This is a genomic window from Paenarthrobacter sp. NPDC089988 (assembly GCF_044748465.1).
Taxonomy (GTDB): domain Bacteria; phylum Actinomycetota; class Actinomycetes; order Actinomycetales; family Micrococcaceae; genus Arthrobacter.
On the sequence record NZ_JBIVGD010000014.1, the window covers coordinates 115,344 to 155,791 of the forward strand.

Sequence of the window (40,448 nt, forward strand, 5' to 3'; positions counted from 1 at the left end):
CCCGAGCTGCGGTTCACCCCGTCTGGCTCAGCAGTAGCGAACTTCACCATCGCTTCTACTCCCCGGACCTTCGATCGCCAGTCCAATGAGTGGAAGGACGGGGAAACCCTGTTCCTCCGCGCATCGGTGTGGCGCGAAGCTGCCGAAAACGTGGCCGAATCCCTCACAAAGGGTACTCGGGTCATTGTTTCCGGCCGCTTGAAGAGCCGTTCCTACGAAACCAAGGAAGGCGAGAAGCGCACCGTCATTGAGCTCGAAGTCGATGAAATCGGCCCGAGCCTGCGTTACGCAAACGCCAAAGTCAACCGTACCCAGCGCTCCGGCGGCGGGTTTGGTGCCGGTAACGGTAACCAGCAGGGTGGCTTCGGCGGCGGCAACGCCGGTGGCTTTGGAGGCGGCGCTCCTGGTGGAAACCAGGGCGGCAACTCCGGTGGAAACTGGGGCAACAACCAGCCCGCACAGCAGGATGACCCTTGGGCTACGCCCGGCGTCAGCAACGCTGGTGGCTGGGGCAACGGCCCGGATTCCGAACCTCCCTTCTAAACACAAAAACACCACCATCCCGTGGATCAACATCCACGGGCTCCATAGAAAAGGAGCTCCACGATGGCTAAGGCTGAACTCCGTAAGCCCAAACCAAAGTCCAACCCCTTGAAGGCCGCTGACATCACTGTCATCGACTACAAGGACGTAGCATTGCTGCGCAAGTTCATCTCCGACCGCGGCAAGATCCGCGCTCGTCGCGTCACTGGCGTTACCGTTCAGGAACAGCGCAAGATCGCCCAGGCAATCAAGAACGCCCGCGAAGTTGCTCTGCTGCCTTACTCCGGCGCTGGCCGCGGCTAAGGGAAGGGATTAACTAACATGGCAAAGCTCATTCTGACCCACGAAGTAACCGGTCTCGGTGCTGCTGGCGACGTTGTCGAGGTTAAGAACGGTTACGCACGTAACTACCTCCTGCCCCGCGGCTTCGCTCTGACCTGGACCCGCGGTGGCGAGAAGCAGGTTGAGTCCATCAAGGCTGCACGTGCTGCCCGCGCCCACGCTTCGGTTGAAGCTGCACAGGCACAGGCCCAGGCTCTGTCCTCCAAGAAGGTCAGGCTCGAGGTGAAGGCCGGCGAGTCCGGTCGTCTCTTCGGCACGGTCAAGCCGGCTGATGTCGCTGCTGCTGTTGAGGCCGCTGGCCTCGGCGCCATCGACAAGCGCAACGTTGAACTGCCGAACCACATCAAGTCTGTGGGTTCGTACCAGGCAAACGTTCGCCTGCACGAGGATGTTTCTGCTGTCATCGACCTCGAGGTCGTTGCAAGCAAGTAGTCTCTGACTGCATCTGAAGGGCCCCCGTTACCGGATTTCCGGTGGCGGGGGTTCTTTTTTCACACGGGATTGCCAGTAAGTGTCAACTCGGTGGAGGTCAGGGCTGGTGGATCTCCGACATGGTGTGGTGGTAGCCGCTGCGGATCAACTCGGCCAACACACCCCGGTCCACATCGTCCAACTTGTTGATGTACAAGCAGGCCGTGCTGGTCTTGTGCTTGCCCAGTTCGGGAAGCAGCCGATCGGCGTCGGGCCCTTCCGTGAGCCCGTAGAACACCAGGTTCGACTTACGGGGTGAGAACGCGACAGCGGGGGAGTCTCCTTCCCTGCCTGTGGCGTACTTGTAGTGGTAGCTGCCGAAACCAACGATCGTGGGCCCGTACATGTACGCCTCTTCGCCGGTGATGGCGCCCATCATCTCCATTAGCTCCAGCCCATCCGCGCGGCGGGTGGGATGCTCCACGGCTGCCAGGAATTCTTCCACGGGCACGTCCGTCGGCTGGGTCTTGTTTTCTGCCATGTGCGTAGTCTCCCAGACGCCGGAAAGTCACGCCAGAACCCGGTGATACCCTGCACCGGTGACCAATGAATCCTTGCGAGTCCGCCCGTTCAACCAAGTGGACGTCTTCTCCGACCGGCCCTATTTCGGCAACCCGCTCGCCGTCGTGGCTGATGCCGAAGGGCTGAGCACTGAAACCATGCAACATTACGCGAACTGGACCAATTTGTCCGAGACGACGTTCCTGTTGCCGCCGACGGACCCGCGCGCTGATTACCGCGTCCGCATTTTCACGGCCAGCGAGGAGTTCCCGTTTGCCGGGCATCCGACGTTGGGTTCGGCACATACGTGGCTGCAGGCCGGGGGAGTGCCCAAGTCCCAGGGCGTTGTGGTTCAGGAATGTGGGGCGGGCCTGATTACGGTGAAGCACGACGCCGGGCGGCTGGCTTTCGCGGCGCCCCCGCTGACGCGCTTCGGTCCCGTCGAGCCGGAAATCCGTGGGCAGTTGTCGGCGGCGCTCCAATTGCCCGAGGAAGCCATCCTCGATGCATCGTGGCTGGTCAACGGGCCGGAATGGATAGGGGTGCTCCTCGAATCGGCGGAGCAGGTGCTGGCCATCGAACCGGACGTGGCGGCCATGGGTGACCTGAAGGTGGGCGTGATCGGTCCGCACACGGAAGGGTCGGCAACGGATTTTGAGGTCCGCACGTTCGTTCCGGGTGACGCCATGGTGGAAGATCCCGTGACCGGCAGCTTCAACGCCGGTGCGGCACAGTGGCTTATTGGTTCTGGCCGCGCGCCGCAGGAGTACGTTGCCGCGCAGGGGACGGTCCTGGGCCGGGCGGGGCGCATCCATGTGAAAGCCCAGGACGGGGAGATCTGGGTGGGCGGGGCTTCGGTCACGTGCATCGAGGGAACAGTGCTGCTGTAGGGCTCGCCAGTAGGCCGTTGGCATCTCGGCGTGTGCCCTGGCTTCACCGTGGTCCGCTGCCGTGAAACACTCATGGAACTGGACAAAATCATGAGGGCAGGAAATCCTTTCATCGCTCACTCCACACCACGTGATTGACGCTCAGCACTGACGGATTGATCCCCGTTTGGATGCACATAGAGGAGAAATATGGATTCCGCACGGACCTTTGAATCGATCGTCATCATTTTCAACCCGAACAGCACGGGAAACGCGCCGGACCTGGCGGAGGAGTTGCAAGGAAAGCTCAAGGAACGGCTCCCTTATGAGGCGAACATCGTTCTTCGCCCTACCGAGCATGCCGGCCACGCGGTGGAACTTGCCCGTGAGGCGGCAGCCGGCGGAGGGGACGTCCTGGTTGTGTCCGTGAGCGGCGATGGTGGCTACAACGAGGTAGTCAACGGGGTGATGCAGGCAGAAAATCCCAAGGCAGTGTGCGCCGTCATGGCGGCGGGCAACGCGAACGACCACCGCCGCACCGTCGGAACCAAGCCGTTGGATGAAGCCATCGCCGAGGGCCACGTCAAGAACATCGATCTGCTGCGGATTCATACCGGCGAGGGCGGCCCGGCCGAATTCGCACACTCGTACATTGGATTCGGCCTCACACCCGTGGTTGCCACGGAGTTGGAAAAGGGCAGCAAGGGGGCCCTCACGGAGATGCTGTCCGTGGTCAAGACCTTCTCCGAGTTCGAGCCTTTCGAGATGCGGCTGCCCGACGGAAAGAAGCACAGAGTGGACAGCCTGGTTTTCGCCAACATTCCCGAAATGGCCAAATACGCCACCCTGAGCGAGGCAGAGGCCGTTCCCGCCGACGGCAAGTTCGAGGTGGTTCTGTTCCCACACATGCCCAAGTGGCGCGTGGTCTTGAATGCTTTGCGCGCCACGACGCAGGGCCTGGGCGACCAGCCGAGCGTCAGCAGCTACGAATTCACTACCCTCAAACCGCTGCCGTTCCAGATGGATGGCGAGGTCAAGCACGTCGAAGCCGGAGCCACCATCAAGGTGGAGAGCGCCCACGAAGCCTTGCCCACCATCGCTTGAGCTCAGCCGGTGCTGCAGGCCGCGCCTACGAAGTCGTAGATCCGTCCCCGAAGCTCCGTTGAAGCCGGCACCTTCAGCAGGCCCTTCCTGTCCCCCACGGCTACCCTCAGGGGCAGCAGGGTCCCCACCTTGTCCTCGGCGACCGCGTGCGGATCACAGCGCGCAGGCCTGATCCGCAACGGCACCACCTGTGGCGCCGTGTCGGCAGCGACTGTGACATTGCGCGGCCAGGGATCGGCCGGCACCTCGGCCAGCAGCGTGGTCCCGTCGATCGACTCGATGGTGAGGCCTGGGACCGTCCCGCTGGCCGTGCCCACCGGGGTGATGACAAGGCGCACGACGGCGGTAACCCCGTCCGGAGCGACCTCCAGGCCGGGGTCCAGGACGATGGTCGCTATCGCGGCCGCCTCCGCTGAAAGGCAGAGCTCGTCAGAGTTCCGCGGGAGGACGTTGAAAGGGTCGCTCGCGTCCGTGCTGGTCGTCTTTGGCTGCTGCGCCGGGTCCGTGTAGTGGATGGTGGCTGTGATGGGTGCCTTGGATGCTCTTGAGCAGGCGGCGGCCGGCAGGGTGGCGGGGAGGCCTTTGGGTTGCTTCGGTGGCAACTCCAAGGTGCCGCCTGCCGGACGCCAGATGATGGCGCCCCGGAACAAGTTCGAATACAGCACAGCGTCACTGACGGTGAGGTTTGCCTCTGTGTTGTTGGTGAGTTGGATGAGGATTGCTTGCTTGCCGTACTGGTCCCGCGACTGGTTGACCTCAACGGAGATGGGCTGTTCCCCGGGAGAGCTGGCGGGAACAGGGGCGGGTTCCTGAATCGCGGATTCACAGCCCGGGAGGAAGCAAACGGCCGCCATTGCAAGCACGTACCTCCACGATCGGCTCACCATCCCAAAAGTCTAGGACCGCGCGAACGCCTGGAACATTCCCCGTTGTCCTACCCTTCCCGTAGAGTCACGCCTACGCACAGCGAATCACGGATGAAAGGCGAACCCATGTCCTTCCAGGCTTATCTCGACGCGATCGAGGACAAGACCGGCCTCACACCGCGTCAACTGGTGGAGATCGCGAAGGGTAAAGGATTCAACGATCCCGCGGTCAAGGCCGGAACCATTCTTGAGTGGCTGAAGGCGGACTACGACCTTGGGCGGGGCCACGGCATGGCTCTGGTCCATGTCATCAAGAAGGGTCCGCAGATCGACAGCAAACACGTGGGGACCGACGGTGTGCACCGCGACGAGTCGGACATGCTGTGGTTGGACGGCAAAGCCAGTAAACCTGCCTCACCGTAGGCTATTGCCTCCAGCCGGGCGACGGGGAGGCTTTCATCGATCGCACTGCCGCCCAGGAACAGATTTCGACGGCGACCGTCAGTTTCATGGGGCAACTCGCCGGAGGCTAAGCGCCGGGAATACATGCGTGCACTGCCACGTTCACTCATTTAGATGCATATGCATGTATGCTGGGATAGATCGAGCAACAGGAGAATGCCATGGAAACCCGCCGCATCACCGTCCTTTCCGCCGGACTCGGCGTGCCGTCGTCGAGCCGCCTTCTGGCCGACCAACTGGCCGCTTCAACTGAGCGGCAGTTGCGGTCGGCCGGCTATGAGGTGAGGATCGACGTCGTCGAACTGCGGGACCTCGCGGTGGACATCGCCAACAACTTCGTCACCGGCTATGCCGCGCCGCGGCTCGCCGAGGTGATTGCCGGCGTGGAGAACTCAGACGGCGTCATCGCCGTCAGCCCGGTCTTCAGTGCCTCGTACAGCGGCCTGTTCAAGTCGTTCATCGATGTCCTGGATCCCAAGTCCCTGGACGGCAAGGCTGTGCTGCTGGGCGCCACCGGTGGTACCGACCGTCACCAGATGGTCCTGGACCACGCCATGCGCCCGCTCTTCAGCTACTTGCGCACCAGGATGACTGCCACCGGCGTCTTCGCCGGGCCCCAGGATTGGGGAACGGACGACGGCGGATCGCCCCTTTCGGTGCGAGTGGACAGGGCCGCCGGTGAACTCGTGCAACTGTTGAGCGGCCCCCAGCCGGGGCATACGGCACCAGCCCTGGAGTCGTTGCCGTTCGAGCAGCTGCTTGCAGGAATCTCCGCCGGCCACTAGCGAACCAATCGCGCTCCCTGGTCGTTGAGGCAAGCATGAAGTGTCCTGTGGATTTTGTTGACCTGGTGATGAGCGAACGCAGCGGCGTGGAGATCGACTACTGCCCCACATGCCGTGGGGTGTGGCTTGATCGCGGCGAATTGGACAAGATCATTGATCGCGTCAACGGTGAGACCGGAGCGCTGCCGCCGCGGTCGGCAGCAGCGCCACCGCAACCTCCCATCGCGCCGCCTCCCATCTATAACCCCTTTGAGTCACGGCCCCGGTATGACGATCGGGAACGCCGTGACTATGACCGGCGTGATGACGACAGGCGCTATGGATCCAACCGCGACCAGTACGGGCGGAAGCGCAAGAAGAAGGAAGGATTCCTGGGCGATCTCTTCGACTTCTAGTCGTCCAGGAGTTCGATGAACTCCCGTGCCTGCTTGATGGTGATGTCCGAGTGGCGGGTCAGCGCCAATGCTGCGCCTTCCACGTCGCCGCTCTTGGCCAGTGTGCGGATGCGTCCGTAGATTTCGTCGTTGAGCATGTTGCTGCTGACCTCGCGGGTCACATCGCCTTTGCTGACGATTGCGCGGTACCTGTAGGGAAAGCGTTCCGGTTCATCGTCGTCGTCCGCCAGCAGATCCTTTGCGGGCGCCTCCGGGCGGAACGGCTGGGGGTGCGCGGCGAGGGCGCCCACGGCGTCCCGCGACGCCCGGAGGCCTTCGCCCGTGGCCTGCAGGTAAAGCTTGATGGCGGCCATTCCTTGGCCTTGCGCGATCAGCGAGTAAAGGCGGCGGTGCTGCTCTTCATTCAGCTTTGCCGCCGACTCCTTGGCAAGCTGCACCGGATCCTTGGGTGTCTTGGCGGCGGCCGTGTTTGCCTTGTTCTCGGCAGAACGTTTGGTGAATGAGCGAATCAGGAGCAGTACGCCCACAATGACCAGGATGAGGATCACGAGTGGGATAAAAAGCGAATCCATGGCGTTTTGTCAGAGCCGATCTACGTAGTTCTTGGCGGTCATGAGGTCTGAGTGGGTCGCTTGACGCAGCACCTTGATGGCTTGGATCTTTTGCCCGCTACGGACCAGATTTTGGATTTCAAAGGCCAACTGCGGATTCAGCTGCCCGTTGGGAAGAACCGCTGCCGGGCTGCGGGTGTCGGGGTTGCCTGCGGCGTGCTGGGTGGTCTGTGCCCGGTTTTGGCTCGGTTGCGTGGAGGCTTCGATCCGCGCCCGCGATGCGAGTGCCGCCTGGACTTGGGACGCCTGGTGTGCGGCCGAGCGGGCTGCCAGCTCTCGTTGGTAGCGCTCGGCGTCGGAGATGCCTGTGTCGCGGGGTCTGAGGGCTGCAGAGACGGCCCACAGGAGACCGACCAGGACCACCAAAGGAAGGGCTGTCATCAGCAGGTCGCCAAGGTTATTCCCCATGCCTAGAGCTTATGCCAGATCGCTGGTTATCCACAGCACATTCCGCACTTGGCATAGGCTTCCGAGAGGGAAGTGTCAAATTTAGCCGGAGTATGTAAGGCACATCACATTTGCGGCATGTTTTTCACCGCATCGTACCCCTGGGAGGCGGGGCAGGGCTGGTTGGCTGTGGATGGTTATCCACTAAAACTTTCTTTCTTCCACAGCTTGTGATGAATGTTTTCGCAGGTCAGAGGCCACTTACCGCAAAAAGAATTTCTCTATCCACAGGGTAACGCACAGACTGTGCACAACGTACGGGGCTTATTCCACAGGTTATCCACAACCGTGCGGGATAACCGGCTTTGTGCCTACGCAGAGCACCGCTAACGTGGCTTGGGTACCTCTTTCAGGATGGAATCGGTCCTCCCGGCAGCCCCCAGGCAGCGGAGCGCAAAACCGCTTGGGATGCTTCTGTGGATAAGTTGTGGAAATTGCTGTGGGCCAAAATGTCGGCCCCTGCCGATACAACTGGAGCACTCGGCTGGTCCGCAAGGCTCGGGCAAAACCATCCCAGGTCCACTTGCGCTTTACGCACCACTGAGGGACACATTTCTTCAGCGGTACACATATGGAGGACGGCTTTGTCAGTAACGCACTTGGACTCAATCGAGGGCTCCCGCTCTTCTGAGGCGAGCCGAAAACCTCCCCAGGACATCGCAGCCGAGCAGTCTGTCCTCGGCGGCATGATGCTGTCCAAGGACGCGATCGCCGACGTCGTTGAAATCGTTCGTGGGCACGACTTCTACCGTCCTGCGCACGAGACCATCTATGAGTCCATCATCGATCTTTACGGTCGCGGCGAGCCTGCCGACGCCGTCACTGTCTCGGATGAGTTGACCAAGCGTGGCGAGATCAACCGGATCGGTGGTCCCGCCTACCTGCACGAGCTCATCCAGACAGTCCCCACCGCAGCCAACGCCGGGTACTACGCCGAAATTGTGGCGGAGCGCGCTGTGCTGCGCCGCTTGGTCAACGCCGGCACCAAGATCGTGCAGATGGGCTACGGCCAGGACGGCGAGGTTGAGGACCTGGTCAACCAGGCCCAGGCCGAGGTCTACGCCGTTGCCGAAAAGCGAACGGCTGAAGACTACGTGGCCTTGAAGGACGTTTTGGAGTCCACGGTGGACGAGATTGAGGCGTCCGGGCACCGCGGCGAAGGCATGGTGGGCGTTCCCACTGGTTTCTACGAGCTCGACGAACTCACCCACGGCCTCCACCCTGGCCAGATGATCGTTATCGCGGCGCGTCCGGCTGTTGGTAAGTCCACCTTCGCCCTGGACTTTGCCCGTTCTGCCGCAATCAAGAACAACATGTCCACAGTCATGTTCTCCTTGGAAATGGGCCGGAACGAGATCGCCATGCGTCTCCTGTCCGCCGAAGCCACCATCAGCCTCCAGGATCTCCGCAAAGGAACCATCAAGGACGAGCAGTGGTCCAAGATCGCCACCACTATGGGCCGGATGAACGACGCCCCGCTGTTCATTGACGACAGCCCCAACATGTCCCTCATGGAGATCCGCGCCAAGTGCCGCCGGCTCAAGCAGCAGCACGACCTGAAGCTGGTTGTCCTTGACTACCTGCAGCTCATGAGCTCGGGCAAGAAAGTGGAGTCCCGCCAGCAGGAAGTCTCGGAGTTCTCCCGTGCGCTCAAGCTGCTGGCCAAGGAACTCCAGGTGCCGGTCATTGCGCTGTCGCAGCTGAACCGTGGTTCCGAGCAACGCCAGGACAAGCGGCCCATGGTGTCCGACCTCCGTGAATCCGGCTCCATTGAGCAGGACGCGGATATGGTCATCCTGCTGCACCGCGAGGACGTCTATGACAAGGAATCTCCGCGTGCTGGTGAAGCGGACATCCTTATCGCCAAGCACCGTAACGGTCCCACCAAGGACATCGTCGTAGCGTTCCAGGGCCACTACTCACGCTTTGCCAACATGGCCGGCGATTCGGGCGGCGGAGGCGGTTTCTAAGGGGCGCAGAGCCGCACAGATAAGCTCGACCCTACCCCAGTTGCCTCCGCAGCAGGCAGAACTCGTTCCCCTCGGGGTCCTGCAGCACGTGCCAGTGTTCGTCACCGGTCTGTCCGACATCGGCAGCCCGGGCTCCGAGGGCCAGCAAGCGTTCCAGCTCGGCTGCCTGGTCCCGGTCCACAGGGTTGACGTCGATGTGGAGGGGCAGCCTTCCCGTGCGGGGGTTATTGCTCGGGCTCAGGATGATGGTGGGCTGAAGTCCACCGAAGCCCGCCTCCGGGGGCCCGATTTCGATGGCGCCGTCCTCCCGATCGAGTTCGACGTAGCCAAGGACGTCGCTCCAGAACCTGGCAAGGAGTTCGGGGTCGTGGCAGTTCAGGACCAGTTCACTGATTCGGCAGGACATGGAAGCCAGTGTAGACAGAGGGGTCTCGGCCCGGCGACAACGCCGGGGCCGAGGCCACTCACGGTCGAGCTTGCGGAGAACTAGCAGCCTTCGAAGTCGCTCAGCACCTTGACCTTCGCGGCGGACCCGGACGCGGGGTCGAACGCGTAGCCGATCCATTCCTTGGCCAAGCGGCGTGCCAGTTCGACGCCTACAACGCGCTGGCCCATGGTGAGCACCTGGCAGTCGTTGGACAGGATGGAGCGTTCCACGGAGAACGAGTCGTGCGCCGCGGTGGCCCGGATGCCCGGAACCTTGTTGGCGGCGATGGCCACGCCGATGCCGGTGCCACAGAAGAGGATGGCGCGGTCAGCCTTGCCGTCGCGGATCATCTCACCTGCCGCGATGCCCACGTAGGGGTAGGGCTTGGTGAAGTCTTCATCGTCACGGTGGACTCCGATGTCGATCACTTCGGTGATCCGGGCATCGGCCTGGAGGTCCGCGAGGATCCGGTCTTTGTAGTCAACGCCGGCTTCGTCGGCGCCCACAATGATGCGCATGGTCATTCTCCTAGTTGATGGCAGCAGTTGCGTGAACTGCGGTGAAGTGGGGTCCGACGGCGGCGAACACCATGGCGAGCGAGGTCGCCCCGGGGTCCGGCGTGCCGATGCTCTTCTCGGCGAGGGGGCGGGCGCGACCCTTGAGCGGCCGGAGGTCGGCGGTTGCGGCGGCCGCGTCGGCCGAGACGGCTGCTGCCGCTGCCCAAGCTTCCGAAACAGGTGATCCCGAAGCCACGGCGGCCGACAACGACGAAGTGAACGGCAGCAACGAGTCCACCATGGTCTTGTCGCCAATCTCGGCCTTTCCCAGTCCCGTGATGCGGTCTGCGAAGGCACGGACAGCGTCGGCGAGGTCATCCGCCGTCGGGCGTTCTGCATTGCCGAGGCGTTCGCCAAAGGCGCGCAGCCCCGCGCCCCAGAGGACACCCGACGTTCCCCCGGCCTTGTCTGCCCACGCGTCGCCGCCGGCGATCAGGACGGAACCAGCACCGGCTCCTGCAGCAAAGGCTGCGGCTGCGGCCTCAAGGGCGGCAGCCGATCCGCGGACCATGCCACGGCCGTGGTCACCGTCGCCTGCGATGGCGTCCATGTCGCCCAGCTTCGCCTCGGAAGCCCGCAGCAAGGCGGCAGTTTCTTCCAGCGCGGCGAGGCATTGCCCTGCGTACGCCCGCGATTCCTCTGTGGAGGAGTAGTCTGCCGAATCCACAGCAACAGCTTCATCCACAGCCTCTTCGGCAGAAGCTACGTCGAAGCCCACGGAACCGCGGCGGTACGCCGGAGTCAGTGCGGGGGCCGTCCAGTACTCTTCAAGCTCTTCGTCCAGCCAGGTCAGCGTCAGTGAAACACCGGCCATGTCCAGGGAAGTCACCAGCTCGCCAACTTCGGGCATCACCAGCGTGTACCCGGCTTCGCGCAGCAGCGGAGCGACCGTGCGCCACAGAACGAACAGTTCCTCGTTCTTGGTGGAACCCAGGCCGTTGAGGATCACGGCGACACGACCCGGCGCGGCTGCGGGAGCTTCGGCCCGTACGCGGCGGACCAGTTCCTCACCAAGTTCGACGGCGGTGGGCAGCTCGGTGTCGAACAGTCCCGGTTCGCCGTGGATACCCAGGCCCAGGCCCATGTGTCCCTCGGGAAGGCTGAAGAGCGGCTGGTCGGCACCCGGGAAGGTGCAGCCGCTGAAGGCGGTCCCGATGGTGCGGGTTTGATCGTTGGCTTTCCGTCCCAGCCGGACCACTGACTCAAGGTTCAGGCCGGCCTCGGCTGCGGCACCCATGACCTTGAAGACCACGAAGTCACCGGCAATGCCGCGGCGCTTCTCGATCTCGGACATGGGAGCACTGGCGATGTCGTCCGTGACCAGCACGTTCTCGGCACGGATGCCCTCTGCATTGAGCCGTTCGCTGGCCATGCCGAAGTTCAGGACGTCCCCGGCGTAGTTGCCGTAGGTGAAAACGACGCCTGCGCCGGAGTTTGCAGCCTTGGCTACGGAGTAGGCCTGCTGGGTGGAGGGTGAGGTGAAGATGTTGCCCACCACGGCACCGTCAGCGAAGCCCGGGCCGATGATTCCGGCAAAAGCGGGGTAGTGGCCGGAACCGCCGCCGGTGATGACGGCAACCTTGGGCGTGGCGGGGCGCTTGCGGCGAACCGCGCCGCCCTCAACCTGGCGGACAAGGTCCGAGTGGGCATCGCAGAAACCAGTGAGGGCTTCGTCGGCGAAGTCGGCGGGATCGTTGAAGATTCTGGTCATGGTGGGTCCTGGTTCTGGAGTCCGGGCGAGGGGAGTGCGGACTAGTGGATGTGGCTGCCGCCGTTGATGTCGATGGTGGTGCCCGTGAGGTAGGCGGAGTCCTCGGAGGAGAGGAACGTGATGACAGCGGCAACTTCTTCGGTGGTGGCGTTGCGGCCCAACGGGATGCCCGCGTTGATGGCGTCTTCCTGCTCCTGGGTGCTGCCAACGCGGATGTTGGTGTCCACGGCGCCGGGGGTGATGGCGTTGACGGTCACGCCGGTTTCGCCGATTTCACGGGCCAGGGCCTTGGTGAAGCCGAGGATCGCGGCCTTCGCTGCGGAGTAGGGAACCTTGCCGAAGACGCCGCCACCACGCTGTGCGGAAACGGAGGACATGTTGACGATGCGGCCCCAGCCGTTGGCGATCATGTCCGGCAGGAAGGCCTTGGTGACCAGGTACGTGCCGGTGGCGTTGACGTCCATAACCTTGTGCCACAGCTCAAGCGTGGTCTCCAGGAACGGGATGGGGGAGGTGATGCCGGCGATGTTCGCCAGGGCGCCCACAGCAGGCAGGTTTCCGGCGGCAACTTCAGCGGCAACAGCGGCCTGCGCCTTGGTGACGGAAGCCTCGTCGGCCACGTTGATCTCGAAGCCGAAGGCGGGAACGTTGAACTCGTTGGCGATCTCGGCAGCAACCTTGGCGGACTTCTCGCCGTCGAGGTCCAGGATGGCGATGCCCCAGCCCTGGGCTGCGTAGCGGCGGGCGGTGGTCAGGCCGATACCGCGCTCGGAGGTGGCTCCGGTGAGGACTGCGGTGCGCTGGATAGTGGACATGATGCTCCTTGAAATGGTTTGAAAGGGTGCTAGATGAGGTCTGAAATGAAGCTGCCGGCCTTGGCGGTGGCAGCCGGGCGCTCGTCGTGCGTGACGTCGCGGGTTTCAAGCTCCAGCGAGAAGTGGCCGGTGTAGCCGGCATCCCGCAGTTTGGAGAGGCCGCCGGCGAAGTCTGCCTGGCCGTTGCCGATGCTGAGGTTGATGTTCCCCGGCGCGGCTTCGGTTGCGGGAACGGCATCGCGAAGGTGGACATGCGTGATGCGCCCGCCGAACCGGTCAACAAAGTCAATAGGATCGCCGCCGGAGGCAACGATGTGGCTGAAGTCCATGACGATTCCGACGTCGGACCCCGCCAGCCGGTCGGCGAGCAGCTGGGCGCGTTCCGTGTTCCAGCAAAGCCGGAAGTAATGCAGGGATTCGGTCCACAGTTCGACGCCGAACTCCTTCGCGCGTTCCGACGCGTGGATCAGTTGCGCCGCGACGGTGTTGATGTCCTCTTCGAGGCTCTCTACCGGCTCGTGGTCGATTGCGCCACACGGGAGAACAAGCGCCTTCGCGCCGGTCTTTGCCGCGAGGCTGAGCAGCATCTCCAGGTGACGTTCGCGCTGGTGCCGGGCGTCGGCGTCGAGCGTTGCGTTTAAGTCCCCGACGTCGCCGTTGACCGAGCGGACGCGCATTCCCGAGTTATTGACGACGGCGGCAACCGCCTCCACTGCCTTGGCGTCCAGGACGTAGGGCACATGGTCGCAGACGCCGGGGAGTGCCCCGAGGTCAATTTCCTCGAAGCCCAGGCCGCCCATGGTCTTCAGGGCTGATGCCAGGTCTTGGTGGCGGAAGCTGATGGAAGAACAGCCAAGTCGGTGATGGAACATCGTCGTTGATCCTCAAGTCGTGCGGTCCTCGCCGGAGAGGGGCGGTAGTGATGCAAACCACGTTACATTCGTTAACTGTCAACAGTCAACCTTTAGAGTTGACTGTTGACAATGCTGGTGGTGTCGGTCACAGTTGACGTATTATGTTGACTGTCGACAGTGAGGTAGCGGAGAAGCACCCCACTCTTCGAAAGGGAAATAAGCAATGAGCAATGAAGCTCTGACCATGCGTGGTCCGGTTCATGGAACCAAAGAAGCTAAGCGCGTCGCCGTAGGATCCGGCGTTGGCGCAGTCATTGAAACCTACGACTTCATCGGTTTCGGCACCGCTGCCGCACTGTACTTCGGTACGGCGTTCTTCCCGGGCGCCGACCCGGTGACTGGTACGTTGGCCTCGTTCGCGACCCTCGGCGTCGGCTTCGCGGCACGTCCGCTGGGCGGCATCATCGGTGGACACCTCGGCGACAAGCTCGGCCGCAAGCCCGTCCTGGTTGCTTCGCTGATCCTCATGGGCCTGGCAACGTTCGCAATCGGCCTTCTCCCCACCTACCAGCAGGTGGGCCTCCTGGCACCGGCACTCCTGGTGATTGTCCGCATCATCCAGGGCTTGGCTTTCGGTGCTGAATGGGGCGGCGCGATCCTCATGAGCTACGAGCACGCACCGTGGCGCAAGAAGGGCCAGTTCACCGGTATCGTGCAGGCCGGCTTCCCGGTGGGCCTCCTGCTCGCCAACCTCGTGTTCCTCTTCAGCGTCGGCCTCGGCAGCGAATGGGCCTGGCGCGTTCCCTTCCTTGCCAGCATCCTGCTGGTGGCCGTTGGCCTGATCATCCGCTCCAAGGTTCCTGAATCCCCGGTCTTTGAGGACGTCAAGACCAAGGGCGACATCGTGAAGTCCCCGATCGTGGAGGTCATCAAGACCGACTGGCGCAACATCGTCCGTGGTATTGGCCTCCGCATCGCGGAAACCGCCGGTTACGCCGTATCCGTCACGTACATGATTTCCTACCTGCACAGCACCAAACTGGCCGACAAGACCCAGACGCTGGTTGCCCTCTGCATAGCCGCCGGCATCGGAATTTTCGCCACCTACGCCTGGGGCAAGCTGACCGACAAGGTAGGCCGCCGCCCGGTGTACATCTGGTCCACCGCCTTCGCAGTGGTCTTCGGCATCCCCATGTTCCTGCTGGTCAACACAGGCCTTTTCATCTTCATCATCGCCACTATCGTGATCGCCTACGCGGTGTGCCAGAACTCCCTTGCCGGCGCCCAGGGCGCCTGGTTCCCGGAGCTCTTCCAGGCCAAGACCCGCTCCTCCGGAGCATCGCTCGCGTACCAGATCTCCGCCATGGTTTCCGGCTTCACGCCGTTCATCACCACCCTGCTGTTCGTCAGCTTCGGTTGGGTTGGTCCGGCCGCACTGTTCAGCATCTACGGTGCGATCGGCCTGTGGGCCGCCTTGGTCACTAAGGAAACCTGGGGCAAGCGCGAGCGTCAGCTCGCCGAAGAAGCCGCCAGCAAAACTCCCTTGACGGTAACCGCCTAAGCAAGCACTCGACGTCGGGCGCGTTCTCCCCATCGGTACGCGCCCGGCTCCGGAAGGAAACCAGTGACTCTCACACCAGTCGAAACGGCAGCTCCCGCTGCCGAGCGCGTGGACCGTATCCGCGCGGCCGCCTACCGAATCCGCCACCACGCCCTGAACATGGGCGAGGTGCAGGGCCAAGGCTATGTTGGCCAAGCCCTTGGCGCCGCGGACATGTTCGCTTCCGTCTACGGCGACCAGCTCACATACCGGGCCGAGGACCCGCATTGGGAGGGCCGTGACCGGTTCCTCCTCTCCACCGGGCACTACGCGATCGGCCACTACGCAGCGCTGGCCGAGGCCGGGATTGTTCCCGTGGCCGAGCTGGAAACGTACGGCTCGGACGACTCCCGCCTGCCGATGTCCGGGATGTCCACCTACACCCCCGGAATGGAAATTTCCGGCGGTTCGCTGGGCCACGGCCTGACGATCGCGGTGGGTATGGCCCTCGGGTTGCGGGCGAAGGGTTCTGCTTCCCGGGTCATCAACTTCCTCTCCGACGGTGAACTCGACGAGGGTTCCACGTGGGAGGCAGCCATGGGTGCGCACCACCACCAACTGGGCAACTTGATCGCCATGGTGGACATCAACGCCCTGCAGGCCGACGGCGCCACGAACACGGTGCTCCGTACCGAACCTGTGACGGAGAAGTGGGAATCGTTCGGCTGGTACACCCAGCGGGTGGACGGGAACGACGTCGGAGCGTTGCTGGCTGCGTTCGACAACATCGCCAACGTATCCGCTCCGGTGGGGCAGCCGTCGGTGATCCTGTGCGACACGAAAGTGGGGCGCGGGGTGCCGTTGCTGGAGACACGCGAGAAGGCGCACTTCATGCGCATCGAAGAACACGAATGGCAGATCTGCCGTGAGCAGCTGACCGCTGGATACGAAGGGACGGCTACGGCATGAGCTCAGTGACGACAACCACGACGGCGGCAGGCCCGGCCGCGGGCACTTCGCCTTCGGCTTCGGCTGGGAAGCCAAAGCTGAAGACCTCCGCGATGATCGCCTCGTTCGCGGATCCCGGCCAGAAGACCACCTCCGCGCCGTTCGGACACGCCTTGGTGGCCGCGGCTGAGGCGAATCCCAAGATCGTGGGCTTGACCGCGGACCTGGGTAAGTACACGGACATGCATATCTTCGCCAAGGCCTTCCCGGAACGGTTCTTCCAGATGGGCATGGCCGAGCAGTTGCTCTTCGGTGCTGCTGCGGGCATGGCAGAGACAGGCTTGGTCCCGTTCGCCTCCACGTATTCCGTGTTCGCCGCTCGACGTGCCTACGACTTCCTTTGCCTGGATATCGCCGAGCCGAACCTGAACGTCAATATCGTGGGCGGCCTGCCCGGTCTCACCACCGGATACGGCCCCAGCCACCAGGCCACCGAGGACATGGCGATCTTCCGCGGCATGCCTAACCTGACCATCGTGGACCCCTGCGACTCCGTGGACATTGAGCAGGCCGTTCCCCAACTGGCCGCGTCCGATGGACCCACATACCTGCGCTTGCTGCGTGGGAACGTGCCCACTGTCCTGGACGAGTACGACTACACGTTCGAACTCGGCAAAGCCAAGGTCCTGCGCGGCGGCAACGACGTGGTGTTCGTATCCTCCGGACTCATGACCATGCGCGCCCTGCAGGCAGCAGACGCCTTGGCCAAGCACAACGTGGACGTGGCCGTGGTGCACACGCCCACCATCAAGCCCTTCGACTCCGCCACCGTGCTTGCCGAACTCAACACGGACCGGCTCGCCGTCACCCTGGAGAACCACACCGTAGTTGGCGGTCTGTTCGAAACTGTTGCCTCCGCCGTCGTAAGCGCCGGCATCGGCAAGCGCGTGGTACCCATCGCGCTCCCGGACCAGTTCCTCGACGCCGGTGCGCTGCCCACACTCCACGAACGTTACGGTCTCTCCGTGGACCGCATCGTCGCCAAGGTCCTGGCCGAACTCGCCTGACCACCAAAGTCACAAGCACGGGGCGCGGAACCGGCGATACTGCCGGTACCGCGCCCCTGCCCGTAGTATCGACAGTTAACACCGGACTGTCGGCAGTTGCCCGAAGATATTGAGGAAAGATCATGGCCCTTGGCGCGTCCCTCCTGGGATTGGAGAAGAAGAGCCTTCGCGAACAGGCACTCATCGCTCTGAGGAGTGCCATTACCAGCGGCGAGCTGGAACCCGGGCGGCATCTCGTGGAGACCGAACTGTCCGACATGCTCCAGATCAGCCGTGGAACCCTTCGTGAAGCCCTCCGCCAGCTTGAACAGGAAGGCCTGGTCTCCGCCGGAGCACGCGGACGCCTCTCCGTCCGTCACTTGGACGTGAAAGAGATCCGGGACATCTTTTCCGTCCGGGGGGTCCTCGAATCGCTGGCCGCCCGCACGCTCAGCGACATGCCGGACAAGGAAGCAGCACTCGGGGAACTGCGTGAAGCGGTGGAGGCCATGGGCAAGGCGAGTGAATCGTCCCTGGAGGAACAGATCGAGGCCGACCTTGAATTCCACCGCACGCTGTGCCGCCTCTCCGGCAACGAGACCCTGCTGCACCAGTGGGAGTCCTTGGAAGGCTCCATCCGCATGTCCATCATGTTTGCCGGGGTGGAAAGGGCCACGGGGAACATGAGCGTTGGCAGGCACTATGACATCGTTGCGGCGATCGAGACGGGCGACGCTGCAAAGGCACGCGAAACGATCATCTCGCACATGGACGGTGCTGCAAAAAACCTGGTGGGCTAGCCCGGCCGCACTGTTGGCCCACCACGGAGAGAGCGCGCCCACTGCCACTGAGGAGCGTTTAGGCGAAGGCTAGTTTGTCCGGGTGCCAGTTCAACGCCCACCTTCCCCAATCGCCGAAAATCCGTCCTCTGACTCACCTTCACCGGGACCGGACGCAGAGCCGGCCGAGCGCCCCGACGTCGACTTTGTCCACCGAAATCCCATCCTGGCCAGCGCAGTTGCCTGGGAGTGGAAAAGGCGCACCACCACCGTCACGTTGGGCGGAATCCACACCTCCTGGTCCTCGCTGGTCCAACAGGACCCCTTCGAGGCCGCCCTGTGGGTGGTCCTGGACGCGTATGCGGATGATCTTGTTCCGCTGCCGCTCAAGGTGCGATCCTTGACTGCTGCCGGCCGCCGCTGCTTGGTGCTTGGCCAGGTGACCCCATCCCAACGCGCGGCGCTGTCCGCCGAAGGCGCCGTCGCCATCCTTGACCCGGACAGCACAGCGGCGGAGATCCCCCGCCTGATTGAAGCCGTGGTCCTTGGAGCCACGCGACCCCTGGTTCCCCAGCCAAGCGTCGGCAAGGAGCTGACCGACAGGGAAATCCAGGTGCTGGAGCTCTACGCCCGCCGACGGGCGCTCACCGCATCGGCCTTGGCCCAAGCCCTGGGTCTCAGGACCACCACGGTGCGCGGACATCTGGCGCGGGGACGAAAGAAGCTCACGGACGCCGGCCTGCGTTGCGTCACCAGGGGAGAACTGGCCAAGGCCCTCCAGGACATTGGCTACAGCATCACGGACAACCAGTGGCATGCCGTTGGACGATGGTAGTCAGCCGAGGGCGTGGCACCACTGATGAGGCTGGCCGTAAACACTGAGCCGGGGGTGCCTTGGCCACGGAGATGATCAGGGCGGGCGCCGGTCAGTCGCTTGGGGCCGCCTGCTCAGCGCAGGGTGGCGCGGTACCGCCGGCTCACCGCTGCCCGGCTCGTCCGCGGGCCTATCCCCAACTTTCGCCGTACCGATGCCAGGTGGTTGCGCAGCGTGGCGTCGGCGATACCCAGCCGCCTTGCCACCTCCATGCGCGGAAGCTCCTGGGCGTCCAGAAGGTAGGCGTCAGCAGCAATTTCCTCAGCCGCTGTCAAAGCGATGCATTCACGGCCGGACTCGGGGTCGAACGGCAGGTGCGTGCCGTCGTCGGAAATGCTCTTGACCGCACTGAGAAGGACCTGGAGCGTTGCCGTCTCGGGCACGTAGCCGCGTACGCCCAAATTCATGAGGCCCAAGACGCGTGAACTGTGCAGGACGCCGCCGTAAACAAGCACCCGTTTGCCGGTCTGCACCAAATCGCTGACGCTTCCTTCCAGGTCCGGCATGGCGCCGTCTGCCACCACCACACTTCCTGGCATCCGGGACTGCAGCGAAACCGTGGCCCAATGCACCAGCGACGTGAACTGACGGTTATGGCTGATCACCCGAAGGCGCGAGCCCTTGGTGGCCTTGTTCAGTTTCTGGGAACGGAAATTCGCCCAGTGGGATTCAACAGGGTTTGTCATGGCAGTCCTTAACCTTCCAGTACGGCGTTGAGCCGGTTTGTCTCTTGATCCGGGAAACCTCCCACAGCACCCGCACGGGACTCCTGCGGCACACCCTGAACCAGGTCTGCGAGTTGCTTCCGTGTGGTGGAGTCCGTTTTGCGTAACGCGTTGGAGATGTGGCTTTCCACCGTGCGGATGCTGATCCCCAACTGCTCGGCGATGTCCTGGTTGCTTTGCTGGCCCGCGACCATCGCCACCTCGATCTCCCGCACTGTGAGGGAAGAACCGGGTGCTTCGGAGCTGAAGTCGAAAAGGGCGCCGGTTGGCCGGAACCGGGCGCTAAAATCATGGGCGGCCCGGGCGATTTCACGCACCTTGTCCGGTTCTCCGCTCAGCTGCCACCGTTGACCGGCCCCGCGCAGAAGCATGCAGAGGTGGTACGTGTCTGCATCCGGCACGTAGGTGTCCAGCACGTGCCGGAGCCGCGCCACGTCGCCTTCAATGGCGGCATCGGCGACGGCAAGGAGTTGGTCATGGACGGCCAGTCCCCGTTCTCCCAGAATGCCCTTGAGCAGGTCCAGGACCCGGGGGCCGGGCAGCAGCCCCAAGGCGAAAATGCCGGTGTGAACGGCTTCGAGGTCGAATCCGCGGGCCAAGGCCTTCGACACGAGGCGGCTGGCCAGCTGGTCGAAGGACTTTGCGCTGACGGGCCGGCTGGCTGCCAGGTCCCGCAGGCCCGTACCCATTCCGGGGAGGGGGCCGACGTCGGGTGCTCTTGCCGAGGTACCCTCGGTGCTGACGCCATCCATGCCCCGCAAGGAGGACAAGCGCAGCATGGCGCCGTGCAAGGAATTCACGAGGGGGCTTGGCGTGCCCAGGGAAAAGGACCGCCCCATCAGATACTCGGCTTCGTCGAACAAGCCGTAGTTCTGCAGGGACAGGGCAGCCACGTAGCTCTGGCTCACCACGGTGAATTGGTCGATGTCCTGCATAGCCTTCTGGCGCGCCGCAAGCGCCAGGACCAAGGCCTCCTCAACACGTCCGCTCGCGAAGAGGGCTATTCCGCGGATAAAGGTTTCAAAGCGCCGGAGTTCGTCCGGGATTTCGGCTGCGGCGATACTGGCCAGGGCAGCCCGAGGCTTGAGGCTGTAGAGTTCCAGCACTCCCTTGATGATGGCAAAGGCACACCCCTGCGGTCCTGGTTCGGGGACGGTCACCTTGCCGTCCCTGGCGCACGATGCCTCAAGGAAGCTGATGAAGGCTTCGGCTTCAGGGCGCAGGCGGGGCTCCCTGGACGTCGTGGTGCGGAGAAGGGCTACGCTTCCTTTGAGGTCGCCCCTCGTGGTGCACATCCACCAGGCCTGTGTGATGGTGAAGAAGAAGAGCTCCTCCGCGGTGCCGGACTGCGTGTCGGTCTGGCTGAAGACTTCCTGGATCCGTTCGGGATCCGCCGCCGCTCCCCAGTAGCAGGCCAGAAGCGGCACCGCCTTGGCCAGGTTCCGTTGACGCTCCCATGCCGAGTAATGGTCTCTCTCCAGGGCCTCGGAACGCTGCTGGAAGTAGCGGTTTGTGGCTGCATGGTTGCCATTCATTTCCGTGCGGATGGCGGACACGGCCGTGGACAGGCGGTTGGTAGGTGCCTCGGGAAGGGCGTGGCTGCCAACGCTTCCCGTCAGGGTGCTTTGGAGCACCCTCCTGGACCGGATGGCGCGGGCTGCGAGGTAGTCGTCCAACAGGGGCGGGAAGACTGTGGCTAAGGGGGTGCCGTCCGGGCCGTTGACCACCGAAATCAGTCCGCCAACCTCCAAATCGTCCAGGGTATCTTCGCCCACCATCGCTACGAGTTGGCTGACGGGGGTGGGTCCAAGCAAGGACATCTTGTGGAGTGTGCGGACCTGGTGGGTCCGCAGGCCCTGAATTAGGGCTTCGACCGCGCCGTGCAGGTGTTCATTCATCAACCCGGCACCGCGCATGGACCAGCGGCCATTCTTGAGCAACAGGCCTTCGCTGAGGACGGAGCTTTCAATGAGACGAACGGCCAGGCGCAAATTGCCGCCGGACTTGGTGAGGACATGGGCCGCGACATCCACCTCGGCCGGAGCGCCGAGAAGCTTCGCGATGAGCTTGTTGACTTGTCCAAATCCGAGCGTGGGGAGAACGACTGCGGCTTCCGGAAGGCTGGCCAACATGCCGGCAGGTGTTGTGGGGTGGAGAGGATTGCCATTCACGGTGATGACCAACGGCACGTTGGCGCGGGACCGCAGAATGTTCACTACGGCCAGTGACTCCCGGTCAAGGTTGCCGACGTCGTCGATCACCATCACTCGGGCTCCGGTCCGGGCAAACTGCGCCGAAAGGAAGTCCGAGACACCGAGGATTCCGATGGTCCGGGAATTGAAGTCGAGTCCCAGGGACAAAACACCGGCGAAGGGCACGGAGGCCAGCGCCGGGGTACCGAACATGGCGAAGACTTCAACACCGTCTTCCTCAAGTCGGGCAACCAAGGACCTTACCAGAGTGGTCTTGCCGCTCCCGGGGGCGCCCACGATCCTGACACCCAAGCCCTTGGCCACGTATCCCAGAACACGATCGATTGTGTGGTTATGCAATGCCCGCTCTCCGACTGCATGGTGCTGCTTTCCTGCATAGTCAATGTGGAGCGCATGCGCGGATCGTGTTGGAGAAGTGGGAAGATTTCCGGCAAGACCGGCAGGATCAGTGGCCGGTGGCCTTCAAGAGGTGGTCCGGCAGCCTGTTTCCGGGTGCGCGTCCGCGAATCTCGAGAAGCTCCCGGGCGTGTGCGTGAAGCTGCTTGTCCTCATCGGACACCGGGACCCACGCAGGAATGGGCACCGCCGTCCCGGTCTCGTCGCGGGCAACCATCACGGTAAGGCAGTAGGTGGTCAGGTTCATCTGGCGCGCCTTTGGGTCACCGGAGCGTACATGTACGGCGATGTGCATACCTTTGGCGCCGGTGTAGACGAGGCGGGCCTCCACCTCAACCACGTGGCCGATCAACAAAGGCCGGTAGAAGCGGACACCGCCGGAGAACACCGCTACTGTGTCCTTGCCGCAGTAGCGGGACGCGCAGACGTAGGCCGCTTCATCAATCCACTTCATCACGATGCCGCCGTGGACCTTACCGCCCCAGTTCACGTCCGTTGGGGACGCCATGAACCGCAGCGTGACGCGCTCGGCGGTGCCGGCGTCGGTATATTCCTGAGCGTTCATGGCATTGACGATCTGCTCGCGCACCTCTATGCGCGCGAGTGCATGTTCACGGGCCTCGATCTCTTCCGGAGTGGAGGGCTCGAACTGGGGCACAGGAATGGGCTTCCCGTCCGATCCGACAGCTACGAAGATCACCATGCATTGGCTGTGCATGGTCTCCGGCCCACCTTTGGGGTCGCGGGAACTCACAACAGTATGGATGTGCATCGAGGAACGGCCGGTGTAGACGATGGTGGACGTGACCTCAACCATGTCTCCGCTGTTCACGGGATCCGCGAAATGGATGTTGCCCACGTACGCCGTGACGCAATAGGACTTTGCCCAGCCCACAGCTGCGGCGTACGCTGCTTTGTCCACCCATTCCAGGACCGTGCCGGCGTCGACGGAGCCGCTGTGGCCCACGTCCATGGGGGCTGCGAGGAAGCGGAGGGTCACTGAATTCGCGGGGGACTCGCTCATGCTGGCAGTTTACTGGCGCCATGTTTCTGTTACGTGCGTAAGTCGCCGCCCTGCTGTCGCGCGGGCCAGACGTGCGGACCAGCCGTTTAGATTGGTCATCTTGCATGAGGTGTGTGAACTGTTGAGGCGGAGCCAATCACCCCGGGACCGCCCTCTGTTTCCCGATGCTCTCTCACTCCCTTCAAGAAAGCGAGAGAGCGTCCGGGGTTTGGGGGCGTTCGGTGGGAGAGCGTTCGGGGTTTGGGGGCGTTTGGTGGGAGAGCGTTCGGGGTTTGGGGGCGTTCGGTGGGAGAGCGTTCGGGGTTTGGGGGCGTTCGGTGAGAGAGCGTCCGGGGGTGGTTAGGCGAGGGCGCGGAGTTTCGATCCTGGGCGGCCGAAGAGTGCGTTGTCAGCGGAAATCCGGCCAGCGCCGGCCAAAGCCAACGCCAGCGCGGCGCCGGCGAAGAGGAGAACGAGCTCGTATCCGCCGTTGGCTGCAAATATGCCTGCCGGAGCATGTACGAGGAACAGGGCGCCGAGCATGTCGACGGCCAGAAGCGCACCGAATACGCGCGTAAAGAGGCCCAGGATCAGCGCGATGCCGCCCACGAGTTCGAGCGTGGCGACGATAGGGGCCACGAGAGACGCGCCCGGGACTCCCATCTGGGCAAACGAGGCTTGAGTGCCGGCAATGGTGAATTCGTTGAACTTCTGCCAACCGTGCGCGGCGAAGAGGAATCCTGCAATGACGCGCAGGATGGTCAGGGCTGTGGTGGTCAAGGTGGACTTGTTCATGCTTCAACCCTCCCGAAGATAGGTTGAAGAGTCAACCAATCGCGAAGATTCGTGACTTTTCTCTCGGTGCCGCCAAAGCGCACAGCGGTGGGTTCCGGTTACCGACGTCGTGGTTTTGCCTGCAACCAAGGCTGCAGGAGCCGTGTGGTGATCGGCAGGAAGATGTACGTCATGAGCGGTGTCAGGATCACGATGTTCAGAAGTACCTGGAGCACCAGCGGCCAATCCTGAGTCAAGGGGTGGAGCAGGAAGTTGGCCAGCAGGCTGAGCGGGAAGAAGGGCAGGAAGATGCTGACGGCTTGCTTCCAGCGGGGTGGAACCACGGTTTCCGGAACGACCACCGAGACGTCGCCCGGCCGCGAAAACCAGCCTTCGATGCCGGTATGCCGCTCCACCCGGGTGGTCCTCATCATGTCCCGGGCGCTGTCGATCCACCACCGGCGCTCCTCGGATTGTTCCCAATCCCGCAGGGACGAGGCGTCCGCGAAACGGTACAGCATGTGCCATTCGTGGGAACCGGCGCCATTGCGGACCCACCCGGAGCCCAAGTAGCCCGGCCATTCGCGGGCGAGTTCCTGGCCGGCGTGGGCCCAAGCATTGGCCTGCCGGATGTACCCGGGGAGGATGGTGCGGGCAACAGAAACGGTGATGGGTTGCTCGTGTGACACGGCCCCAAACATACCCCGCGAGCAGTCGGACTACCCTTGTTTAGTGCCTGAAACCACAACCGCCCCCACGCGTTCGAACGCCCGCGAGATCCTGCGGCTTGCCGTGCCCGCCTTCGGTGCGCTCATTGCCGAACCATTGTTCCTGCTGGCCGACTCGGCGATCGTGGGGCACCTTGGCGTGGACCAGCTCGCCGGAGTGGGGCTCGCATCAACCGTCCTGCACACCGCGGTTGGGTTGATGGTCTTCCTGGCATACTCGACGACGCCTGCAGTTGCCCGCGCGATCGGCGACGGCAAGCTTGGCAGGGCTTTGGCGGCAGGGCGCGACGGCGTGTGGCTGGCTCTGCTGTTGGGCGTGGCCCTCGCCGTCCTTGGCTTCATCTTCGCCGAGCCGCTGGTTGGCTTCATGGGCGCCAGCGGCGACGTGCAGGGCTTTGCCGTGGATTACCTCCGCTGGTCCATGCCCGGGTTGGCCGCGATGCTCCTTATCTTTGCCGGCACGGGAGTCCTCAGGGGCCTGCAGGATACCCGGACCCCTTTGCTGGTGGCCACCGCCGGATTCGCCCTCAACATCGCCCTGAACTGGTTCCTTGTGTACGGCCTGCACTTGTCCGTGGCCGGTTCAGCGATCGGTACCAGCATCGCGCAATGGGCCATGGCCGCCGTATACCTGGTGATGGTCAGCCGCAATGCGCGGAGCCATGGCGTTTCCCTCAAGCCGGACTGGCACGGAATCCGAGCCATGACCAAGGTGGGTTCGTGGCTCATGCTCAGGACACTCAGCCTGCGGTTGGCCATCTTGGCGACCGTCGTGGTGGTCACCGCTCAAGGTGCCGTAAACCTGGCCGCACACCAGTTGGCCATGACCATTTTCTCGTTTCTCGCCTTCGCCTTGGATGCACTGGCCATTGCGGCCCAGGCCTTGATCGGTAAGGAGCTCGGTGCCAGGAACGCCGGGCGGGCCCGCGAACTGACCCGCACCATGGTCCGGTGGGGCCTCGGGTTCGGTGTCATCACAGGAGTCCTCCTGGCCGTGGCGGCTCCGTGGGCCGGCTACATTTTCACGTCGGACACCGGTGTGCACGCTGCGCTGACCGTTGCATTGTGGGTGTTGGCGGTTGGCCAGCCGCTGGCCGGTTACGTATTCGTCCTGGACGGAGTCCTTATCGGCGCCGGCGACGCGCGCTATTTGGCGATTGCCGGCGTCGTAAATCTCGCTGTCTACCTGCCGCTTTTGGCGGCCGTGCACCTGGCCAGGCCCGACGGCGCGGCGGGGCTGGTGTGGTTGTGGCTCGCGTTTGCGCTGGGCTACATGCTGGCGCGCGGGGTGACCCTGGGGCTGCGCGCCCGTACCGATCGCTGGATGGTGCTGGGTTCGCACTAAACTGTATGCGTGACTCTCCCAGCTGATTCCGCCCAGACTCCTTCTGCCCTCGTGGCCGATCTCTGGAAACCCATTCTGATCCGTGCTGCTGTTGCGCTCGTGTTTGGGGTGGTCACGGCATTCTGGAGCAGCCCCTCGGTTGAGGTTCTTGCCTGGGCCGCGGGCCTCTACCTCCTTGCTACTGCTGCGGCTGTGTGGATGTGGCGCGCGTTGCCCGTGTTTGTTCCGGTGGTGATCGCACTGGCAGGAGTTGCCGCGCTGGTGACCCAATCGGATGCCGGAGTGGCGCTCTCGGCGATTGTGGCATTGCTGGTCCTGGGTGCTTCCGAGCTGACCCGCGGTGTGATGAAGCGGGACGGGCTCGCGCGGGATTGGCTCATTTCGGGAGTGGTCGCTGTGGGTACGGCCGTCGCGCTGCCGTTCTTTATTTCGCTCGGTGCGCACGCCTTGCTTGGCGTTGCTGGCGGCGGTGCCATCATCACCGGCGTGCTGTGGATCCTGTCCGGCCTGACACTCCGTCACGATGCCCGGGCCGCTTCCTCGGCTTCTGTGCCGGGCGCTTCGCCCGAGGCCGTAAACTAGTAGTTGGACGTTCTACTCGTTGTAGAACTTTTGCAACCGGCGGGGAGCCCATCAGGCCCGCCATCATTGGAGGAATAACCGTGGCAGACCAGACACCAGGAGAACCGCGCAAGATGCGGACCTCGGTCAAGGGACCGCTCGTTTTCTCCGCATTCTTTGCTGTTTTGGCGTTCGTTGCCGTGCTGATTTTCGCCTCCGGCGGCAGCGCACACACGCCCCGCTTCGATCTCGCCTTCACGGGCGCGGGTATCGCGTTCATCGTGAGCCTCGTGGTCGCAGCCATGCTGTCCATGAGCTACAAGGAAAACGCCGAACACCTCGGAAAGGGCTCCGGCGTCAACCTCAGTTCCAAGCGTCCGCACGGCGGCCACGCGTCGCCGGACTCGCCTGACGAGCCTGAAACGCACGACGGCGGGCACTAGCTCCCAGCGCTTCTCCACTTTGGGTGGGGGAGCGCTTTTTGTTTGTGATCGGTCTGTGCGGGGTGGCTCCGGGGTAGTGTGGTCCACACCATGGTGTCTACTTTTGGGGGAATCATGGCTTCTAGGCGGGATTCCCCCATGCCCGCCATTATGCCCCGGCTTTAGTCGCCCTCCGCGGCTTTCCTTGCCCGATACGCCGCGACGTGCGCGCGGTTGGCGCAGTTGCCAGTGTCGCAGTAGAGCTTGGAGCGGTTGCGGCTGAGGTCCAGGACCACGGCGTCGCAGTCTTCCGCGGCACACACGCGCATCCGGTCCATTTCCTTGCTGCGGATCACGTCGATGATGGCCATGGCGGCTTCCGTGCCCATGCGGTCGGCCAAGGGAGCCTCGGGTGTGGTGGCGTGGAGGTGCCAATCCCATTGGTCGTGCTTGGCCAGTTGGGGAAGTGCTTTGGCGTCCGAGAGGAGCTTGTTGACGGACTTTGCCGCGGTGTCCTCATCCGCGGTCCACAGAGCGGCCAGCTCGCTGCGAAGCCGCTTGACGCTGCGCAGTTCCGCGGTGGTTTTGGTCCGCGAACCGGAGAAGCCCTCCGTCTCGAGGAAGGCGTCGAGCTCGTCCATGGTCGCCAACGATTCGTCGCCATTGGCGGCGGTATTGATCAGATTGACGACGCTGCGGAGCGCCACCTCGGTGTCAGGCGCAAAAAGCACTTTGACTCCTTACATCATTCGGGAGTACTGTCATGACCATAAGCCCACTTTACTCCTGACAGGAGGCTGCTGTGTCAGCAACAAAGACAATGGCTGATGCAAAAGGATTCCTGGCATCGGGACTAGGCATCGCCGTGATTTCCTCGGCAGTCTTCGGTACATCCGGCGCGTTTGCAAAGTCCATGCTCGAAACCGGATGGTCACCGGGCGCCGCGGTTGCCGTGCGCCTGACAGGTGCCGCGCTCATTCTGGCGATTCCCGCCGTCGTGGTTCTTCGCGGCCGGTGGCATCAACTGAAGGACAACTGGCTGACCATCCTGCTTTTCGGCCTCATTGGCGTCGCGGGCTGCCAGCTTTTCTACTTCAACGCCGTAGCTCGTCTGTCCGTGGGCGTCGCGTTGCTGCTTGAGTATTTGGCGCCGGTGATGATCGTTCTGTGGCTCTGGATCTCGAGTCGCCGGCGACCCCGCATGCTCACTTCCGCTGGCGCCTTGCTGTCGCTGGGCGGGCTGGTCCTGGTCCTGGACTTGACCGGTTCCGTGAAGGTGGACTTCATCGGTGTGCTTTGGGGCATGGCCGCGGCCGTCTGCCTGGTGATCTACTTCTTCATCACAGCCAAGGAGAACGACACCCTCCCGCCTCTTGTCCTTGCCTCCGGTGGCTTGGTGGTTGGCGCGGCGGTCATGTGGTTGGTTGGCGCCATGGGCCTGTTGCCGATGACGTTCAACACAGCCAACACGTCGCTGGGGCCCTGGACAACGCCGTGGTGGGTTTCGGCCGCCGGGCTGATCATCCTGGCGACGGTGCTTGCCTACGTCTCGGGCATCATGGCCGCACGAAGCCTGGGGTCCAAGGTGGCCTCGTTCGTTTCGCTGACCGAAGTGTTGTTCGCCGTCCTGTGGGCCTGGCTCCTGCTTGGCGAACTGCCCGGCCCGATCCAGCTAATGGGTGGGGTGCTGATTGTTGGCGGCGTGGTCCTGGTCCGCGTCGACGAACTGCGCGGTGACCGCCGTGCCGTCGGCCCTTCGACAACGGCGGACCGCGTTCTGGATCACGCGAACGACGTCGAGCCCATTCCCACGGGGCCGGTCGCCGAGGTGCGCCGCAACTGACGCGTTGCGAGGCCCGCTCTGCGTTCCATTCTTGGGGGATGGGACGCAAAGCGGGCCTCATAACGGAGTTAAAAGCGAATGGCCCGGACGCCTTAGCGTCCGGGCCATTCCCAACTGTCTTAGTTGGAAGCCTGCTGCTGCTGCTCAGCGTTCTTCGTCGCGCGGGAACCGGCGTCGCGAAGAGCCTCGGCAACCTTCTTGAGGCTGGAAGCGTGCTGGCTGTCCCACTCGCTGCGGAACTTGTCAGCGTCCGGGCCCTTCCAGTCGGTGCCGTCAAGGGCACCCTTCAGCTGAGAGCGCTGCTGCTCGATGGTCTCGGCACCGGCCTTCAGCTTGTTACCGAGCTGGCGAAGCTGATCAACGTCTGCACCCCAAATAGCCATGAGATATCTCCTTCTTTTTTCGGACCCGAGCTCTTCGGCATCCCCAGCGGCCTCCGGCTCATCCGGAAGATCCATGACTAAAACCTATCCCGGGATTCCAAGGGCCGTCGATGGGCACCCCTCCCCATGGAGGACTGCCCATAGTTAGCATGGGGTTATGTGCCGCAATATCAGGACCCTTCATAACTTCGAACCCCGTGCCACGTCCGCCGAAGTGGAGGCCGCCGCGCTGCAGTACGTGCGCAAGATCAGCGGAGCCACCAAGCCATCCAAGGCCAACGAGGAAGCCTTCGCGGAGGCGGTCCACGAGATCGCCCACATCACGCAACACTTGCTTGATTCGCTGGTGAGCCATGCTCCGGCGAAGAACCGTGAAGAGGAAGCCGCCAAGGCCCGGGCAAGGTCGGCCGTCCGGTTCGGAACAGCCTAGCCCAAGCCTCGGTATCCCCAAGTAGCTGGCAGTTGTTGTTTTGGGGGCTCAGAACAACAACAACTGACAGTCAGTCGTGGCTATTTGCCGAAGGAGCGGAGCCTCAGCGAGTTGGCGACAACCAGCACCGAACTCGCCGCCATCGCTGCACCCGCGATCATCGGGTTGAGGAGACCTAGCGCGGCCACCGGGATTCCGATCGCGTTGTAGAAGAAGGCCCAGAACAAGTTGGTCTTGATGGTGGACAGCGTCTTGCGTGACAGCTCGATCGCTTGGACCAGTTGATTCAGGTCGCTGCCCATCACCGTCAGGTCCGAGGCTTCGATCGCAACGTCCGTACCGGATCCCATGGCGATTCCCAGATCGGACTGTGCCAGGGCAGCGGCGTCATTCACGCCATCGCCCGCCATGGCAACGGTCGCGCCCTTCTCCTGCAGCTTCCGCACCGCCTCAACCTTGCCTTCGGGCAAGACCCCGGCGAAGACGTCGTCGGGTGAAATTCCGACGACGGCAGCCACCTGGGCTGCGACGGCGGCATTGTCTCCAGTTAGGAGCATGGGACGGATGCCGAGTTCCTTCAGTTTCCTGATCGCATCGGCCGATCCGGGCTTGATGGTATCGCGCAGGCTGACGATTCCTGCAGGAAGCCCGTCGACGGCAACCCAAATGGCTGTCGCCCCGCCGTTTTCCTGTTCTCCGAGGGCTGCCTTGTGCGAGGCATCCAGGCCTACGCCGTTTTCTTCAAGCCAACCGGAACGCCCAACTACGACGTTTCGGGAGGTGCCGTTCAGGACAACCGTTCCCCGGACTCCGCCGCCCGGTGCCGAACTGAAGTCCCCCACCGAGGGCAAATTTCCGGCGTCGGGCAGTGCGTCCATCGCTGCGGCGGCAATGGCATGCGCGATGGGGTGTTCCGAGGCCGCCTCAACGGCGCCGGCCAGCGTGAGGACATCCTGTGACGTATGTCCGTTAAGCGCGACCGTGCCGTCCACGGCGAGTTTGCCGCTGGTGACCGTGCCGGTCTTGTCCAGGAGGATGGTATCCACGTGCCTCGTGTCCTCGAGGACCTGCGGGCCCTTGATGAGGATGCCGAGCTGCGCACCGCGGCCGGTGCCCGTGAGGAGTCCTACAGGTGTGGCCAGGCCGAGCGCACAGGGGCAGGCGATCACCAGTACGGCCACGGCGGCCGTGAAGGATGCGTTGAGATCGCCGGAGAAGAACAGCCACAGCACGAACGTGATGAACGCGATGATCAGGACGATCGGCACGAACACCGCGCTGATGCGGTCAGCCAGCCGGGCGATGGGTGCCTTCCCGGTTTGCGCTTGGCTGACCAAACGACCCATTTGGGCAAGTGTGGTGTCTGCGCCAACCCGGGTGGCACGTACGAGCAGGCGGCCGGAGGTATTGATCGTGGCACCGGTAACTTGGCTGCCCGTGCCGACTTCGACCGGGACTGACTCGCCGGTGACCAGGGAAGCATCGACGGCGGATGCACCTTCCGTGACCACGCCATCCGTGGCGATCTTTTCTCCGGGGCGGACGACAAAAACGTCGTCAACCAGCAGTTGGTCAGCGGGTATCTTCTGCTCCCGTCCGTCCACCAAGACCGTGGCTTCCTTCGCGCCGAGGTTCAGCAGGGCCTTCAGTGCGTTGCCAGCCTTGGCCTTGGCATTCGCCTCAAGGTAACGGCCCAGGAGAAGGAACGTGGTGACGACAGCGGCGACTTCGAAGTAGAGCCCGCCGGACATGCCTTCCATGCCTGGGTGCTCGGTTATCCGTGGATCCGCCAACAACTGCCAGGCGGAGTAAGTATAGGCCGCGATCACGCCGATGGAGACCAGTGTGTCCATGGTGGAGGCGAAGTGCCGTGCGTTGACGGCTGCGGCACGATGGAACGGCCATGCAGCCCAGCTCACGACTGGCAAGGCCAGCGCGGCAGCGACCCAGCCCCAGTTGGGGAACTGGAAGGCGGGAATCATCGAGATGGCGAAAACGGGGACCGTAAGGATCGCTGCCAAGTACAGCCGTGGCCGCAGAATCGAGGCGGCAGGACCGTGGTCCATGTGGTTTTCGTGTTCGCCGGAGTCGTCGCCGTGGGCGGCATGCTCTGCATGCTCGCTGGCGTCGTGATCCGGGTGCTCGGCGTGGTGATGGGCATGCGCGGCAGGGGGTTGGCGGACTGTGGCCTTGTAGCCCGTGGCGTTGACCGTATCTACGAGTTGCTGATCCGTGACGGTCGACGGGACGGTGACATGGGCAGATTCCAGGGGAAGGTTGACGGTGGCCTCGACGCCTTCAAGCTTGCCGAGTTTCCGTTCCACTCGATTGACGCATGAGGCACAGGTCATGCCCTCAATGTCGAGTTCAACCACCCGGGTTTCGGGCTGGTTGAAGATCTCCTGGTTGGTCAAAAGAACTCCTAGGCTTCGTTGGCTACCACCACGTAGCCCGCTTCTGCGACAGCCTCGCCAATTTCGGACGGCGAGAGTTCGCTGGTGGAAGTGATGGTCACGGTGGACAGGCCGCCGGGGTTGAGGTCTACCGAGACCTCTTCGACGCCGCTGAGGGCCTCCAGTTCTTCACTCACGCTGGAGATGCAATGCCCGCACGTCATGCCCGAAACGTTGACGTTGGTGGTGATGGTTTGGCTCATGATGCGCTCCTTGGTGGTGAGTTGAATGGCGTGGTGTGTGCTTGAGGGATTACCGCAGCAGGCGCCCGATGGCATCGGTGGCCTCCTTGACTTTGGCGTCGATCTGTTCGGCGCGTGCATCCGGATCCGGCTCGGAGGCGGCACCGACCACGCAATGGCCGATGTGCTCTTCGACGAGGCCCAGGCTCACCGCGTGCAGCGCCTTGGTGGCGGCAGCCACCTGGGTGAGGATGTCGATGCAGTACTTGTCCTCCTCGACCATCCGGGCAATGCCGCGGACTTGGCCTTCAATCCGTTTGAGGCGGCGGAGGTATGCGTCTTTGTTGCTGGTATAGCCGTGCGGAGTTGCTGTCTCCAGCTCAACCTCAACGGTCGGCAGGTTCGGGTTCCCGAGGTTCAGGTCTACCGTGCTCACGAACCCAAACTATACCCATGGGGGGTATGGACGCAAGTACCCCCAGGGGGTATCGTGGTGACCTCCGATGCAAGAGGTCCAAGCCAACATCTGGACCGAATGCGTGGACTCGCCGCGGCGTGTGGCTGCCGAGGTCCGGTGCAAAGCTGGAAACGCGACTACGGGGCCGAACAATGCGCCATAGCGGGATAGGAAACCTAGTGACTACTGAAGGCAAGGACGCCCGGAACTCATCGTCCGGACGAAGTGGAGGGCGGGGCCACCGTCCGGACGGCATTGGGGGTGGGCTCACAATGAACCTTGATCCGGCAGCGTACTTCCGGGCCAAGCTGGAACTCGAAATCGACGTCATGGACGTGGCCGACGCCGAGCCGGGATCCTTGGTGGTGGTGGACACCCGCCGGCAGTCATCGTGGGACCACGGACATATTCCCGGAGCGGTACATATCCCTACCGCGCAGATTGCCGAGCTCGCAGGCGGCCTGGTTCCGGCCGGATCGCAGGTGGTGGTGTACTCCTGGGGCCCGGGATGCAATGGCAGTACGTTCGCGGCGCTCGCCTTCGCGGAACTGGGATATTCGGTGAAGGAAATGATTGGTGGGATCGAGTACTGGATCAGGAACGGACTCCCTGTGGAAAGGGCGGCCGGCATCCACGCGGAGCACCCCGATCCCTTGGTGACCGCCCACACGGGGTGAGCGCCGCCGTCGTGCGCCAATAGTGATGCACATCACATAAATTTGAGCGTGAGGAACCGGCCTTCAGCCTCGTCTTCCTTATGACGGCGCATACAGGCGCCCACGAACACGAGGAGTGAAGTGCCATGACCATCCAGACGCACACCCCGGCAGACGTCCCCGCCAAGAACGCCAAGGAGTCCGCAGCCAAAGCACCCCAGTTCAAAGGCAAGGACGGCCGCGGGCTCACCACCGTTGCTGATGGCGTAGTAGCCAAGATTGCCGGCATCGCCATCCAGGAGATCGACGGCGTCCACGCCTTGGGTGGCGGCGCAGCCCGAGCCATCGGCACACTGCGCGAGAAAGTCGGCCAGAAGGACCTGACACAGGGAGTCAGCGTCGAGGTCGGCCAAACCCAAGTGGCAGTAGACGTCACGCTTGTTGTCGAATACCCGCATCCCCTCCAGGACGTGGCGGACAACGCGCGGGACGCCGTATACACCGCAATCGAGGACCTTGTGGGGATGGAAGTCACCGAGGTCAACATCACCATTACGGACATCCACGTGCCGAGCGACGACGACTCGGATGGCGCCGACCATGAGCCGAGGGTCGCGTGAGCCCCACGGTAACCGGTCTCGCGGCAGGCGCCGTCCTGGCGGTAGTGGCCTTGTCCTTCGGCTTCTGGGGTTTCCTGGTCACGGCCCTGTTCATGGCAGTGGGCGCTGCCGTGGGCAGGATGGCCGAGGGAAGGCTTGACCTCGCCGGAGTGATGGACGCGCTGCGCGGCAAACGCTCCTCATCATGAGCGGCGGGACCGGGACCGTGACCGGCGTCCGCGCGGGCCACACCAGGATCACCCACGCGGCGCTCCGCAAAACGCTGGAGGCCGTCACAGCACAGGCTTTCCACGTCAGCCCCGGTGCCGTGGGCGCCGACCTGGAGGATGACCGGGGGCTCTTGGGCGTGAAAGTGACAGTGAAGCTGGCACCGCCACCGCTTCGGGGCAGGCAGGGAGGTCCCACGGTCTTCGAGCAGGCCCAGCGCGCACGGACGGCCATTGCGGTTCGGGGCTTCGCCCTCACAGGGAGGCGGCTGGGCAGGGTGGACATCAGGCTCACGGCTGCCAAGCGTGCCGCGAAGCCGGAAGGAAGGGTTCAATGAGTCACGTCCGAACCATCAAGAGGTTGACGCGCAGGGAAACCCATTCATCCAGGGCGCTGGTATCCATCGTCGTGGCAGCGTTGCTCGCGGTGGCGCTTCTCTGGGCCGCGGCAGAAACGGTCCTGTGGATTCTCGGGGACCGGCCCTTGCTGGCGGATCCTCCCCGGATCGGGGACTGGTTGGCCCACCTCCCCTCAACAACCATCCCGGGCGCCTTGGGGGCGTCCGGGGTTGGGGTTGCACTGCTGGGCGTGCTGGCCCTGGTCGCTGCCGCAGCCCCCGGACGGAAAGCCCGGCGGTCCCTCGGCAGCGACCGCAGCGCCGTCGTCGTCGATGACCAACTCATTGCGGCGGCCTTGTCCCGGCGGTGCCGGCTGGAAGCGGGACTCTCGCCCGGACAGGTGACCACCACCGTAGGTGCCCGTTCAGTGCGGGTGGTGGTGCGTCCGACGTCGGGCGTTCCACTGGAAGCGGAGGTACTGAGAGCAGCGGTCGACGGCGAACTGGCCGCCTTGGGACTGAAGCGGCGGGTTTCGTCATCGGTGCGCGTAGTGGACGAAGGGGCGGTTGGCCAATGAGGAACACTAACAGGGCACTGAACCGGCTGGTTCTGGCGGTTGTTGGGCTGCTCCTGGTGATTCTGGGAGCCGCGGTTTTCGCGGCCGGCCTCTTGCCCTCCGCTGCAACGACGTGGACTTCAACGGTCTCGCACGTCACCGAGGAGGCACGCCGGCTCCTGGAGTCCGCGCCGCTGGCCGGACCCCTCCGTAGTTGGTGGCTGGTGGCAGGGATCGCCGTGCTGCTCTTCTGCGCCGCCCTGTGCTTGGCATGGATTTCGCGCCAAGGCGGTGGACATACCCCGGTGATGGGCAGGCAATCGGAAGGCACTGATGGAACCACGGTCATTGACTCCGGCCTGGTTTCGTTCGCAGTCCAGGAAGCACTCGCGGACCACAGGCAAGTACTCTCGACGTCGGTATCGGCCTGGGAATCGCGGCGTGGAACCATGCTGCGGTTGGCGATCGAAGCCAGGCAAGGAGCATCTCCGCGGGAACTGGCGGACACAGTCGAGGAGTTGGTCAAGGAAATCGATGGCTGGATGGGCAATCCGATGCCGGTGCTGGTGCGAATCACCAGCGGTGGCAGGAGCAGCCTGGCCAAAAGCCGGCGGACCACATGACGTTTCAAGGGTTATCGCGAAGCCTCCCCGGGCTTCGCGGAAGCCAGGGAGGGAAGGAGTTGCGTGACAAACGCACAACGGGCCCAGCATCCGTTGGACCTGGTTCCGGACGCCATTCTTGCCGGACGGGCCGCCGATGGTGACACGGCAGCTTTTGAGGCCTTGGCCCGCAGGCATGGACCACTGATGCGGGCCAGCGCCCGCCGACTCACCGGATCCTGGGCCGATGCTGACGACGTGGTCCAGGAATCCTTGGTCCAGGCGTGGAAGCAACTGGAAAACCTGCGGGACCCTGCCACAGTGAGGAGTTGGTTGCTTAGGATCGTCGGCAGCCGGGGCGTCGACTACCTGCGCAAGCGCAGGAACCACGCACCCTTGGAAACGTCCGAGCCCCAGACGCCGCACCCCAGCCCGCAGGATCCGGAGCCGGCAGCACTTAACGGTTCCGGCGTGGAGGCCCTGAAAGCAGCCCTCGCCGAACTGCCCGAGGAACAACGACGCTGCTGGGTCCTCAAGGAATTCAATGACCAAAGCTACGAGGAGATCGCCGAGACCTTGAAGATCAGTCCTGCCAGCGTCCGTGGCCGGCTCGCCCGGGCACGCGTCACCCTTGCACGGAGAATGGAGGAATGGCGATGAGCACGTCCCCCGACACGCTGGAATGCGGTCATTCCTTGGCGGAGTTGAGCTCCTACCTGGACACCGGCGCTTTCAGCGACCCAGCACATCTGGAGACGTGCCCGGAATGCCAATCAGGTTTGGCCACCCTCCGCCGCTTGTCCGGCTTCGCAGGCGAACTGGTCCATGCCGACGTAGCCGAGGCAGGCTCTGGAGCCGACGACTGGATGCAGTCCATCCTGTCCAACCTGCGCCTTGAGCTTCGGCCAGGCCGGACCATCCCCCTGACTTCGGACAACCCGGCGGATGTCCTGTCGGAGACTGAAGGTGCGGTGACCGCGCTCATTCGATCCGTGGTGGACGCCATTCCTGGCACGGCCGCAGGGAAATGCCACCTCCTGGGCGACGTGACGGATCCGGAGGCTGAAATTACCGTCACCGTGGACATTGCGGTGGTGTACGGCCACCACCTTGAGGAACGGGCAACCCAGGTCCGCGAAGCCTTGGCAGAGGCACTGCGGACGCAGACCGAAATGAACATCACCGGCATCGACGTGACCATCACCGACGTCCTGGACCCAGGCCCGGATTTCGGGAACCCGCGCGAGGAGCAGTCATGACGGAACCAGTGGCACGTGCGCTCGCCGAGGAACTGACGCAGGTTGTCCAAGCCGTGGAAGGTGTCAGCGCGCTGTTCCCCGCGCGGCCGTTGTGGCAATCACTCGCCGGTGCTGCCATCCAGGCAGTGACGGGGGAGGCCCAGCCCTTGGTGGGCCTTTCGGAAAATCCGGACGGGGTCTCCGTCAAAGTACGTATCGGTGTTGAGGCGAGCCACCCCGCTCCGGCCGTGGCCCGGAAAGTAGCCGAAGCAATCAGGACCTGCCTCCAGGAGCCAGCTGCCGTCGTCGAGGTTTCCGTTGTGAAGATCGAGGGCTAGCCGAACAGCACCGCAGCCTCCTCATAGCGGTGCTGCGGCACCACCTTGAGTTTGCCGAGGGCCTCGTCGAAGCCGACCTGGCGGATATCCGTGCCCTTCAGGGCCACCATGGATCCCCAGCGGCCTTCCACCACCGAATGAACGGCGGCCATGCCCAAACGGGTGGCCAGGACGCGGTCGAACGCGGAGGGGACGCCGCCGCGCTGGATGTGGCCCAGGATGGTGGTCCGGGTTTCGATTCCGGTCAGGGCCTCGATCTCCGGGGCCAGCTGGTCCGCGATGCCGCCCATCCGGGGACGGCCGAACGTGTCCAGGCCGCGCTCCGAGTGCGGCGTTTCGAGGTGGTCGGGAACGAAGCCCTCGGCCACCACCACCAGCGGTGCGCGGCCGCGGGCGTGGGCCTCTTTGACCCACTGGCCGACCTGCTCCACGCTGACTTTCTGCTCGGGAATCAGGATGGCATGCGCGCCGGCGGCCATGCCTGCGTGCAGAGCGATCCAGCCGACGTGGCGCCCCATGACCTCTGCGATCATGCAGCGATGGTGGGACTCGCCCGTGGTCCGCAGCCGGTCCATGGCTTCGGTGGCAATGTGCACGGCGGTATCGAAACCAAAGCTGTAGTCGGTGGCGTCGAGATCGTTGTCGACGGTCTTGGGCACGCCCACGATCTTCAGTCCGGCGTCCGTTAGGCGCTTCGCTGCAGCGAGGGTGCCTTCGCCGCCGATCGCAATGATCGCGTCGATGCCCAGCCTCTCCATGTGGGCCTTGATGACCTCCGGGCCGCCGCCGTTTTCGAACGGATTGGTGCGCGAAGTGCCAAGGATGGTGCCGCCTTGCTTGGCGATGCCCCGGACCATGGCGCGGGGGATATCAATGACATCCCCCTCCACCACCCCGCGCCAGCCGTCGCGGAATCCCACGAATTCGTGCCCCTGGATGGCGATGCCCTTGAGGACCGCGCCCCGGATCACTGCATTCAATCCGGGGCAGTCGCCACCGCTGGTCAGGATTCCAATCTTCATGCTTCGGCTCGCTTTGCGTATGAGGGACAGGTTCTAGGAGCCGACGGCGGCCAGCACCGACATGGCTTCTTCCACCACATTCGCCGCGGGGAACGACGGCCGGTTCACGCCTGCCATCTCTTCCATGACGCGGACCACCTGGCAGCTGTAGCCGAACTCGTTGTCGTACCAGACGTAGAGGACCAGGTTCTTGTCAGTGGAAATGGTGGCCAGGCCATCGACGATCCCGGTGTGGCGGGAACCGACGAAATCGGTGGAGACCACTTCCGGCGAATCCATGTAATCGATCTGCTGCCGCAGATCCGAATGCAGGGCCATCTCGCGCAGGTAGGTATTGACCTCGTCCTTGGTAGTGCCGCGTTCCAGGTTCAGGTTCAGGATGGCCATGGAAACGTCAGGCGTGGGAACCCGGATGGAGCTGCCCGTCAGCTTGCCCTGCAGCTCCGGCAGAGCCTTGGCCACGGCCTTGGCGGCACCCGTCTCGGTGATCACCATGTTCAGGGCTGCGGAGCGGCCACGACGATCGCCCTTGTGGAAGTTGTCAATGAGGTTCTGGTCATTGGTGAACGAGTGCACGGTTTCCACGTGCCCGTGGATGACACCGTACTTGTCATTGATGGCCTGCAGGATCGGCGTGATGGCATTCGTGGTGCAGGATGCGGCCGTGACAATCCGGTCCTGGTCAGTGATGTCACCGTGGTTGATGCCGTGCACGATGTTCTTGAGATCGCCCTTGCCCGGTGCGGTCAGCAGGACCCGGCCCGCGCCCTTGCTGAGCAGGTGCTGCGAGAGCCCTTCGGCATCCCGCCAGCGGCCGGTGTTGTCCACGATCAGCGCATCCTTGATGCCGTACGCGGTGTAGTCGATGGTGGCCGGATTATCCGAATAGATCACCTGGATCCGGACGCCGTTGGCGGTGATGGTGTTGGCCTCGGCGTCCACCTTGATGGAGCCCTCAAAAGATCCGTGGACCGAGTCGCGGCGCAGCAGGCTGGCACGCTTGGTGAGATCGTTGTCCGCGCCTTTGCGGACAACGATCGCACGGAGCCGCAGGCCGTGGCCGCCACCGGCCTGCTCCACAAGGATGCGCGTCAGCAGACGCCCAATGCGGCCAAAACCATAAAGTACGACGTCGGTGCTGGCGCCGGCGTTGATGCCCTGCTTGCCCACCACTCCAGCCAGTTCGGTCCGAAGGAAGTCCTCGAGGGAGGCTCCGTTGCCCTTCTCTTTGTACTTCTGGTTCAGGCGGGCAATGTCGATGGCTGCCGAGCCGAGCTGCAATTCCGCCAAGGCATTGAGCAGGGGAGCAGTCTCTTCGAGAAGGAGCTCTTCCTTGCTGATCCGGCGGGCAAAGCGGTGGGCCTTGAGGATGCTCATGGTGGACTTGTTCACCAGGCTGCGGCCGTGGATGCTGGTCACCACGTTGTTTTCGCGGTAGAGCCGGCCAATCACCGGAATCATCGCTTCAGCAAGGGCCTCCCGGCCCATCCACGTTGCAAGACACGTATCTGAGGTTTGCATCGGACTGCCTTTCCAGAAGAGGGGTCGGTAGGTTTCGCTTCCAGCCTCCGGGATGCTTCAGGGGCTTAGCATCCATCGTCCGTCCCGGGCCATGTTCCGGAAACGCTAATTCGGGATGGTTTTAACCACTCTTTAGGGTGGGCGCTACGTGTTGATCAGCCGGTGGTTTTGGGTGGCCGGCGGTTTTAGGTGGTCATGGTGGCGAACATGAGGGCCATGGTGGTGGCGCCGGCGGCTTCGAGGCCGTGTTCGGTGCGGGTGTTTGTGGGGTGGTGGGTGTTGGTGTGGGTGGTTTGGGTGCGGTGGCGTAGGAGGAGGATGAGGAAGGTGGTGGCTGCGGCGGCGAAGGCGATGGTGAGGAGGGTGGCCAGGGCGGGGGTGTTGTGGAAGACCGATGCGGTGCCGGTTCCGGTGGCCGGGGTTGCGTGGTGGGTGTGGGCTGCTGCCGGGGTTGTTGTTGTTTGGGTGGGGGTGGTGTGGTTGGTCATCATGGCGATCATGATGGCTGCTGCTGCCAT

Annotated in this window: 50 protein-coding genes (1 of these 50 only partly in view); 28 read left to right on the forward strand and 22 right to left on the reverse strand. The window is 63.6% G+C overall.

The features are described 5' to 3' along the window. The 3 genes from ACIPV6_RS16715 to rplI all read left to right on the forward strand — a co-directional run. Positions 1-543, forward strand: partial view of a single-stranded DNA-binding protein gene (locus ACIPV6_RS16715; RefSeq protein ID WP_397324155.1) — the 3' portion only. 48 nt of this gene lie to the left of the window's left edge; 543 of the gene's 591 nt are visible here — the last part of the coding sequence; its start codon lies beyond the left edge, outside the window; its stop codon occupies positions 541-543. A gap of 63 nt (positions 544-606) precedes the next feature. Further along, on the forward strand, positions 607-846 hold the full coding sequence (rpsR, locus tag ACIPV6_RS16720) for a 30S ribosomal protein S18 (RefSeq protein WP_003800144.1): 240 nt from the start codon (positions 607-609) through the stop codon (positions 844-846). 18 nt (positions 847-864) lie between these two features. Then, positions 865-1,317 carry a 50S ribosomal protein L9 gene (gene rplI / locus ACIPV6_RS16725; protein WP_400271946.1) on the forward strand — a complete coding sequence of 151 codons (453 nt, stop codon included), beginning with the start codon at positions 865-867 and terminating at the stop codon, positions 1,315-1,317. Positions 1,318-1,414: 97 nt separating this feature from the next. Here the strand turns inward: rplI and ACIPV6_RS16730 are convergent, their stop codons facing one another. Next, complete coding sequence (locus ACIPV6_RS16730) at positions 1,415-1,837, reverse strand: DUF1801 domain-containing protein (RefSeq protein WP_400271947.1); 423 nt, start codon at positions 1,835-1,837, stop codon at positions 1,415-1,417. 58 nt (positions 1,838-1,895) lie between these two features. Between ACIPV6_RS16730 and ACIPV6_RS16735 the strand changes: the two genes are divergently transcribed. Continuing rightward, on the forward strand, positions 1,896-2,747 hold the full coding sequence (locus ACIPV6_RS16735; protein ID WP_400271948.1) for a PhzF family phenazine biosynthesis protein: 852 nt from the start codon (positions 1,896-1,898) through the stop codon (positions 2,745-2,747). A gap of 189 nt (positions 2,748-2,936) precedes the next feature. After that, the gene (locus tag ACIPV6_RS16740; protein ID WP_400271949.1) at positions 2,937-3,830 is read left to right on the forward strand and encodes a diacylglycerol/lipid kinase family protein; all 894 of its coding nucleotides are present in this window, start codon (positions 2,937-2,939) and stop codon (positions 3,828-3,830) included. Positions 3,831-3,832: 2 nt separating this feature from the next. Here the strand turns inward: ACIPV6_RS16740 and ACIPV6_RS16745 are convergent, their stop codons facing one another. Beyond that, entirely contained in the window at positions 3,833-4,684 is an 852-nt protein-coding gene (locus ACIPV6_RS16745) for a hypothetical protein (RefSeq protein ID WP_400271992.1), read from the reverse strand. Positions 4,685-4,822: 138 nt separating this feature from the next. Here ACIPV6_RS16745 and ACIPV6_RS16750 point away from each other — a divergent pair, with 138 nt between their 5' ends. The 3 genes from ACIPV6_RS16750 to ACIPV6_RS16760 all read left to right on the forward strand — a co-directional run bounded on the left by ACIPV6_RS16750 (position 4,823) and on the right by ACIPV6_RS16760 (position 6,338). Continuing rightward, positions 4,823-5,119 (forward strand): DUF4287 domain-containing protein, encoded by a 297-nt coding sequence (locus ACIPV6_RS16750; RefSeq protein WP_400271950.1) that lies wholly within the window; start codon positions 4,823-4,825, stop codon positions 5,117-5,119. 200 nt (positions 5,120-5,319) lie between these two features. After that, positions 5,320-5,943: an FMN reductase gene (locus tag ACIPV6_RS16755; RefSeq protein WP_400271951.1), complete on the forward strand. Its 624-nt coding sequence runs from the start codon at positions 5,320-5,322 to the stop codon at positions 5,941-5,943. Between the two features lie 47 nt (positions 5,944-5,990). After that, on the forward strand, positions 5,991-6,338 hold the full coding sequence (locus tag ACIPV6_RS16760) for a zf-TFIIB domain-containing protein (RefSeq protein ID WP_400271952.1): 348 nt from the start codon (positions 5,991-5,993) through the stop codon (positions 6,336-6,338). Here the strand turns inward: ACIPV6_RS16760 and ACIPV6_RS16765 are convergent. Together ACIPV6_RS16765 and ACIPV6_RS16770 are read right to left on the reverse strand one after the other, a co-directional pair. Then, positions 6,335-6,910, reverse strand: coding sequence for a hypothetical protein (locus ACIPV6_RS16765; protein WP_400271953.1), 576 nt, complete (start codon positions 6,908-6,910; stop codon positions 6,335-6,337). The two genes, ACIPV6_RS16760 and ACIPV6_RS16765, sit on opposite strands and share 4 nt — an antisense overlap. 9 nt (positions 6,911-6,919) lie before the next feature. Then, on the reverse strand, positions 6,920-7,357 hold the full coding sequence (locus tag ACIPV6_RS16770; RefSeq protein ID WP_400271954.1) for a hypothetical protein: 438 nt from the start codon (positions 7,355-7,357) through the stop codon (positions 6,920-6,922). Positions 7,358-7,980: 623 nt separating this feature from the next. Between ACIPV6_RS16770 and dnaB the strand changes: the two genes are divergently transcribed. Further along, positions 7,981-9,366 (forward strand): replicative DNA helicase, encoded by a 1,386-nt coding sequence (dnaB, locus tag ACIPV6_RS16775; protein WP_400271955.1) that lies wholly within the window; start codon positions 7,981-7,983, stop codon positions 9,364-9,366. Between the two features lie 31 nt (positions 9,367-9,397). Here dnaB and ACIPV6_RS16780 read toward each other — a convergent pair whose 3' ends face one another. From ACIPV6_RS16780 to ACIPV6_RS16800, 5 genes are all read right to left on the reverse strand, one after another. Further along, on the reverse strand, positions 9,398-9,772 hold the full coding sequence (locus tag ACIPV6_RS16780) for a VOC family protein (protein ID WP_400271956.1): 375 nt from the start codon (positions 9,770-9,772) through the stop codon (positions 9,398-9,400). Positions 9,773-9,852: 80 nt separating this feature from the next. Further along, entirely contained in the window at positions 9,853-10,311 is a 459-nt protein-coding gene (locus tag ACIPV6_RS16785) for a ribose-5-phosphate isomerase (protein WP_400271957.1), read from the reverse strand. Between the two features lie 10 nt (positions 10,312-10,321). Next, the gene (locus tag ACIPV6_RS16790; protein WP_400271958.1) at positions 10,322-12,061 is read right to left on the reverse strand and encodes a dihydroxyacetone kinase family protein; all 1,740 of its coding nucleotides are present in this window, start codon (positions 12,059-12,061) and stop codon (positions 10,322-10,324) included. A 41-nt stretch (positions 12,062-12,102) separates the two neighbouring features. Continuing rightward, a complete protein-coding gene (locus ACIPV6_RS16795) occupies positions 12,103-12,876 on the reverse strand; it encodes an SDR family NAD(P)-dependent oxidoreductase (RefSeq protein WP_400271959.1) in 774 nt (257 codons plus the stop codon). Positions 12,877-12,905: 29 nt separating this feature from the next. Further along, a complete protein-coding gene (locus ACIPV6_RS16800; RefSeq protein ID WP_400271960.1) occupies positions 12,906-13,748 on the reverse strand; it encodes a sugar phosphate isomerase/epimerase family protein in 843 nt (280 codons plus the stop codon). Between the two features lie 205 nt (positions 13,749-13,953). Here ACIPV6_RS16800 and ACIPV6_RS16805 point away from each other — a divergent pair, with 205 nt between their 5' ends. From ACIPV6_RS16805 to ACIPV6_RS16825, 5 genes are all read left to right on the forward strand, one after another. Then, complete coding sequence (locus tag ACIPV6_RS16805) at positions 13,954-15,291, forward strand: MFS transporter (RefSeq protein WP_400271961.1); 1,338 nt, start codon at positions 13,954-13,956, stop codon at positions 15,289-15,291. Positions 15,292-15,354: 63 nt separating this feature from the next. Then, a complete protein-coding gene (locus ACIPV6_RS16810; RefSeq protein WP_400271962.1) occupies positions 15,355-16,239 on the forward strand; it encodes a transketolase in 885 nt (294 codons plus the stop codon). A 5-nt stretch (positions 16,240-16,244) separates the two neighbouring features. After that, positions 16,245-17,285 carry a transketolase family protein gene (locus tag ACIPV6_RS16815; RefSeq protein ID WP_400271993.1) on the forward strand — a complete coding sequence of 347 codons (1,041 nt, stop codon included), beginning with the start codon at positions 16,245-16,247 and terminating at the stop codon, positions 17,283-17,285. 122 nt (positions 17,286-17,407) lie between these two features. Further along, the gene (locus ACIPV6_RS16820; protein WP_400271963.1) at positions 17,408-18,064 is read left to right on the forward strand and encodes a GntR family transcriptional regulator; all 657 of its coding nucleotides are present in this window, start codon (positions 17,408-17,410) and stop codon (positions 18,062-18,064) included. Positions 18,065-18,146: 82 nt separating this feature from the next. Then, positions 18,147-18,878: a hypothetical protein gene (locus ACIPV6_RS16825; protein ID WP_400271964.1), complete on the forward strand. Its 732-nt coding sequence runs from the start codon at positions 18,147-18,149 to the stop codon at positions 18,876-18,878. A gap of 113 nt (positions 18,879-18,991) precedes the next feature. Here ACIPV6_RS16825 and ACIPV6_RS16830 read toward each other — a convergent pair whose 3' ends face one another. From ACIPV6_RS16830 to ACIPV6_RS16850, 5 genes are all read right to left on the reverse strand, one after another. Then, complete coding sequence (locus tag ACIPV6_RS16830; RefSeq protein ID WP_400271965.1) at positions 18,992-19,603, reverse strand: hypothetical protein; 612 nt, start codon at positions 19,601-19,603, stop codon at positions 18,992-18,994. Positions 19,604-19,611: 8 nt separating this feature from the next. Next, a complete protein-coding gene (locus ACIPV6_RS16835) occupies positions 19,612-22,194 on the reverse strand; it encodes a LuxR C-terminal-related transcriptional regulator (protein ID WP_400271966.1) in 2,583 nt (860 codons plus the stop codon). Between the two features lie 106 nt (positions 22,195-22,300). Then, entirely contained in the window at positions 22,301-23,275 is a 975-nt protein-coding gene (locus ACIPV6_RS16840; RefSeq protein ID WP_400271967.1) for an acyl-CoA thioesterase, read from the reverse strand. A gap of 339 nt (positions 23,276-23,614) precedes the next feature. Then, a complete protein-coding gene (locus ACIPV6_RS16845) occupies positions 23,615-24,049 on the reverse strand; it encodes a DoxX family protein (RefSeq protein ID WP_400271968.1) in 435 nt (144 codons plus the stop codon). 98 nt (positions 24,050-24,147) lie between these two features. Further along, complete coding sequence (locus ACIPV6_RS16850; protein ID WP_400271969.1) at positions 24,148-24,717, reverse strand: antibiotic biosynthesis monooxygenase; 570 nt, start codon at positions 24,715-24,717, stop codon at positions 24,148-24,150. 43 nt (positions 24,718-24,760) lie between these two features. Between ACIPV6_RS16850 and ACIPV6_RS16855 the strand changes: the two genes are divergently transcribed. The 3 genes from ACIPV6_RS16855 to ACIPV6_RS16865 all read left to right on the forward strand — a co-directional run bounded on the left by ACIPV6_RS16855 (position 24,761) and on the right by ACIPV6_RS16865 (position 27,105). After that, a complete protein-coding gene (locus ACIPV6_RS16855; protein WP_400271970.1) occupies positions 24,761-26,101 on the forward strand; it encodes an MATE family efflux transporter in 1,341 nt (446 codons plus the stop codon). A gap of 9 nt (positions 26,102-26,110) precedes the next feature. Continuing rightward, positions 26,111-26,683: a hypothetical protein gene (locus ACIPV6_RS16860; RefSeq protein WP_400271971.1), complete on the forward strand. Its 573-nt coding sequence runs from the start codon at positions 26,111-26,113 to the stop codon at positions 26,681-26,683. Between the two features lie 80 nt (positions 26,684-26,763). Continuing rightward, positions 26,764-27,105 (forward strand): hypothetical protein, encoded by a 342-nt coding sequence (locus ACIPV6_RS16865; protein ID WP_400271972.1) that lies wholly within the window; start codon positions 26,764-26,766, stop codon positions 27,103-27,105. 161 nt (positions 27,106-27,266) lie between these two features. On the opposite strand, the gene ACIPV6_RS16870 is transcribed toward ACIPV6_RS16865, so the two are convergent. Beyond that, positions 27,267-27,815, reverse strand: a complete 549-nt coding sequence (locus ACIPV6_RS16870) for a CGNR zinc finger domain-containing protein (RefSeq protein ID WP_400271973.1) — start codon at positions 27,813-27,815, stop codon at positions 27,267-27,269. Positions 27,816-27,904: 89 nt separating this feature from the next. Here ACIPV6_RS16870 and ACIPV6_RS16875 point away from each other — a divergent pair, with 89 nt between their 5' ends. Next, entirely contained in the window at positions 27,905-28,927 is a 1,023-nt protein-coding gene (locus ACIPV6_RS16875) for an EamA family transporter (RefSeq protein ID WP_400271974.1), read from the forward strand. Positions 28,928-29,046: 119 nt separating this feature from the next. Here the strand turns inward: ACIPV6_RS16875 and ACIPV6_RS16880 are convergent, their stop codons facing one another. Then, positions 29,047-29,310, reverse strand: coding sequence for a WXG100 family type VII secretion target (locus ACIPV6_RS16880; RefSeq protein WP_400271975.1), 264 nt, complete (start codon positions 29,308-29,310; stop codon positions 29,047-29,049). Positions 29,311-29,467: 157 nt separating this feature from the next. On the opposite strand from ACIPV6_RS16880, the gene ACIPV6_RS16885 reads away from it, so the two are divergent. Continuing rightward, a complete protein-coding gene (locus ACIPV6_RS16885; RefSeq protein WP_397324107.1) occupies positions 29,468-29,740 on the forward strand; it encodes a DUF2277 domain-containing protein in 273 nt (90 codons plus the stop codon). Between the two features lie 80 nt (positions 29,741-29,820). On the opposite strand, the gene ACIPV6_RS16890 is transcribed toward ACIPV6_RS16885, so the two are convergent. The 3 genes from ACIPV6_RS16890 to ACIPV6_RS16900 are packed head-to-tail and all read right to left on the reverse strand — an operon-like array spanning position 29,821 to position 32,811. Continuing rightward, the gene (locus tag ACIPV6_RS16890; protein ID WP_400271976.1) at positions 29,821-32,154 is read right to left on the reverse strand and encodes a heavy metal translocating P-type ATPase; all 2,334 of its coding nucleotides are present in this window, start codon (positions 32,152-32,154) and stop codon (positions 29,821-29,823) included. Between the two features lie 8 nt (positions 32,155-32,162). Further along, entirely contained in the window at positions 32,163-32,396 is a 234-nt protein-coding gene (locus tag ACIPV6_RS16895; RefSeq protein ID WP_397324105.1) for a heavy-metal-associated domain-containing protein, read from the reverse strand. Positions 32,397-32,445: 49 nt separating this feature from the next. Then, positions 32,446-32,811, reverse strand: a complete 366-nt coding sequence (locus ACIPV6_RS16900; protein ID WP_400271977.1) for a metal-sensitive transcriptional regulator — start codon at positions 32,809-32,811, stop codon at positions 32,446-32,448. 293 nt (positions 32,812-33,104) lie between these two features. Here ACIPV6_RS16900 and ACIPV6_RS16905 point away from each other — a divergent pair, with 293 nt between their 5' ends. The 9 genes from ACIPV6_RS16905 (at position 33,105) to ACIPV6_RS16945 (ending at position 37,387) form a co-directional block, all read left to right on the forward strand. Continuing rightward, positions 33,105-33,509 (forward strand): rhodanese-like domain-containing protein, encoded by a 405-nt coding sequence (locus ACIPV6_RS16905; protein ID WP_400271994.1) that lies wholly within the window; start codon positions 33,105-33,107, stop codon positions 33,507-33,509. 125 nt (positions 33,510-33,634) lie between these two features. Further along, positions 33,635-34,108, forward strand: a complete 474-nt coding sequence (locus ACIPV6_RS16910; protein WP_400271978.1) for an Asp23/Gls24 family envelope stress response protein — start codon at positions 33,635-33,637, stop codon at positions 34,106-34,108. Beyond that, positions 34,105-34,296, forward strand: a complete 192-nt coding sequence (locus tag ACIPV6_RS16915; RefSeq protein ID WP_400271979.1) for a DUF2273 domain-containing protein — start codon at positions 34,105-34,107, stop codon at positions 34,294-34,296. The genes ACIPV6_RS16910 and ACIPV6_RS16915 overlap by 4 nt, the downstream gene beginning before the upstream one ends. After that, the gene (locus tag ACIPV6_RS16920; RefSeq protein ID WP_400271980.1) at positions 34,293-34,652 is read left to right on the forward strand and encodes a hypothetical protein; all 360 of its coding nucleotides are present in this window, start codon (positions 34,293-34,295) and stop codon (positions 34,650-34,652) included. Before ACIPV6_RS16915 ends, ACIPV6_RS16920 begins: the two co-directional genes overlap by 4 nt. Then, positions 34,649-35,230, forward strand: a complete 582-nt coding sequence (locus ACIPV6_RS16925) for a hypothetical protein (RefSeq protein WP_400271981.1) — start codon at positions 34,649-34,651, stop codon at positions 35,228-35,230. Before ACIPV6_RS16920 ends, ACIPV6_RS16925 begins: the two co-directional genes overlap by 4 nt. Further along, complete coding sequence (locus ACIPV6_RS16930) at positions 35,227-35,832, forward strand: hypothetical protein (RefSeq protein ID WP_400271982.1); 606 nt, start codon at positions 35,227-35,229, stop codon at positions 35,830-35,832. The genes ACIPV6_RS16925 and ACIPV6_RS16930 overlap by 4 nt, the downstream gene beginning before the upstream one ends. A 63-nt stretch (positions 35,833-35,895) precedes the next feature. Continuing rightward, positions 35,896-36,471: an RNA polymerase sigma factor gene (locus ACIPV6_RS16935; protein WP_400271983.1), complete on the forward strand. Its 576-nt coding sequence runs from the start codon at positions 35,896-35,898 to the stop codon at positions 36,469-36,471. Beyond that, the gene (locus ACIPV6_RS16940) at positions 36,468-37,070 is read left to right on the forward strand and encodes an Asp23/Gls24 family envelope stress response protein (RefSeq protein ID WP_400271984.1); all 603 of its coding nucleotides are present in this window, start codon (positions 36,468-36,470) and stop codon (positions 37,068-37,070) included. The genes ACIPV6_RS16935 and ACIPV6_RS16940 overlap by 4 nt, the downstream gene beginning before the upstream one ends. After that, positions 37,067-37,387: a hypothetical protein gene (locus tag ACIPV6_RS16945; protein WP_400271985.1), complete on the forward strand. Its 321-nt coding sequence runs from the start codon at positions 37,067-37,069 to the stop codon at positions 37,385-37,387. The genes ACIPV6_RS16940 and ACIPV6_RS16945 overlap by 4 nt, the downstream gene beginning before the upstream one ends. On the opposite strand, the gene ACIPV6_RS16950 is transcribed toward ACIPV6_RS16945, so the two are convergent. From ACIPV6_RS16950 to ACIPV6_RS16960, 3 genes are all read right to left on the reverse strand, one after another. Beyond that, positions 37,384-38,409, reverse strand: coding sequence for an ATP-dependent 6-phosphofructokinase (locus ACIPV6_RS16950; RefSeq protein ID WP_400271986.1), 1,026 nt, complete (start codon positions 38,407-38,409; stop codon positions 37,384-37,386). The two genes, ACIPV6_RS16945 and ACIPV6_RS16950, sit on opposite strands and share 4 nt — an antisense overlap. A gap of 33 nt (positions 38,410-38,442) precedes the next feature. Next, on the reverse strand, positions 38,443-39,930 hold the full coding sequence (locus ACIPV6_RS16955) for a glyceraldehyde-3-phosphate dehydrogenase (protein ID WP_400271987.1): 1,488 nt from the start codon (positions 39,928-39,930) through the stop codon (positions 38,443-38,445). 185 nt (positions 39,931-40,115) lie between these two features. Continuing rightward, positions 40,116-40,448: hypothetical protein (locus ACIPV6_RS16960; RefSeq protein ID WP_400271988.1), on the reverse strand; the 333-nt coding region annotated here is incomplete at its 5' end.

Bases quoted from the DNA above. Each gene is read 5' to 3' on its own strand.
- rpsR (WP_003800144.1), top strand. From the start codon at position 607: ATGGCTAAGGCTGAACTCCGTAAGCCCAAACCAAAGTCCAACCCCTTG.
- rplI (WP_400271946.1), top strand. From the start codon at position 865: ATGGCAAAGCTCATTCTGACCCACGAAGTAACCGGTCTCGGTGCTGCT.
- ACIPV6_RS16730 (WP_400271947.1), bottom strand. From the start codon at position 1,837: ATGGCAGAAAACAAGACCCAGCCGACGGACGTGCCCGTGGAAGAATTC.
- ACIPV6_RS16740 (WP_400271949.1), top strand. From the start codon at position 2,937: ATGGATTCCGCACGGACCTTTGAATCGATCGTCATCATTTTCAACCCG.
- ACIPV6_RS16745 (WP_400271992.1), bottom strand. From the start codon at position 4,684: ATGGCGGCCGTTTGCTTCCTCCCGGGCTGTGAATCCGCGATTCAGGAA.
- ACIPV6_RS16750 (WP_400271950.1), top strand. From the start codon at position 4,823: ATGTCCTTCCAGGCTTATCTCGACGCGATCGAGGACAAGACCGGCCTC.
- ACIPV6_RS16755 (WP_400271951.1), top strand. From the start codon at position 5,320: ATGGAAACCCGCCGCATCACCGTCCTTTCCGCCGGACTCGGCGTGCCG.
- ACIPV6_RS16765 (WP_400271953.1), bottom strand. From the start codon at position 6,910: ATGGATTCGCTTTTTATCCCACTCGTGATCCTCATCCTGGTCATTGTG.
- ACIPV6_RS16770 (WP_400271954.1), bottom strand. From the start codon at position 7,357: ATGGGGAATAACCTTGGCGACCTGCTGATGACAGCCCTTCCTTTGGTG.
- ACIPV6_RS16780 (WP_400271956.1), bottom strand. From the start codon at position 9,772: ATGTCCTGCCGAATCAGTGAACTGGTCCTGAACTGCCACGACCCCGAA.
- ACIPV6_RS16785 (WP_400271957.1), bottom strand. From the start codon at position 10,311: ATGCGCATCATTGTGGGCGCCGACGAAGCCGGCGTTGACTACAAAGAC.
- ACIPV6_RS16790 (WP_400271958.1), bottom strand. From the start codon at position 12,061: ATGACCAGAATCTTCAACGATCCCGCCGACTTCGCCGACGAAGCCCTC.
- ACIPV6_RS16795 (WP_400271959.1), bottom strand. From the start codon at position 12,876: ATGTCCACTATCCAGCGCACCGCAGTCCTCACCGGAGCCACCTCCGAG.
- ACIPV6_RS16800 (WP_400271960.1), bottom strand. From the start codon at position 13,748: ATGTTCCATCACCGACTTGGCTGTTCTTCCATCAGCTTCCGCCACCAA.
- ACIPV6_RS16805 (WP_400271961.1), top strand. From the start codon at position 13,954: ATGAGCAATGAAGCTCTGACCATGCGTGGTCCGGTTCATGGAACCAAA.
- ACIPV6_RS16820 (WP_400271963.1), top strand. From the start codon at position 17,408: ATGGCCCTTGGCGCGTCCCTCCTGGGATTGGAGAAGAAGAGCCTTCGC.
- ACIPV6_RS16830 (WP_400271965.1), bottom strand. From the start codon at position 19,603: ATGACAAACCCTGTTGAATCCCACTGGGCGAATTTCCGTTCCCAGAAA.
- ACIPV6_RS16840 (WP_400271967.1), bottom strand. From the start codon at position 23,275: ATGAGCGAGTCCCCCGCGAATTCAGTGACCCTCCGCTTCCTCGCAGCC.
- ACIPV6_RS16845 (WP_400271968.1), bottom strand. From the start codon at position 24,049: ATGAACAAGTCCACCTTGACCACCACAGCCCTGACCATCCTGCGCGTC.
- ACIPV6_RS16875 (WP_400271974.1), top strand. From the start codon at position 27,905: ATGGCTGATGCAAAAGGATTCCTGGCATCGGGACTAGGCATCGCCGTG.
- ACIPV6_RS16880 (WP_400271975.1), bottom strand. From the start codon at position 29,310: ATGGCTATTTGGGGTGCAGACGTTGATCAGCTTCGCCAGCTCGGTAAC.
- ACIPV6_RS16885 (WP_397324107.1), top strand. From the start codon at position 29,468: ATGTGCCGCAATATCAGGACCCTTCATAACTTCGAACCCCGTGCCACG.
- ACIPV6_RS16895 (WP_397324105.1), bottom strand. From the start codon at position 32,396: ATGAGCCAAACCATCACCACCAACGTCAACGTTTCGGGCATGACGTGC.
- ACIPV6_RS16905 (WP_400271994.1), top strand. From the start codon at position 33,105: ATGAACCTTGATCCGGCAGCGTACTTCCGGGCCAAGCTGGAACTCGAA.
- ACIPV6_RS16910 (WP_400271978.1), top strand. From the start codon at position 33,635: ATGACCATCCAGACGCACACCCCGGCAGACGTCCCCGCCAAGAACGCC.
- ACIPV6_RS16920 (WP_400271980.1), top strand. From the start codon at position 34,293: ATGAGCGGCGGGACCGGGACCGTGACCGGCGTCCGCGCGGGCCACACC.
- ACIPV6_RS16925 (WP_400271981.1), top strand. From the start codon at position 34,649: ATGAGTCACGTCCGAACCATCAAGAGGTTGACGCGCAGGGAAACCCAT.
- ACIPV6_RS16930 (WP_400271982.1), top strand. From the start codon at position 35,227: ATGAGGAACACTAACAGGGCACTGAACCGGCTGGTTCTGGCGGTTGTT.
- ACIPV6_RS16940 (WP_400271984.1), top strand. From the start codon at position 36,468: ATGAGCACGTCCCCCGACACGCTGGAATGCGGTCATTCCTTGGCGGAG.
- ACIPV6_RS16945 (WP_400271985.1), top strand. From the start codon at position 37,067: ATGACGGAACCAGTGGCACGTGCGCTCGCCGAGGAACTGACGCAGGTT.
- ACIPV6_RS16950 (WP_400271986.1), bottom strand. From the start codon at position 38,409: ATGAAGATTGGAATCCTGACCAGCGGTGGCGACTGCCCCGGATTGAAT.
- ACIPV6_RS16955 (WP_400271987.1), bottom strand. From the start codon at position 39,930: ATGCAAACCTCAGATACGTGTCTTGCAACGTGGATGGGCCGGGAGGCC.